Source organism: Micromonospora sp. MW-13 (assembly GCF_003434305.1).
Taxonomy (GTDB): domain Bacteria; phylum Actinomycetota; class Actinomycetes; order Mycobacteriales; family Micromonosporaceae; genus Micromonospora.
On record NZ_QKKX01000006.1, the window covers coordinates 1 to 43,044 of the forward strand.

The following is a 43,044-nucleotide window of genomic DNA, read 5'->3' on the forward strand; positions in this document are numbered from 1 at the left end:
TCGGTCGTACAACCTGGCGGCGCCGGCCTCGGGCCGGATCATGTCGGGTGGTATCGACTCCACCGCGCTCTACCCGCCGAAGCGGTTCCTGGGTGCGGCCCGCAACATCGAGAACGGCGGCTCGCTGACCATCCTCGCCACCGCGCTGGTGGAGACCGGTTCCATGGCGGACACGGTCATCTTCGAGGAGTTCAAGGGCACCGGCAACGCGGAGCTGAAGCTGGACCGGAAGATCGCCGACAAGCGGACCTTCCCGGCCATCGACATCCACCCGTCCGGCACCCGCAAGGAGGAGATCCTGCTCGCGCCGGAGGAGCTGGCCATCATCCACAAGCTCCGCAAGGTCCTGCACTCGCTGGACTCGCAGGCGGCGCTGGACCTGCTGCTGGACCGGCTCAAGCAGTCCCGGACCAACATCGAGTTCCTGATGCAGATCGCGAAGTCCACGCCGGGAGAGTGACCGGCGGGGGCTGACGGAAGGGCACGGCCGCTCCCGGCCGTGCCCTTCCGCGTCGTCGGGGCAGGTCGCCGGGCCTGCCGGGGCGTGAAGTTTTCCTTCAGTTAAGCCGTTGGGTATTGAAACTTCTGTTCACCGTCGGGTTGACTGGCGTCCATGCGCACCCGCAGTCGATCCGCTCACCTCGCCGGCGTCCTGCTGCTGACGCCGCTACTCACCCTGACCGGCCCCGCGCCGGCCACGGCCGGACCGCCCCCGGCCCCGGCCGCCGAGACCGCCGCCGAGGACGCCCCCCGCGCCTCGTCCGCCCCCGCCGACGCGGTCGCGCTCGCCAGTGACCCGGCTGCGGCCAGCGCCGCCACCCGCGCCGCCAGCGGCGTCGAGCCGGCCGGCGGCCTGGAGACCGTCAAGACCGTCCGGCCGGTCGCCCCCGGCCTCGACCTGACCTCCTTCGACCGGTACGACGCCGACGGCTGGTTGCGCGCCGACGCGCTGACCGCCGACCTCACCGGCGGGGTCACCGTGGACTACGTCAACTCCGGCGAGGTGGCGAAGGCCGAGCCGCTGCGCGGCGCGGTGGACCGGTCCCGGGCCGTCGCCGCCGTCAACGGCGACTTCTTCGACATCAACAACTCCGGGGCGGCCCAGGGGATCGGGGTACGCGGCGGGGAACTGGTCCAGTCGCCCGTCGCCGGGCACACCAACGCCGTCGCGATCAGCGCCGACGGCCTCGGCCGGGTGATCCAGGTGAACTTCGACGGCACCGCCACCCTGCCCACCGGCCCGGTGCCGCTGACCCAGTTCAACAACATGGTGCAGACGAACGGGATCGGCCTGTTCACCCCGCTCTGGGGAACGTACCCCCGGGAACGTGCGGTGGCGGGGGCGCAGCGCGTCGCCGAGGTGACCGTGGTCGACGGTCGGGTCGCGACGGTGACCACGGCGGCGGGCGCCGGCCCGATCCCCGCCGGCACCACCGTGCTGCTCGGCCGGGACACCGGCGCGGACGCCCTCGCCGGCCTGCGGCCGGGCGACGCGGTGAGCGTGGCGTACCGGCCGAAGGCCTCCGACGACGGCACCCTGCGCGCGGCGGTCGGCGGCGGCAACGTGCTGGTCCGCGACGGGGCGGTGCAGAGCATCGCCGACGCCTCCCTGGCGCCGCGCACCGCGGTCGGCTTCACCGCCGACGGCAAGCGCATGATCATGCTCACCGTGGACGGCCGGCAGGTGGACAGCCGGGGCGTCACCCAGACCGAGATGGGCCGGATGATGGCCGAGCTGGGCGCGTGGACCGCGCTCAACCTCGACGGCGGCGGCTCCTCGACCCTGCTGGCCCGCCGCCCCGGCGAGGCGACCGTCGAGGTGGCGAACAGCCCGTCCGACGGCGCCGAGCGCGCCGTGCCCAACGGCCTGGCCATCTACGCGCCGAAGGGCAGCGGCCGGCTCACCGGCTACTGGCTGCGCACCACCAGCGACCCCACCGCCGCGCCAGGAGTCGCCCCGGTCCGGGGCGGCCGGCCCGACCGGGTCTTCCCCGGCCTCACCCGCCGGCTCACCGCCACCGGCCACGACGAGACGTACGGCCCGGCGGCCGGTGCCCCGGCGTGGCGGGCGAACCCGGCCGCACACGGGAAGGTCACCGGCGACGGGATCTTCCGGGCCGGGGTGCCCGGCCGCAGCACCGTCACCGCCTGGCGGGGCGGGGCCAGCGGCCGGCTCGACCTCACGGTGCTCGGCCCGCTGGCCCGGATCGACGCCACGACCGACCGGGTCGGCCTGAACCGGGCCGGCGACGCCGCCCTGTTCGGCGTCGTCGGCTACGACGCCGAGGGCAACACCGCCCCGATCGAGCCCGCCGACCTGCGGCTCGACTACGACCGGAGCCTGCTCGACGTCACCCCCACCGAGGACGGCAACCTCTCGGTGAAGGCGGTCGCCGACAGCGGCTCCGCCCTGGTCACCGTGCGCGTCGGGGCCTGGACCACCGTGCTGCCGGTCACCGTCGGGCTCACCGACGTCCCGGTGGCCACCTTCGACGACGCGGCGTCCTGGAAGTTCAGCCAGGCCCGGGCCAGCGGCTCCGTCGCCCCGGCGCCGGGCCACACCGGCACCGGCCTGAGGATGTCGTACGACTTCAGCCAGTCCACCGGCACCCGGGCCGCGTACGCCGACCCGCCGGCCTGGATCGAGGTGCCCGGCCAGCCGCAGGCGTTCGGCATGTGGATCAACGGCAACGGCACGGGGGAGTGGCCCAGCCTGCACCTGCACGACGCCCAGGACACCCAGCACGTGCTGCGCGGACCGCTGATCACCTGGACCGGCTGGCGGTACGTCGAGTTCGCCGTTCCGGCCGGCGTGCAGTACCCCGTGCGGGTGCGCCGGTTCTACGTGGCGGAGACCAACGCCGCCGCCCAGTACACCAGTGAGATCGTCGTCGACGACCTGGTGGCCAAGGTGCCGCCGACCCTCGACGTGCCGGCCGAGACGCCGCGCACCGACCGGGTGGTGCTGCGCGACGGCACCGTCGACGGGGCGCCCTGGCGCTTCGCGGTGATGTCCGACGCCCAGTTCGTCGCCGCCGCCCCGGACAGCGAGCTGGTCGCCCAGGCCCGCCGCACGCTGCGCGAGGTCCGGGCCGCCAAGCCGGACTTCCTGGTGATCAACGGGGACTTCGTGGACACCGCGTACCCGGCGGACTTCGCCCTGGCGAGGCGGATCCTCGACGAGGAGTTGGGCGGCGAGCTGCCCTACTACTACGTCCCCGGCAACCACGAGATCATGGGCGCCCCGATCGGCAACTTCACCGCCGCGTTCGGGGCCACCTCCAGGGTCTTCGACCACGCCGGCACCCGGTTCGTCACGCTGAACACGTCCGCCGGGTCGCTGCGGGGCAGCGGTTTCGGCCAGGTCGAGCTGCTGCGCGCCACCCTCGACCGGGCCGCCGCCGACGCCAGCGTCGGCTCGGTGGCCGTGCTGTTCCACCACCCGCCGCGCGACCCCAGCCCGGCCAAGGCCAGCCAGCTCGGCGACCGCAAGGAGGCGGCGCTGGTCGAGCAGTGGCTCGCCGACTTCCAGCACCGCACCGGCAAGGGCGCGCTCGTGGTCAACGGCCACGTCGGCACGTTCCACGCCGACCGGGTCGACGGGGTGCCGTACGTGGTCAACGGCAACGCGGGCAAGGACCCGTCCACCCCGGCGCAGCTCGGCGGCTTCACCGGCTGGACGGAGTTCGGCGTCGACCCGGTCACCCCGGCCGAGGCCGAGCGGGCCCGCCGCGACCCGCTCGCCGAGGGCCCCCGCTGGGTGTCCGCCGAGTTCCACGCCCACGTCGACCGGCTCGCGCTGACCGCGCCGGAGACGGTGCCGGTGGGCGCCCCGGCCCGGGTCACCGCGACGCTCACCCAGCCGAGCGGGCGGGTCGTGCCGGTGGCCGCCCCGGTCAGCGCGGACTGGTCCGCCTCGCCGAGCGTCCACGTCGGACCGGCCGGCGGGCTGCGGCCCTGGCACGTGGCCCGGTTCGACCCGGCCACGGGCGAGCTGACGGCGCTGCGTCCGGGTGCGACGGTCCGGCTCGCGGTGACGGTCAACGGCGTCCGCGCCGAGGCCACCGTCACCCTCACCCGGGCCGCCGCCGCCCAGCGTCCCGCCGCCTGAGCCGTACGGGAGGCCCCTGCCGGCGGCGGCAGGGGCCTCCCCGCGCGACCTGGAGGACGGCTCAGAAGTCGCCCTCGGCGACCTGGAAGACGGTGAGCCCGAGGGAGCGCCACATCCGAACCACCTGCATCCGGTCGTCGAAGACGCCGACCACCCGGTAGCGGCCCTCGATCTCGCGTTCGTAGATCTCCTGCTTGACCACGGAGTCCCGGCGGGCGTCGCCGACGGCCCGCAGGTGCAGCGCCAGGTAGGGCACCCGCACGTGGCGGGCCAGCCAGGCGACCGTGTCGGCCCGGGCGGAGGCGTCCCGGCCGGAGCAGAAGACCACCCCGTACCCGGCGGCGTGCATCGCCCGGACCGCCGCGACCACCGCCTCGTTCGGCACGTCCTCGGCCACCCGGGTCATGTCGTACGGGCTGCGGGAGACGTGCAGCGCCACCGTCCCGTCGAGGTCGACCAGGACGATCTCCGGGGGCTCGGCCGGTGCGCCGCCCCGGCGCGCCGGGGCGCCGGGGGTGACCTCGGGGACCGGCAGCGGCAGCGGGCGGTTCGCCAGGAAGCGGTCGTGCAGCCGGCGGATCGCCGCCTCGCCCACCCGGTCGACCGCCGGCCGCGCGGCGTCCCGGCGCAGGCACTCGTCGAGGGGTACGTCGGTGAAGTCGTGCACCTCGAAGCCGGCCCCGCAGTCGGCGGCCAGCCGGGCCCAGTCCCGCAGGGTCCGGGCCCGCAGGTTGGTGTCGTCCACGCACACGCTCACCCGGCCCCGCAGCAGCGCCTCCACCTGGGCCCGCTGGGCCCGGGTGACCTGGGCCTCCGCCCACTGGGTGAAGAGTCGCTCGCCGTGCAGCATCCGGCGCAGGTCGTCCCGGTTCACCCGGACCACCGACGGTTGCAGGGTGCGGGCGAAGGTGGTCTTGCCCGAGGCGGGCAGCCCCCGGGTGGCGACCAGTCGGGGCGGAACCCCCGTCCCGGGCGGTTCCTGGGGCGAATCGGACACCAGCCCACCGTACGCCCGGCCGCACCCGCCCGCCGCCCGCTCCCCGGGCGACCGGCCGCGGGCGGGGTTCCCCTCCGCGGGGGTGTCGCGCCAAGGGCCCGCCGGCGCCGGACTGCGGGGCGGCGGGGCGGGAATGCGGCAGGATACCGGCACGTTGACGAAGCCGGACCTGCTGTGCGGCCCGCCTGAGGGACCGGCTCACGCCCATGGCACACTGGTCAGTCGGCCACCGGTTCCGGTTCACGCCCGAGCCCGGCGCGCACCACGCGTCGGGGCCGCACGGCGACCCGGCGACCACCCACGAAAGGACCGAGGCGACATGAAGTCCAACATCCACCCGGAGTACACGACCACCGAGGTCAGCTGCTCCTGCGGCAGCACCTTCACGACCCGCAGCACCGCCAAGGGCGGTTCCATCCACGTCGAGACCTGCAGCGCCTGCCACCCGTTCTACACCGGTAAGCAGCGCGTCCTCGACACGGCCGGCCGGGTCGCCAAGTTCCAGCAGAAGTACGCCAAGGTTCAGGCCAAGAAGGCCAAGTAGCTCCCGTTCGGCGCCCGCGTCCGGCTTCCTGCCGGGCGCGGGCGCTGTCCGTATCGCCCCCGTCTGTCCGGCCGACCGTCCCCGGCCGGTCCTCGTCGTCGAAGGAGCACCCCGAGCATGAGCAGCGAACGGCTGGCCGCCCTCCTCGACGAGTACGCCGAGCTGGAGAAGCGCCTCGCGGACCCGGCCATCCACGCCGACCAGGGCACCGCCCGCCGGGTCGGCCGCCGGTACGCCGAGCTGGTCCCGCTGCGCAAGGCGGCCGGGGAACTGGAGCAGGCCCGCGCCGACCTGGTCGCCGCGAAGGAGTTGGCCGCCGAGGACCCGTCCTTCGCCACCGAGGCGGAGTCGATCGCGGCCACCCTGCCGGCGCTGGAGCAACGCCTCGCCGAACTGCTGATCCCGCGCGACCCGCACGACGCCAAGGACGTGATCGTCGAGATCAAGGCCGGCGAGGGCGGCGAGGAGTCCGCCCTGTTCGCCGGTGACCTGCTGCGCATGTACACCCGCTACGCCGAGCGGCGCGGCTGGCTCACCGAGGTGCTCGACGCGCAGGACTCCGATCTGGGCGGGGTGAAGGACGTCTCGCTGGCGATCAAGACCAAGGGTGTCCCGGAGGGCGGCAACGGGGTCTGGTCCCGGCTCAAGTGGGAGGGCGGCGTGCACCGGGTGCAGCGCGTCCCGGTCACCGAGTCGCAGGGGCGGATCCACACCAGTGCCGCCGGCGTCCTGGTGCTGCCCGAGGCCGAGGACGTGGACGTCGTCATCGACTCGAACGACCTGCGGATCGACGTGTTCCGCTCGTCCGGGCCGGGTGGGCAGTCGGTTAACACCACCGACTCGGCGGTGCGGATCACCCACGTGCCGACCGGGATCGTGGTCTCCTGTCAGAACGAGAAGTCCCAGCTCCAGAACCGGGAGCAGGCGATGCGCATCCTGCGGGCCCGGCTACTGGCCGCCGCCCAGGAGCAGGCCGACGCCGCCGCCTCGGACGCCCGCAAGGCACAGGTGCGCACGATGGACCGTTCGGAGCGGATCCGCACGTACAACTTCCCGCAGAACCGGATCACCGACCACCGGATCGGCTACACGGCGTACAACCTCGACCTGACCCTCGCCGGTGAGCTGGACGGCGTGCTGGACGCCCTCGCCGAGGCCGACCGCGCCGCCCGGCTGGCCGGCGACACCGAGCTGACCCGCCGCTGACCGACCCCGGGAGAGGGTCAGGAGGCGCGGGGGCGGGTCTTTGCGGCGAGCATCTCCCGGTCGGCGGTCTCGAACGCCGTGCCGAGCGCGTCGCGCAGACCCGGGCCGGAGCCGGTGACCTCGGCGAAGCCGATGCTGACCCCGACCGGGGCGCCGGGCACCAGGGACTCCCAGTCCTCCGTGCGCACCGCCGCCTCGATCCGGCGGGCCACCTCGGCCGCCTCGGCCATGCCGGCGCCCGACAGCACCACCACGAACTCGTCGCCGCCGTAGCGGGCCACGAAGTCACCCCGGCGCATCACCCGGTTGATCACCCCTGCGACGCGCTGGAGGACCAGGTCGCCGGAGTGGTGGCCGTGCCGGGTGTTGACCGCCTTGAAGCCGTCCAGGTCGCAGACGCCGATCACCACCCGTTCGCCGCGGGCCACCACCGCCGCGATGTAGCGCTCCAGCCGGCGCCGGTTGGGCAGCCCGGTCAGCGGGTCGGTGAGCGCCTCGCCCTCGTACCGGGCGGCCTCGCGGCGCATCTCCTCGTGGTCGATCCGGGCGGCGATGCCATCGATGTAGACGTCCCGCAGCCGGTCGTTGCGCTGCGCGGCGAGCCGGAACGCGTGCCGGTCGGCCCGGTGCGCCGCCGGGTGGTCGCCGGCCCGCGCGTACGCGATGCTGCGCAGCCGCGCCGGCTCGGCCGCGCCGAGGGTCTCGTGGGAGACCCGGGCGTTGTCCAGCCGGGTGACCGCCTCGATCGGGTTGCCGGCCGCGACGGCCAGGCACACCTGGCCGAGCTGACGCAGGTCGCGGGCCCGGGCGCTGTCCCCGCCGTGGGCGAGCAGCCGGGTCGGGTCCGCGTCGGTGCCGGTCTCCACCCGGTCGCCCAGCGCGGCCCGCCGGGCGGCGGCGTAGCCGTACGCGGCGAGGCTGCTCGGCCGAAGCTGGCCGGCCCGCTCGCCGCGCAGGAACCGGCCCAGGTCGGAGGCGACGTCCCGGAGCACCCGCAGACAGCCGTCGCTGTCGCCGTTGTGGTCGAGGGCCACCGCGTTGCGCAGCCGGATCCCGGGGGCGGCGAAGGTCTCCTCGGGGATGCCGGCGGCGACCCCGAGCTGGCGGGCGCGTTCGATGGCACCGAGGGCGTACCCGTGGAAGCTCAGGTACGAGTAGGCCATCGCCAGGTCGTGCCAGCCCCACGCGGTGTCCCGGTCCGGGTCGTCCACCGCGCCGAGCGCCCGCGCCGCCTTGACCAGGTGGGTGACGCACCGGTCGAGCGCCCCCTGGTGGTGGGCGGCGAGCGCGGCCAGGGCGTTGACGTGCCCGTGCAGGTAGGGCTCGGGCAGGTCCCGGACGGCGTTGGACGCCTCCTCGATGGCCCGGGTGAACTCGGCGGTGCGACCGAGATTGATCAACGCGGAGAGGCGCTGCACCAGCGCGTCCGCCCGGACATATGGGTTGGCGGTGCTGTGGACCACCCCGTCGAGCAGTACGCACGCCTCGGCGGAGCGGTCCACCTCCTGCAGGTCGCGGGCCCGGGTGAGGACGTCAACCTGGTCGTTGACCCGGTCGAGCCAGCCCACCCGCGACCTCCCTGTCGGTGTGCGCCGACGCACCAGCTCGTGGTGCGTTCCGGCGACGCTTCATGATTATGTCGTGACCTTCCTCCCGCAACACCCGTCCGAAGGGTCAGAACGGCTTCGGCCCTCGGTGGCGGTGGCCCGCGCCGCGCGGACCCTCGCCGCGGCGGGCGTCGAGGCGGCCCGCGCCGAGGCCGAGCTGCTCGCCGCGCACGTGCTGGGCGTACCCCGGGGGCGGCTGGCGCTGGCCGCCGGCCTCACCGCCGGCCAGCTCGACCGGTACGCCGCCCTGGTCGCCCGGCGGGCGGCCCGGGAGCCGTTGCAGCACCTCACCGGCAGCGCCGGCTTCCGGCACCTGGAGCTGGCGGTCGGGCCGGGCGTCTTCGTGCCCAGACCGGAGACCGAGCTGTTGGCCGGCTGGGGCGTCGACCAGGCCCGGCTTCGGCCCGGGGGTGCCCCGTCGCCCGCCGAGCCGGGGTGCGCCGAGTCACCGGCGGCCGGTACCGCCGCGCGGGCCGAGCCGCCGGCCGCCGGGGCTGCCGAGGGGGACGCTGCGGCCGAGGCCGCCCTCGGCGGGCCGCTGGTGGTCGACCTGTGCAGCGGCTCGGGGGCGATCGCGCTGGCGGTCGCCCAGGAGGCTCCCGCTGCCCGGGTGGTGGCGGTGGAGCGGTCGCCGGCCGCGCTGGCCTGGCTGCGCCGCAACGCCGCCGACCGGGTCGCCGCCGGGGACCGGCCGGTCGAGGTGGTGGCCGCCGACGTCACCGACCCGGAGCTGCTGTCCGGGCTCACCGGGCGGGTGGACGTGCTGCTGTGCAACCCGCCGTACGTGCCGCGCGCGGTGCTCGTCCCGCCGGAGGTGGCGGCGCACGACCCCGACGAGGCGGTCTTCGGCGGGGCGGACGGGCTGGACGTGATCCGGCCGGTGCTCGCCCGGGCCGCCGAGCTGCTGCGCCCCGGCGGGGTGCTCGGGGTCGAGCACGACGACACGCACGGGGCGGTGGTGCCGGCGCTGCTCGCCGCCGACGGCCGGTACGAGGCGGTCGAGGAGCATCGGGACTTGGCCGGGCGGCCCCGGTTCGCCACCGCCCGCCGCCGCCGGGAGGCCGTGCCCGTGGGACCTGGTCACGCCGAGGAGGCCGGCGGGGCCCGGGCGTGGCAGACTGGCTCCTCGTGATGCTCTACGACTGCCGGTCGCCCGCCGACCGGGACCGCGGCATCGCCGCTGCCATCGAGGCTGTTAAGAACGGCGAGCTGGTCGTCCTGCCGACGGACACGGTCTACGGGATCGGCGCCGACGCCTTCACGCCGTACGCGGTGAAGGCCCTCTCGGACGCCAAGGGTGGCAGCCGGCAGGCCCCGCCGGTGCTGATCGGGTCCCGGCACACCCTCGACGGGCTGGTCTTCACGCTGCCCCGGTCGGCCCGCGACCTGGTCGAGGCGTTCTGGCCGGGCGCGCTGACCATCGTGGTGGAGCACTCGCCGAGCCTGTCGTGGGACCTGGGCGACGACAGCGGCACGGTCGCCGTGCGGATGCCGCTGCATCCGGTGGCCCTGGAGGTGCTGCGGGAGACCGGCCCGATGGCGGTGGTGTCGGCCAACAAGGTCGGTCAGCCGGCGGCGGTCACCGCCGAGGCGGCCCGGGAGCAGCTCGGCTACACCGTCCGGGCGTACCTGGAGGCGGGGCCCTGCCCGGATCCGGTGCCGAGCACCATCGTCGACCTCACCGGCGACGTGCCCCGGGTGCTGCGCGCCGGGGCGATCCCGTTCAAGAAGCTGCGGGACGTCGTGCCCGACATCGTCGAGAGCCGGGTGGGCTGAGTGCCGCCGTTCACCGTCCTGCACGTCTGCATGGGCAACATCTGTCGCTCGCCGATGGCGGAGCGGCTGCTGGCGCTGGCTGTCCGCGAGCGGCTGACCCGGCGCGGCGCCGACCTGGCCGGCGCGGACGGGCTGCTGCACAGCCACAGCGCCGGCACCGGCGGCTGGCACGCGGGGGAGGAGATGAACCCGCCGGCCGCCCGGCAGGTGGTCTCCCGGGGCGGTGCCGCGGCCGGCTTCGCCGCCCGCAAGCTGCGCTCCGACCAGATCGACGCCGCCGACCTGGTCCTCACCGCCACCGCCGACCAGCAGGAGTACGTGGTGGCGCTGCGCCCCGACGCCGCCGCCCGCACCTTCGTGCTCGGCGAGTTCGGCCGGCTGTTGGCGGCGGTGGACGCCGCCGCGCTGCCGGCCGCCGAGGCCAGCCCGGACGCGGTGTACACGCGCGGGGTGGCCCTGGTCGCCGCCGTGCACGCGGCCCGGCAGGGCGCGTCCCCGCTGCACACCGACGACCTCGACGACCCGTGGGGGCGGGGCGACCAGTGCTTCAGCCGGGTGGCCGACGAGATCGAGGAGACCGTCCACCCGCTGGCCGCCGTCCTGCTGCCCTGACGCCCGGCCACCCCGTACCGCCGCCCGGTCCCGGCCGGGCCGGCCGTCCCGCGCGGCCGGCCGGTCGTCCCGCGCGTCCCGCGGCGCGTCGCGTGTCTTTCTCGCGAAACTCGTCCCCCTTTGGGGAAAAGCGGGGGTGCCTGGTGGGTTCCAGGTCATTCTGAACGAGTCCGCACGCTGACCGGCTCCTGCGGGGAGAGCTGATGATCCGGGTTCGTCGTCTCGACAAGCTGATGACCATCGTGATTGCCGGGGTGCTCGCCGGACTGGCGCTGGCCGTGGCCGCCCTGCCGGCCGCCCTGGTCCTCGGGATCGGCGTGCGGGGGCTCACCGAGCCCTGGCCCGAGCTGCCCGCGTCGCTGAGCACGCCGCCCACGGCCCAGCGTTCCACCCTCTACGCCAACGACGGCACCACCCTGATCACCTCGTTCTACACCGAGGACCGGGTGGACGTGCCGCTGAGCCGGGTGGCGCCGGTGATGCGCCAGGCCATCGTCGCCGCCGAGGACGTCCGCTTCTACCAGCACCCGGGCGTCGACGCGCGCGGCGTGGTCCGGGCGTTCACCGCCAACCAGCGTGACGGCACCCGGCAGGGCGCGTCCACGCTGACCATGCAGTACGTCCGCAACGTGCTGGCCGGCGACCCGGCGCTCACCGAGGAGCAGCGGGCCAAGGCCACCGAGATCACCGTCTCCCGCAAGCTCAAGGAGATGCGGTACGCCCTGGCGCTGGAACGAAAGCTGAGCAAGGACCAGATCCTCGCCGGCTACCTCAACATCGCCTACTTCGGCGCCGGGGCGTACGGGGTGGCCGCCGCCAGCAAGCGGTACTTCTCCAAGCAGCCGGCGGCGCTCACGCTGGCCGAGGCCGCCCTGCTCGCCGGGCTGGTCCGCTCGCCGAACACCGACGACCCGATTAACGGCGACGCCGACGCGGCGTTGCTCCGCCGGGCGTACGTGCTGGACCGGCTGGTCGAGACCGGCCAGGTCGCGCCCGACGTGGCCGCGGCGGCGAAGGCCGAGCCGCTGCTGCTGAAGCCCAGCACGACGCCGAACGACTGCACGGCCGTCCCCGAGGAGCACGCCGACTGGGGCTTCTTCTGCGACTGGTTCACCAGTTGGTGGAACGAGCAGCCGGCCTTCGGCGCCACCGTCGACGAGCGGCAGCGCACCCTGCGCCGGGGCGGCTTCCGGATCGTCACCTCGTTCGACCCGGCCGTCCAGCAGACCGCCAGCGCGCAGGTGCGGAAGGTGTACGACGTCGACGACCGCCGCGTCGCGCCGACCGCCGTGGTGCAGCCGGGCACCGGCCGGGTCCTGGCCCTGGCGGTCAACCGGAACTACAGCATGGCCGACAACCCGGCGGGCTGGACGAACCGCCCGAACACGGTGAACCAGCTCGTCGCCGGTGGTGGGACGATCGTCGGCTACCAGGCCGGCTCGACGTTCAAGATGTTCACCATGCTCGCCGCGCTGGAGGCCGGCCTGCCGCTGGACACCGGATTCGACGCGCCGGCCCGCATCGTCACCCGCTTCGAGGTCGGCGGCGGCTCGGCCAACTGCGGCGGCCGGTGGTGCCCGGTGAACGCCGACCCGCTCGGGATGGACGGCTACCGGACCATGTGGGACGCCTTCGGCCGGTCGGTCAACACCTACTTCGCCTGGTTGACCGAACGGGTCGGCGCGGACCGGGTGGTGGAGATGGCCGAGCGGCTCGGCATCCGGTTCCGCGCCGAGGACGACGCCCGGCTGGCCCGGTACGGCGCGCGGGACTGGGGGCCGTTCACCCTGGGGGTTACCGCCACCACCCCGCTCGACCTGGCCGGGGCGTACGCGGCGGTGGCCGCGGAGGGCCGGTGGTGCGCGCCCACGCCGGTGTTGTCGATCACCGACAGCGGTGGCCGGCCGGCCACCGCCGGTGGCCCGGACTGCCGGCAGGTGCTCGACGTCGACGTGGCCCGGGGCGCGGCGGACGCCGCCCGCTGCCCGGTCGGCGACCAGTCGATGTACCAACGCTGCTCCGGCGGCACCGCCTCCGACCTGCGCGCCGACCTGGGCCGGCCGGTGGCCGGCAAGACCGGCAGCTCGGACGGGAACGGGACGGAGACCGTCGTGGCCTTCACCCCGCAGCTCGCCGTCGCCTCGATCGCGGCGAACCCCGACGATCCGCGCGACGCGGTGGGCGCGGCGGTCCAGGCCCGCCTGGTCGACGTGGTCGGCACGGTCCTCTACGACGCGCTGCGCGGCGAGCCGGTCCGCGACTTCGTCCCGCCCGGCGAGTCGGTCGCCCTCCGCGTCACGGGCGCCCGCACCGGCAACTGACCCCCGCGATCATGGAGCCGTGGCGCCCCGCACAAGCCGCATGACGGGTGAAACGGGCACCACGGCTCCATGATCGACGCGGTGCGGGTGGGTCAGGGGTGGGTGGGTGGGTGGTGGGTCAGGGGTGGGGGTGGGGGTGGGGGTGGGGGTGGGGGTGTTCGGCGTGGTGAGCGATGTTGCGGGCCATGCCGCCGAAGACGATCGCGTGGAACGGGAAGACCGCGCCCCAGTAGGCGTGGCCGGCCAGGCCCCTCGGGAGGAAGACCGCGCGCTGGACGTAGCTGCTCGCGCCGGCCTCGCCGGGCTCGACGCGCATCTCCAGCCAGGCCCGGCCGGGCAGCCGCATCTCGGCGCGCAGCCGCAGCAGCTTGCCCGGGAGGACCTCCTCGACCCGCCAGAAGTCCAGCGCCTCGCCGACCCGGAGGCGGTGCGGGTCGCGCCGGCCCCGGCGCAGCCCCACCCCGCCGATCAGCCGGTCCAGCCAGCCGCGCGCCGACCAGGCCAGCGGGAACGAGTACCAGCCGTGCTCGCCGCCGATGCCCTCGACCACCCGCCACAGCGCGTCCGGCGGGGCGGCCACGGCCCGCTGCCGTACGTCGGTGTAGACCGTGCCGCCGGACCACCGCGGGTCGCTGGGCAGCGGCTCGGCCGGGGCGTCCGGCCCGCTCGCGGTCGACCACCGGGTCTCCACCTCGGCGTCGCGGACCTTCGCCAGCGCCAGCCTGACGGCCTCGTCGAAGCCGGTCAGCCCGCCCGGCGGGTCGGCCACGTACCCCGCGATGTCGTGCTCGTGGGTCACGGCCTCCTGGACCAGGCTCTCCACCAGCGGCCGGGCGATGGCGTTCGGCACCGGCGTGATCAGCCCGACCCAGTACGAGGAGAGCGACGGGGTCAGCGGGCGCACCGGCAGGACGAGCCGCCGGGGCAGCCCGGCCACCCGGGCGTAGCGCTGCATCATGTCCTCGAAGGTGAGCACGTCCGGGCCGCCGACGTCGAAGGCCCGGTTCACCTCCGGCGGCAGCGTGGCGCAGCCGACCAGGTAGCGCAGCACGTCCCGGACGGCGATCGGCTGGATCCGGTTGCGCACCCAGCGCGGGGTCACCATCGCCGGCAGCCGCTCGGTGAGATGACGCAGCATCTCGAACGACGCCGAGCCGGACCCGATGATCACCGCCGCCCGGAGCACCGCCGTGGGCACCCCGCCGGCCAGCAGGATCCGCGCCACCTCCGCCCGGGACCGCAGGTGCGGCGACGGGACGCCGCCGTCGGCCCTCGGCTCCGGCCCGCCCAGGTAGACGATCCGGCGTACGCCCGCGACGCGGGCCGCGTCGGCGAAGTGGGCCGCCGCCTCCCGGTCGGCCGCCTCGAAGCCGGCCTGGCCGAGCGAGTGCACCAGGTAGTACGCGACGTCCACGCCGGCGAGCGCGGCCGGCAGGGTCTCCGGTTTCCGCAGGTCGCCCTCGGCGATCTCGGCCCGCGCCGCCCACGGCACGTCGCGCAGCCGGCCGGCCCGGCGGGCCAGGCAGCGCACGGTGTGCCCCTCCGCCAGCAGCCGGGGCGCGAGCCGTCCGCCGATGTACCCGGTCGCACCGGTGACGAGGCATCTCACGGCCTCCAGTGTGCGGCCCCATAGACTCCTGCGTTGTGGAGAACGCGAGGAGCACCTTCTGGGGGCCGGACTTCGAGCAGCTCAGCGCCACCGACCCGGAGATCGCCGGGGTGGTGCTCGGCGAGCTGGACCGGCTGCGCGGCGGCCTGCAACTGATCGCCAGCGAGAACCTGACCTCACCGGCGGTGCTGGCCGCGCTGGGCTCGACGCTCACCAACAAGTACGCCGAGGGGTACCCGGGCCGGCGCTACTACGGCGGCTGCGCCGAGGTGGACCGGGCCGAGGAGATCGGCGTCGCCCGGGCGAAGGAGCTGTTCGGGGCCGAGCACGCCAACCTCCAGCCGCACTCCGGCGCGAGCGCCAACCTGGCCGCGTACGCCGCCCTGGTGCAGCCGGGGGACACCGTGCTGGCGATGGACCTGCCGCACGGCGGGCACCTGACCCACGGCAGCCGGGTGAACTTCTCCGGCAAGTGGTTCGCCACGGTCGGCTACCGGGTCCGCCCGGACACCGAGCTGATCGACTACGACGAGGTGCGTGACCTGGCCCTCGCCCACCGGCCAAAGATGATCATCTGTGGGGCGACCGCGTACCCCCGGCTGATCGACTTCGCCCGGTTCCGGGAGATCGCCGACGAGGTGGGCGCGTATCTGATGGTGGACGCCGCGCACTTCATCGGCCTGGTCGCCGGCGGTGCCGTGCCGTCCCCGGTGCCGTACGCCGACGTCGTCTGCGCCACCACCCACAAGGTGCTGCGCGGGCCGCGCGGCGGCATGATCCTCAGCCGGGAGCCGCTGGCCCAGCGGGTCGACAAGGCGGTCTTCCCGTTCACCCAGGGCGGGCCGCTGATGCACGCCGTCGCGGCCAAGGCGGTCGCCCTGCGCGAGGCCGCCCAGCCCGAGTTCCGCGCGTACGCCGCCCAGGTGGTGGACAACGCCCGGGCGCTCGCCGCCGGGCTCGCCGCGGAGGGGATGCGGCCGGTCTCCGGCGGCACCGACACCCACCTCGCCCTGGTCGACCTGCGCGAGGTCGGGGTGACCGGCGCGGAGGCCGAGGCGCGCTGCGAGGCCGCCGGCATCACCCTGAACAAGAACGCGATCCCGTACGACCCGCAGAAGCCGATGGTCGCCTCCGGTGTCCGGGTGGGCACCCCGAGCGTCACCACCCAGGGCATGCGGGAGCCGGAGCTGCGCCAGGTCGCGGCGCTGGTCGCCCGCGCGGTGCGCACCGACCCCGGCGCCCCCGGCGGCGCCGACACCCTCGCCGGGATCGCCGGCGAGGTCGCCGAGCTGGTCGCCGCCTTCCCGGCGTACCCCCGTGGCTGAGCGCGGGGTGGACGCGGCGAACGCGGTGCAGGACCGCGGCTGGCGGCTGCGCCACCTGCCGGTGCTGCTGGCGGCCTCCGCCGTGGTGGCGGCGCTCGGCGCGGTGGCCGGTGGTGTCCTCGGCGGCGCCGACGCGGCGCTCGGCGTGGCCGCCGGGGTGGCCGTCACCGTGGTCAGCTACAGCCTCACCACCGTGGTGCTGGCCTGGGCGGACGCCCGGAACCCGCAGCTCGTGCTGCCGTTCGGGCTCGGCCTCTACGCCGCCAAGTTCACCCTCCTGGGGGGCGTGATGGTGGCGGTCGCGTCGACGGGCTGGGCCGGGCTGATCCCGCTCTGCCTCGGGATCGGCGCCGGCGTGGTGGTCTGGACCGGCGCGCACATCTGGTGGCTCAGCACCGTCCACTCGCGCCGGACCAGGGGCTGACCCCCCAACGTCCCACTTCTCGGTACGACGCGCGAATGTGTCCGACACCGGTCATTCTCTCGGTGGCGGAAGGGGAGTAGCGTGCCAACAGACGAACTGCCCGCCCGATGCCCACACAACTACGGTTGTGCGGGGGGTGAGGCACAGCCTCGTATTCCCGACTGATATCGTTCGCCCCGTCATGGCTGGTGACCAAACTCCTCGACCCAGCGGCGGCCCGGACGACACTCCGACCGGTGCCGGCCAGGGTTGGACCGCGCTCTCATACCTCATCGGGGGCATGCTCGTCTGGGGTTTCATCGGCTGGCTGGTCGACCAGTGGCTCGACACCGGCGGCATCGCCACCGGGATCGGCGTCGTGCTCGGCATGGCCGGGGGGATCATCCTGGTCGTCCGCCGACTCGGCACGCCTACTTAGGAAGGGACGCGGTGTTCGGACAGGCGAACGTCCTGGCACAGGGCGAGGCAGCATTCCCACCCAGCGTGGAGGACTTCTACCTGCCCAGCATCCTCCCCTGGGGTGCGCACGACTCGTACTGGTTCACCAAGATCACGGCCATGGTCTGGATCGCCGTCGGCATCCTGATCATCTTCTTCCTGGTCACGTACCGGAAGCCGCAGCTCGTGCCGACGAAGAAGCAGTGGCTCGCCGAGTCGATCTACGGCTTCGTGCGGAACAACATCGCCGTCGACATGATCGGGCACGCGGGGGTGCGGTTCGCGCCGTACTTCACCACGCTGTTCTGCTTCGTCCTGCTGACGAACTTCTTCGCGATCCTTCCGTTCTTCCAGATCTCGCCGAACTCGCACATCGCGTTCCCGGCCTTCCTGGCCCTGATCAGCTACCTGCTGTTCAACTACATCGGCATCCGGCACCACGGCTTCGTGAAGTACTTCAAGAACTCCCTGATCCCGCCGGCGCCGTGGTACATCCTGCCGCTGCTGATCCCGATCGAGCTCTTCTCGACCTTCCTGGTCCGGCCGTTCTCGCTGGCCGTCCGTCTCTTCGCGAACATGTTCGCCGGCCACATGCTCCTGCTGGTCTTCACGCTCGGCGGGTTCGCGATGCTCAGCGCCAACGCCTGGCTGGCCCCGGTCTCGGTGCTGTCCTGGGTGATGACCATCGCGCTCACCTTCCTCGAGTTCCTGGTGATCTGCCTCCAGGCCTACGTCTTCACGGTGCTCAGCGCCAGCTACGTGCAGGGCGCGCTCGCCGACGAGCACTGATCCATCTCGCACCACCCGTTGTCGTCCCGCGTGACCGTCACGCGTGATAACCAGGAGGAACCCACTAATGGACATCTACGCCGCGGTAGAGGGCAGCACCGCCGCCATCGGCTACGGTCTCGCGGCCATCGGCCCGGGCATCGGTGTCGGCCTGGTCTTCGCCGCCTACATCCAGTCGACGGCCCGCCAGCCGGAGTCGTCGAAGATGACCCTGCCGTACGTCTGGATCGGCTTCGCCGTCATCGAGGCGCTCGCGCTGCTGGGCATCGCGTTCGGCTTCATCTGGCAGGGCACGCTCTCCTAATCCCGCCCCCCTTCGACCGGGAGGTCTTCCATGTTCTTCCTCGCCGCTGAGGGTGGTGAGTCGACGCACAACCCGATCATCCCGATCTGGCAGGAGATCGTGGTTGGGTCCGTCGCCTTCGCCGTGCTCTGCTTCGTGCTGATGAAGTTCGTCTTCCCCCGCATGGAGCAGACGTTCCAGGCCCGGGTCGACGCGATCGAGGGTGGCATCAAGCGCGCCGAGGCCGCCCAGGCCGAGGCCAACCAGCTCCTCGACCAGTACCGCGCGCAGCTCGCCGAGGCGCGCACCGACGCCGCCCGGATCCGGGACGACGCCCGGGCCGACGCCGACGGCATCCGCCAGGACATCCTCGCCAAGGCGCGGGAGGAGTCCGACCGGATCATCGCGGCCGGCAAGGAGCAGCTCGCCGCCGAGCGGGCCACCATCGTGCGCGAGCTGCGCACGGAGGTCGGCACGATCGCGGTCGACCTGGCCAGCAAGATCGTCGGCGAGTCGCTGGCCGACGAGGCCCGCCGCAAGGGCACCGTCGACCGGTTCCTCAGCGGCCTCGAGAGCACGGGGGCCCGCTGATGCAGGCCGCCAGCCGGGAGTCGTACCGGGCCGCGACCGAGCGCCTGGCGGCGTACGCGCGGGGTGCGGAGCCGTCGGCGGTGGCCGCCACCGCCGACGACCTGCTCGCCGTCGCCGGCCTGCTGGGGCGCGAGCCGCGGCTGCGCCGGGCGCTGTCCGACCCGGCCCGGCCGGGCGCTGACCGCGCCGCGCTGCTCGGCGACATGCTCCGGGGGAAGGTCGGCGCGGACGCGCTCGACCTGCTCTCCGGGCTGGTGTCCGGCCGGTGGTCGGCGCCGTCGGAGCTGCTCGACGGCACCGAGCGGCTGGGCGTGGAGGCGCTGCTGGCCAGCGCCGACGCGGCCGGTGAGCTGGGCGAGATCGAGGACGAGCTGTTCCGCTTCGGCCAGGTGGTCGCCGGCCAGCCCGCGCTCTCCGCGGCGCTGTCCGACCCGGTCGCCCCGGTCGAGCAGCGGGCCGCGCTGGCCCGCGAGCTGTTGGCCGGCAAGTCCAGCCCGACCACCGTCCGCCTCGTCGAGGTGGCGCTGGGCGGGTTCGGCGGGCGGTCCTTCACCGGTTCGGTCACCCGGCTGGTCGAGCTCACCGCCGACCGGCGGGACCGGCAGGTCGCGTACGTGACCGTGGCGGCCCCGTTGAGTGACGAGGACGAGCACCGCCTCGGTGCCCGCCTCTCCGCGATGTACGGTCGAGAGGTTTCCGTCAAGCAGGCGGTCGACCCCTCGGTTCTCGGTGGCGCCAGCGTCCGGGTCGGTCCCGACCTGTACGACGGCACCGTCCTGCGCCGCCTCAACGAGACCCGCAACGCGCTCGCGAAGCGCTGACCGGCACCCGCTGGCACACCCCGCGAAGCGCCTGGATTGACAGACGCCATTCGGACCGGTCGGTACTAGGTATCCCGGGCCCCTGATACTTAAGGAAGCAGAGGATGGCCGAGCTGACCATCTCGACGGAGGAGATCCGCGGCGCCCTGGAGCGCTACGTCTCCTCCTATTCGCCCGACGTCTCCCGCGAGGAGGTCGGCACCGTCGCCGACACCGGTGACGGCATCGCCCACGTCGAGGGTCTCCCCTCGACCATGACCAACGAGCTCCTGGAGTTCGAGGACGGCACGCTCGGCGTGGCGCTGAACCTCGACGTCCGGGAGATCGGTGTCGTCGTTCTCGGTGACTCCGCGAAGCTCGAAGAGGGTCAGCGCGTCAAGCGCACCGGCCGGGTGCTCTCCGTGCCGGTCGGCGACGCCTTCCTCGGCCGCGTGGTCAACGCGCTCGGCCAGCCGATCGACGGCCTCGGCGACATCGCCAACGAGGGCTTCCGCGAGCTGGAGCTCCAGGCCCCGAACGTGATGGCCCGGCAGTCCGTGGACGAGCCGCTGCAGACCGGTATCAAGGCGATCGACGCCATGACCCCGATCGGCCGGGGCCAGCGGCAGCTGATCATCGGTGACCGGAAGACCGGCAAGACCACGGTCGCGCTGGACACCATCCTCAACCAGCGGGACAACTGGCGCTCCGGCGACCCGAAGAAGCAGGTCCGCTGCATCTACGTCGCCATCGGCCAGAAGGCCTCCACGATCGCCTCGATCAAGGGCATCCTGGAGGAGGCGGGCGCGCTGGAGTACACCACCATCGTCGCCTCCCCGGCGTCCGACCCGGCCGGCTTCAAGTACCTGGCCCCGTACACCGGCTCGTCCATCGGGCAGCACTGGATGTACGGCGGCAAGCACGTCCTGATCGTCTTCGACGACCTGAGCAAGCAGGCCGAGGCGTACCGGGCCGTGTCGCTGCTGCTGCGCCGCCCGCCGGGCCGCGAGGCGTACCCGGGTGACGTCTTCTACCTGCACTCCCGGCTGCTGGAGCGCTGCGCGAAGCTCTCCGACGAGCTGGGCGGCGGCTCGATGACCGGCCTGCCGATCATCGAGACGAAGGCCAACGACATCTCGGCCTTCATCCCGACCAACGTCATCTCCATCACCGACGGCCAGATCTTCCTGGAGACCGACCTGTTCAACCAGGGCGTCCGGCCGGCGATCAACGTCGGCACCTCGGTCTCCCGGGTCGGCGGCGCCGCCCAGGTGAAGCCGATGAAGAAGGTCGCCGGCTCGCTGCGGCTGAACCTGGCCCAGTTCCGTGAGCTGGAGGCGTTCGCCGCCTTCGCCTCCGACCTGGACAAGGCATCCCGGGCCCAGCTGGACCGCGGTTCCCGCCTGGTCGAGCTGCTCAAGCAGCCGAACTACTCGCCGTTCCCGGTGCAGGATCAGGTCGTCTCGGTCTGGGCCGGCACCGAGGGCAAGCTGGACGACATCCCCGTCGGCGAGGTGCGCCGCTTCGAGGGCGAGTTCCTCCAGTACCTGCGGCACAAGCACGAGGGCGTCCTCGCGGCGATCGCCGACAACAAGTGGGACGACGAGCTGATCGCCTCCCTCGACCAGGCGATCGTGAGCTTCAAGCAGATGTTCCTGGGCAAGGAGGACGAGCCCCGGATCAACGAGGCCCCGGCCAAGCCGCTGGAGGGCGAGGAGAACCGCGAGACGGTGACCCGCTACCGCGACAACGCCGAGAAGCAGTAGGGCTGACTCATGGCGGCCCAGGTACGCGTTCTTCGTCAACGGATTCGCTCGGCGAAGGGGATGAAGAAGATCACCAAGGCGATGGAGCTCGTGGCGACGAGCCGGATCGCCAAGGCCCAGGCCCGGGTGCAGGCGTCCCTGCCGTACGCCCAGGCCATCACCGGCGTACTCACCGCGCTGGCGTCCAACGCCCGGATCGACCACCCGCTGCTCACTCCGCGTGAGCGGGTGCGGCGGGCGGGCGTCCTGCTGGTAACCGCTGACCGGGGCCTGGCCGGCGGTTACAGCTCCAGCGCGATCAAGATGGCGCAGTCGCTGATCGCCCGGCTCAAGGACGAGGGCAAGGAGCCGGTGCTCTACGTCATCGGCCGCAAGGGCGTCGCGTTCTACCGGTTCCGCGACTGGCCGATCGAGGCGAACTGGACGGGGTTCTCGGAGCAGCCGTCGTTCGCCGACGCCCGCGAGGTGGGTGAGACGCTGATCAAGGCGTTCACCGCCGGCGCGGACGACGTGGACGGCGACGCCGGGGCGGACGGGGTGCTCGGGATCGACGAACTGCACATCGTCTACACCGAGTTCCACTCCCTGATGACCCAGACCCCCGTCGCGAAGGTCATCGGCCCGATGCAGGTCGAGGACCGGCCGCGGTCGGAGGGCCTGCTTCCGGCGTACGAGTTCGAGCCGGAGGCGGAGGTGCTGCTCGACGCGCTGCTGCCGAAGTACATCAACACGCGGATCTACGCGGCGTTGCTGGAGTCGGCGGCGAGCGAGTCGGCCGCCCGCCGGCGGGCGATGAAGAGCGCCACCGACAACGCCGAAGAGATGATCGAGAAGTACACGCGCGAGATGAACTCGGCCCGCCAGGCCGGGATCACCCAGGAGATCAGCGAGATCGTCGGCGGCGCGAACGCGCTTGCCGCGTCGGGAAGTGAAGTGTGATGACTGTATCCGCAGTTGCTGGTGGACCAGCTGAGACCAAGACGGCCACGGGTCGCGTGGTCCGGGTCATCGGCCCGGTCGTCGACGCCGAGTTCCCGCGCGACGCCATGCCGGCCCTGTTCAACGCCCTGCACGTCACCGTGAACCTCTCCGGCGGTGAGAAGACGCTGACCCTGGAGGTCGCCCAGCACCTGGGCGACAACCTGATCCGCGCGATCTCGATGCAGCCGACCGACGGCCTGGTCCGCAGCGCCGAGGTGCGCGACACCGGCTCGCCGATCACCGTGCCGGTGGGCGACGCGGTCAAGGGCCACGTGTTCAACGCGATCGGCGAGTGCCTCAACCTCACCGAGGGCGAGACGCTGAACGCCGACGACCGGTGGGGCATCCACCGCAAGGCCCCGGCCTTCGCGGACCTGGAGCCGAAGACCGAGATGCTGGAGACCGGCATCAAGGTCATCGACCTGCTCGCCCCGTACGTCAAGGGCGGCAAGATCGGCCTGTTCGGTGGCGCGGGCGTGGGCAAGACGGTGCTCATCCAGGAGATGATCACCCGGGTGGCGAACAACTTCGGTGGTACGTCGGTCTTCGCCGGCGTGGGTGAGCGCACCCGTGAGGGCAACGACCTCATCGCCGAGATGACCGAGTCCGGCGTCATCGACAAGACCGCCCTGGTCTACGGCCAGATGGACGAGCCGCCGGGCACCCGGCTGCGGGTCGCCCTCTCCGCGCTGACCATGGCGGAGTACTTCCGCGACGTGAAGAAGCAGGAGGTGCTGCTCTTCATCGACAACATCTTCCGCTTCACCCAGGCCGGTTCCGAGGTTTCCACCCTGCTCGGCCGGATGCCGAGCGCCGTGGGTTACCAGCCGACCCTGGCCGACGAGATGGGCGAGCTCCAGGAGCGGATCACCTCCGTCCGGGGCCAGGCCATCACCTCGATGCAGGCGATCTACGTGCCGGCGGACGACTACACCGACCCCGCCCCGGCCACCACGTTCGCCCACCTCGACGCGACCACCAACCTGGAGCGGTCGATCTCCGACAAGGGCATCTACCCGGCCGTGGACCCGCTGGCGTCCTCGTCCCGGATCCTCGCCCCGGAGTTCGTCGGCGCCGAGCACTTCGCGGTCGCCACCGAGGTCAAGCGGATCCTGCAGAAGTACAAGGACCTGCAGGACATCATCGCCATCCTCGGCATCGAGGAGCTCTCCGAGGAAGACAAGATCACCGTGCAGCGGGCCCGGCGGATCGAGCGCTTCCTGTCGCAGAACACCTACGCCGCCGAGCAGTTCACCGGCGTGCCGGGCTCGACGGTCCCGATCGCGGAGACCATCGAGGCGTTCAAGAAGATCAGCGAGGGCGAGTACGACCACTTCCCCGAGCAGGCCTTCTTCATGTGCGGCGGCCTCGAGGACCTGGAGCGCAAGGCCGCGGAGCTGATGAAGTAGAAGATCGCCACACCCGCGAGGACCGTCCCGGTGACGACCGGGGCGGTCCTCGTTCACCTACAGGCCCTATGATCTCCGCTGTCCGGTTGCCGGGCCGGTGGTTGCGTCGTGGGCGAGGTACCGTCGATCCACGCCGTCCCCCCGGACGAGTGACAATCGTTGCAACTTTTTCGGCTGCGTGCGCCCGTCTCCTCTTCGTGGGCGTGACGAACGGAGATGCTCGTGGGTAAGGCCGGCAAGGGCGGCAGGAAGAAGCCGTCGATATGGTCGGGCGTGCCGAGGTGGGCGCGGGTGTGCACGGTCTTCGGCGCCGTGCTCATGCTGCTCAGCGGCGCGGTGCTGGTGGGGTACGAGGCGCTGCTGTCCCGGTACGAGGGCGCGGTCGGCAAGGGCGACCTGTTCGGCGACCAGGCCGCGGGCGCCCAGGAGCGCAAGAGCGACATCAAGGGCCCGCTCAACATCCTGCTGGTGGGCATCGACCCGCGTGATCCGGAGACCCCGCCGCTGGCGGACTCGGTCATGGTGCTGCACGTGCCGGCCGAGCTGGACCGGGCGTACCTCTTCTCGCTGCCCCGCGACCTGCGGGTCGAGATCCCGAGGTTCAGCAAGGCGGAGTTCCACGGCGGCACCGACAAGCTCAACGCCGCGATGTCGTACGGCAGCCGGGTGCCGGGGCAGAACCCGGACGCCGCCCGAGGCTTCGAGCTGCTGGCCAAGACCGTGCAGCAGGTGACCGGGATCGAGCGGTTCGACGCCGGCGCGATCATCAACTTCACCGGCTTCCAGAAGATCGTGGACGCGATGGGCGGCGTCGACATGTACATCGAGCGCGAGGTGCGCTCCGAGCACCGCGAGCCGAGCGGGGTGCACCGCAAGGGCAACCCGCACGGCGAGGGGTACGTCGGCCCCCAGGCGGTCTACAAGAAGGGCAACCAGCACCTCAGCGGCTGGCAGGCGCTCGACTACGTCCGGCAGCGGTACCCGAAGAACGGCGTTCCGGACGCCGACTACGGCCGGCAGCGGCACCAGCAGCAGTTCATCAAGGCGATGGTCGACCAGGCGTTCAGCGCCGACGTGGTGACCAGCCCGATCAAGCTGGACAAGGTGATCCGGGCCGCCGGTCAGTCGCTGATCTTCAACGGCCGGGGCAACAGCGTGATCGACTTCGCGATCGCCCTCAAGGCCATCCGCTCCGACAACGTCGAGCTGATCAAGCTGCCGGGGGAGAACATCGGCACCGGGTCGGCGTACCGGGGGGAGCGGCTGCGGCCCGAGGCCGAGGACTTCTTCACCGCCCTGGAGAAGGAGCAACTGGACGCGTTCCTACTGGAGCATCCGGACTTCCGCAACAAGACCAAGTAGTGCCCCGGCGGCGCGGTCCGGGCGCGGGTGGCGTAGCTTACGCCACCCGCGTTCGGTGCCCACGGGTGGCGCGACTAGACTTTCGACAATCCGCCGCCGCAGCAAGGAGACAGCGTGGCACAGCAGCTTCACGTCGAGCTCGTAGCCGTCGAGGAGAAGGTCTGGTCCGGTGAGGCCGAGATGGTCGTCGCCCGGACGACCGAGGGTGAGCTGGGCGTGCTGCCGGGGCACGCGCCCCTGCTGGGCCAGCTCGCCGAGCCCGGCCAGGTCCGGATCAAGCTTCCCGGTGGCGAGCAGGTCTCGTACGAGGTGGCCGGCGGTTTCCTCTCGGTGAGCAGCGAGGGCGTCACCGTGCTGGCCGAGAGCGCCACCCCGGTCTCCGCCGCGCAGAGCCGCTGAGCCGACCCGTCGATGGAGATCGTGGAGGGGATCGGGATCGGCTTCGCCGCCGTGCTCGCCGCTCTGCTGATCCTGTTCGTCCGGCGGGCGCTGGTCACCCGCACCGGCGGGATCATCCGGCTCAGCGTCCGGGTCACCACGATGCTCGACGGCCGGGGCTGGTCGCCCGGTTTCGGGCGGTTCGCGGGCGACGAGCTCCGGTGGTACCGGATGTTCTCCTTCGCCCTGCGACCCAAGCGGGTGCTGTCCCGCAAGGCCCTGGCGGTGGAGCGCCGGCGACTGCCCGAGGGGCAGGAGCGCCTCTCCATGCCGGCCGACTGGGTGATCCTGCGGTGTACCAGTCAACACGCCCCGGTGGAGATCGCCATGGCCCGGTCCACCGTAACCGGCTTCCTCTCCTGGCTCGAGGCCGCCCCTCCCGGGGCGGCCTCGCCGCGTCTGGCGTCCCAGGACTGGCCCGCCGCCTGACCCGGGCAGCCCCCGTCGGGAGGGCCGGGCTGCCCGCCAAGGGCGTCAGCGCACCGGGCGGCGGCAGTGGTAGACCAGCGCCGGCGGCACGTTGAGCCAGACCGTCCGACCCACCACCACCTCCTCGAACCGGTTCTCCAGCAGCCGATGGAACCGCCGTGCCGGCGGGGTGGGCAGCGCGTGCCGGTAGGCGAACGTCGTGAACACCCCCGCCGGGCCCAGCCCGGCGAGCACCCCGTCCAGCACGGCCCGCTGCCGTTCGGCAGCGAACGCCGCCCACGGCAGGCCGCTGATCACCACGTCGGCGTACGGGTGGCCCCGGTCCGCCAGCAGACTGCCGAGCGCCGCGGCGTCGCCGCGTACCACCTCCACCCCCGGGTGCCGCCGGGCGAGCCGGTCGGCGAACTCCAGGTTCAGCTCGATCGCCAGATGGTGGCCCCGTCCGTCCAGCCGCTGCTGCACGGCCCGGGTGAACGCCCCGGTGCCGGGCCCCAGTTCGGCCACCACCGGGTGCCCCGTCCGGGGCACCGGCGCGGTGACGTCCCGGGCCAGGGCCGGCCCGCTGGGAAGTATCGCCCCCACGACGCGTGGGTGCCGGACGAACTGGCTCAGGAAGGCGGGCGCGTCGGTCATGTCGCCCGAGGCTAGGGCGGGTTCCTGCCGGCGACGTCCTGCCGGCGGTCGGTGCCACGTCCTGCCGGCGGTCGCCGCGGTGGCCGGCCGGAGGAGCGCGGCGGGCCGGTGCGCCGGCCACCCGGAGGAGGGCCGGCGGCCACCGGGAGGAGCGGTCGGGGCGGGCTGGCTCCGTATGGTGGCCGGGTGGAGGACCGACGCGGCTGGTGGCCGGAGCTGCTGCTCGGCGTGGTCGTGGCCGGGCTGGGGCTGGCGAGCACGTGGCTCAGCCCGCAGGGCGTGACGCGCGGGGGCTGGGCCGGCCTGATCGCCGTCCTGGCCGGGCTGGGCCTGATCGGCGTGCGCCGCCTGCCGTGGCTGGTCCTGGTCGGCGAGTGCGCGCTGATGATGGCGGCCGACACGGTCACCGTCAACGGCTCCGGTATCGCGCAGTTGGCGGCGGCGCTCGCGCTCGGCTTCGTCGCCTACCAGGCCGGCTGGCCGGCCACCGCCGCCGCGTTCCTGCTCCTCCTCGCGGCGACCGTGGCCGACGTCCGCAACCTCGGTGACTCCGGGACGCTCTCCGGCAGCCTGGGCATGCTGCGGCTGGCCATGCTGGTCGGCGCGGTTGCCGCGCCGGTGGCCTTCGGCCGGTACCTGCGCGGCGTGCGGGGCACGGCCCGGATCGCCGAGGAGCGGGCCCGGGACGCCGAGGCGCGCCAGGAGATCCAGACCCGGGCGGCCCGGCTGGCCGAGCGGGCCGCCATCGCCCGCGACCTGCACGACATCGTCGCCCACCACGTCGCCGCCATCGCGCTGCGCGCGGGTTCGGCCCGCTACGCCGTGCAGCAGACCGGCAGCACGGACGAGGCGGTGCTTGCCCTCGGCGAGCTGCGGGACACCGCCGGGCAGGTGCTGGACGAGCTGCGGGAGTTGCTGGAGGTGCTGCGCGACCCGGAGGCCGTCGAGCCGGGCGGCTCGCAGGTCGAGCCCGAGCAGATGATCCGTGACGCCGAGCGGCGGGTGCGGGAGGCCGGGATCGCGGTCCGGGTGACCGTCTCGGCCGCGCTCGCCGCCGCGCCACTGGTGGTCCGCACGACGGCGGCCCGGGTGGTGCGGGAGTCGCTGACCAACACGCTCAAGCACGCCGGGTCGGGCGCGCTCGCCTCGGTCGACGTCCGCGCCGGCGACGGAGCCCTGCTGATCGTGGTACGGGACAGCGGACCGGTCCGGCCCCGGCCCGCGTTGCCCCCGTCCGGCTACGGGCTGAGCGGCATGCGGGAGCGGGTCGGTCTGCTCGGGGGCACGCTCACCGCCGCGGCCACGTCGAGCGGAGGATGGCAGGTTCGGGTCACGTTACCGATCAGGGAGAGCGGATGATCAGGGTGCTCGTCGTGGACGACCAGGCGTTGGTCCGGGCCGGTGTCGGCCTGCTGCTGCGCACGGCGGGGGGCTTCGAGGTGGTCGGCGAGGCGGGCGACGGCCTGGAGGCGGTCCGACTCGCCGAGCGGCTGCGCCCGGACGTGGTGCTGATGGACCTGCGGATGCCGCGCCTCGACGGCATCGGGGCGACCCGCCGGATCGTGGACCGGCAGCCGGGCGTGCGGGTGCTGGCGCTCACCACCTTCGCCGACGACGCGAACGTCTATGGCGCGCTGGGTGCCGGCGCGATCGGCTACCTGGTCAAGGACGGCGAGCCGGAGGAGCTGATCGACGCGGTCCGACGGGCCATGCGGGGCGAGCCGCTGCTCGCCCCGCCGGTGCTGTCGCGGATCGTCCGGCGGGCGATTGCCGCTCACGACCAGGAGCACCGCCCCGCGGTCCGCTCGCCGGGGCCGGAGCTGCGGCTGCTCAGTCATCGGGAGCGCGAGGTTCTCGCGCTCGTCGGGGCCGGGCTGTCGAACGCCGAGATCGGTACCCGGCTGCATCTGGGCATCACCACGGTCAAGACCCACGTCTCGGCCGCGATGGAGAAGCTCGACCTGCGCAACCGGGTGCAGGCCGCCGTGGTCGCCCACCGCTTCGGCCTGGTCGACGACGACTTCAACCCGGTCGCCGACCCCGACGCACACTGAGCCGGTCTCCTTCCTCCGCTCCGGGCGTCGGGTTCCCCGGCGGCCCGCCACGGTGGGCGTCGCGGTTGGCCGGGGCGGTCCCTAGGGGGCGGACCGGCCAGCAGGAGGAGCCAGGACGGCCGCTGGTAGGACGACCGGGCGGCGCCGTCGGGCGACAGTGGCTCGGTGGACATTTCCGCCCTGCTGCGCGACTGTCTGGCCGAGCTGCCGCCGGGGCAGGTGCTGGCGGTCGCGGCCGTCGTGCTCGCCGCCGAGGTGGGGCTGCTTGTGGGGGTGGTCCTGCCTGCGGCCACCGTCATGCTCACCGTGGGGCTGCTGGCCCGGATGGGGCGGTTGGACCTGGGCGCCGCGCTCGCGGTGACCACGCTGGCTGCGTTCGTCGGCGACCAGCTCGGCTACCTGGAGGGGCGGCTGCTCGGCCGGCGGATCCGGGACGGCGTGATCGGGCGGCGCATCGGGGCGGACCGGTGGCGGCGGGCCGAGGCACTGGTCGCCGCCCGGGGTGGTCCGGCCGTCCTGGTCGGGCGCTGGACCGCCTTCGTCCGGACCCTGGTGCCCCGGGTCGCCGGGGCAGCCGGCCTGCCGTATCGGCGGTTCGTGCTCTTCGAGGGGCTGGCCGTGCTGGTCTGGGTGCCGGGGACGGTACTGGTCGGGTACGCCGCCGGGGCCGCCTCGGCCGGCATGCTGACAGCCGCCGCGGGCGGGCTGGTCGTGGTGGTCGCCGCCGTGGTGCTGCTGCGCCGGCTCCGGGTACGCCGTTCCGCTGCTGCCCGCCGCCCCTGCGCCGGCTCGACCCGCGCCCGCCGTGCCCCCGCCGCCCGCCGGAGGTTGACCGGCCAGTCCCCTGACCCGCGCCGCCCGGGCCCCGGCCTGACCGCCCCCGCCACCCGCAACACCCCCACCCCTCCCCCCGCTGACCCAACACAAACCCGCTCCCACCCCACCCCCGCGATCTTGCACTCGGTACCCAGGCATAACGGGACAAGAGGTGTTCTCCCGGGGCCGCAACTGCAAGATCGCGGGAGCGGGGAGGGCTAGTTGGTGGTGGCGATCAGTTCGACCTCGTACCCCTGGTCGTCGGTCAGGTAGGCCGCGTAGGTGTCCGGGCCCCCGGCGTGCGGGTGGCGGTCCGGGAAGAGCAGGTGCCAGCCGTGGGCCGGCGCGATCGCGACCAGCCGGTCCACGGCGGCCGGCGGGCCGGCGTGGAAGGCCAGGTGGTTCAGGCCCGGGGCGAGCCGGTCGTGGTTTCGCCCGGACAACGCGGGGGACTCCTCCAGCACCAGGTACGTCGGGCCGAGCCGCCAGGACCGGCCCGCCGGCCAGTCCTGGAACGGCGTCCAGCCCAGCTCGCCCAGCAACCAGCCCCAGCTACGGACCGCGCCGGCCAGGTCGGGCACCCAGAGTTCGACGTGGTGCAGGGCCCCGACCGGGGCGCGGCCGGCGTCGACGCTCAGCGCTTACCGCCCGGCACCCACAGCACGTCCCCTGCCGGATTTGCCGTTCTTGACAGGATAAAGAGCAGATCGGAGAGCCGGTTGAGATACTTTGCCGGGAGGGTGCTGGTCCGATCGGGATCGTGGGCGACCAGCGCCCACGCCGCGCGCTCGGCCCGCCGGGCGACCGTCCGTGCCACGTGCAGCAGCGCAGCTCCTGCCGTGCCGCCGGGGAGGATGAAGGAGTCGAGCTTGCTCAGGCGTGCGTTGTACTCGTCGCACCATCCTTCGAGACGGTCCACGTACTCCTCGGTGACCCGCAGCGGCGGGTACTCCGGGTCCGGCTCCACGGGGGTGGCCAGGTCGGCGCCGACGTCGAACATGTCGTTCTGGATCGACCCCAGCACCGCCCGTAGCTCGTCGTCGAGCTGCCCCAGCGCGAGCGCGACGCCGATCGCGGCGTTGCACTCGTCGACGTCCGCGTACGCGGCGATCCGCGGATCGGTCTTCGGCACCTGCTCGTTGTTGCTCAGCCTGGTCATGCCGGCGTCGCCGGCCCTGGTGTAGATGCGCGTGAGGTGGACGGCCATGACGCACAGCCTACGGATACCCGACCTGACGATCCCCGCTCGGCCGGCCCCGACCCGGGCGGCCGGGGTCGGCCCCGGCGACGCCGGGGACCCGGCGGTCAACGACGTCGACGTCATCCGGGTCGCCGGGGACGCCCGGCTGGCCGGGACGGTGCACGTCGTCGGGGCGAAGAACTCGGCCCTCAAACTGATGGCCGCCGCGCTGCTCGCCCCCGGGCGCAGCGTCATCACGAACGTCCCGCGGATCACCGACATCGCCATCATGGGCGAGGTGCTGCGCCGGCTGGGGTGCGGCGTCCGGTTCGACGCGGACGACCCCGTCGACCCGATGGTGGCCCGGGGCGGGGTGGCCCGGTCCAGGTCGGTCACCATCGACGTGCCCGACCGGCCCGGCGCGGAGGCCGACTACGACCTGGTCCGCCGGCTGCGCGCGTCGATCTGCGTGCTCGGCCCGCTGCTGGCCCGCCGGGGGTACGTCCGGGTGGCCCACCCCGGCGGGGACGCCATCGGCTCCCGGGGGCTGGACATGCACATCGCCGGGCTGACCCGGATGGGCGCGAACATCTCCGGTGAGCACGGCTTCGTCATCGCCGCCGCCCCGGACGGCCTGCACGGCGCGGACATCGTGCTCGACTTCCCCAGCGTCGGGGCCACCGAGAACCTGGTGATGGCCGCCGTGCTGGCCCGGGGCGCGACGATGATCGACAACGCGGCCCGGGAACCGGAGATCGTGGACATCTGCTCGATGCTGATCCGGATGGGTGCCCGGATCGAGGGGGAGGGCACCTCCACCCTGCACATCGAGGGGGTACCCGAGCTGCGGCCGGTACGGCACGCCACCGTCGGCGACCGGATCGTCGCCGGGACCTGGGCGTTCGCCGCCGCGATGACCCGGGGCGACGTCACCGTGACGGGGATCGACCCGGGCTTCCTGGAGGTCGCGCTGGACAAGCTGGTCTGCGCCGGCGGCCTGGTGGAGACCCGCGGCGACGCCTTCCGGGTACGGGTCGACGAGCGCCCCCTGGCGGTGGACGTGGTCACCCTGCCGTACCCGGGCTTCGCCACCGACCTGCTGCCGATGGCGATCGGGCTCGCCGCGGTCAGCGACGGGGCTTCCCTGATCACCGAGAACATCTTCGACGGCCGGTTCATGTTCGCCAACGAGATGATGCGGCTCGGCGCGGACATCAAGACCGACGGCCACCACGCCGTGGTCCGGGGCCGGGACCGGCTCTCCGGCGCCCCCGTCCGGGCCACCGACATCCGGGCCGGCGCCGGGCTGATCATCGCCGGGCTCTGCGCCGACGGGGTCACCGAGGTCTCCCACGTGCACCACGTCGACCGCGGCTACCCGGACTTCGTCGCCGACCTGCGGGCGCTGGGCGTGGAGGTCGAGCGGGGCAGCGTACCGGACGAGCCGGCGCTGGAGATCTGACCGCGGAGCGGCGGCCCGGCCCGCCGCTGGCCCGGCCCGCCGCCCGGTGGCCGGCTTAGCCATCGTTCAGTGTCGCCGACTAGGGTGCAGACAGACACTCAATCAGGCGAGGGAGAAGCAGATGGCGGGTCGACTCGCGGTCGTCGGGGCCGGGCTGATGGGCTCGGGCATCGCCCAGGTGGCGGCGCAGGCGGGCTGGCAGGTGACGCTGCGGGACCTGGACGACGCGGCCACCGGTCGCGGACTGGCCGGCATCCGCAAGTCGCTGGACAAGTTCGCCGAGAAGGGCAGGATCGAGGCCGCCGAGGTCGAGGCCACGCTGGGCCGGATCACCCCGACCACCGACCTGGAGGCGGCGGCCGACGCGGACATCGTAATCGAGGCGGTGTTCGAGCGGCTGGAGGTCAAGCACGAGGTCTTCCGGGCGCTCGACAAGATCTGCAAGGCCGACGCGGTGCTCGCGACCAACACCTCGGCCATCCCGGTCACCCAGATCGCCGCCGTCACCGAGCGCCCGGAGGCGGTCGTCGGCACGCACTTCTTCTCCCCGGTGCCGATGATGCAGCTCTGCGAGCTGGTCCGGGGCTACAAGACCAGCGACGAGACCCTGGGCACCGCGAAGGCGTTCGCCGAGGAGATCGGCAAGACCGTCGTGGTGGTGAACCGGGATATCGCCGGCTTCGTCACGACCCGGTTGATCTCCGCCCTGGTCGTCGAGGCGGTCAAGCTGGTCGAGTCCGGCGTGGTGTCGGCCGAGGACCTGGACACGGCCTGCAAGCTTGGCTTCGGCCACGCCATGGGCCCGCTGGCCACCACCGACCTGACCGGCGTGGACGTGCTGCTGCACGCTTCGAGGAACATCTACACCGACACCGCCGACGAGAAGTTCTTCCCGCCGGAGCTGCTCCAGCGCATGGTCACCGCCGGCGACCTGGGCCGCAAGACCGGCAAGGGCTTCTACACGTACTGACGCCGCACCGACCCCTGATCCGTTCCCCGCTCGGGGCCGGGTCAGGGGCGCGGCGGCGTGAGGGCGGCGGCCAGGAACGAGAAGGCCGCCGGGACGACCGTGCCCCAGTAGACGAAGTTGTGCCGGCCGTCGGCGTACTCGGCCCTGGCCGGCGGCTCGGGCAGGGCGCGGGCCAGGGCCCGCACGTCGCGCAGCAGGCCGTCCTGCCGGCCGCACCAGAGCCCGACCGGCGTGCCGTGCAGCCGTGCCACGTCGGTGAAGACCGCGTCTCCGGGGCGTACGGCGGGGGAGAACGCGGCCACCGCGCGCAGCCAGCCGGGGAAGGTCTCGGCGAGCAGCAGCGATCCGAAGCCGCCCATCGACCAGCCCCAGGCAGCGACGCGGCTGGTGTCGAAGCCGCGTTCGGCGCACCAGGCCGGCAGCTCCTCGCGCACCATCCGCTGCGGGTCGTCCGCACCCGAGCGCCGCCAGGAGAGCCGCCCGCCGGTCGCCCCGGCGAGTGCGAATGGCGGAGCGCCCCGCTGCACCGCGTCCGTGAGGAACCGGGCGAGCCCGAAGCGCGCGTAGTCGCGCGGGGTGGACGATGCGCCGTGCAGCACCAGGCAGACCGGCAGCCCTCGCCCGTCGCCGTGCCCGGCCGGCACGGCCGTCCAGAAGTCGACGGCACGGCCCCGGGCCGCCGACTGCCGTCGGATCAGCCGCGCGTCACCGGCCGGGGCGTCGGGCAGCGCCGGTGCCGGCCCCGGGCGCGGGCGGGTCAGCTCCTTCGCCGCCGCGCCGCCGACCACGGTCAGCGCCGCCGTGGCGGCCCCGGCCAGGAGTAGCCGTCGCCGCGTCGGTCCCGCCACCACCGGCACAGTCTGCCAGCCCCGTCCTCGGCCCGCCGCCCCGCCGCACGCGGGGATCGATACCCCCGCACACGCGGGGAACCCCAGGGCCCTCGTTGCGGCGAGGGCGACGACGTATTCACCCTCGCCGCCCTCGAACCGGCCTCAGCGGATGACCTCCGTGAACCTCTCGTACTGTTTCCTGGCGTAGTACGCGGTGAGGCCGTCCGGCAGGTCACCGCTGGTCATGACGGTGATCAGGTAGCTGCCGTCGCGGATGTAGACGTCGGAGTGCCCGGCGTACTGGTAGCCGACCGTCTCGTCCCCCATCGGTGTGACGGCCACGAGGCGGCCGTGCAGGCACTGTTCCTCGTTCGTGCGCCGCCAGGCCAGGGCCTGTTCGGCCCCGGCCGGGTCGCTGTGCATCTGGATGTCCACGCTCATCCCCGCGGACCCGGAACCAAAGTTGTTCGACACACCGAAGCTCCCCGGGAGGCTGCCCCGCAGCGCGTCGCACGGCCAGTCGGCGGGGAGCGCAGGGAAGCCCGTCCACCCGTTCTGCACCCAGCTCTCCGGGACGTCAGATCTGCCCAGAATGGCGTCGGCCAACTCCCCGGTCGTTTCCGGCGCGGTCTTCGCCGACTCTTTCGGGGGGCTGTCCGAGCCCGGGTCAGCCTGGCCTCTTGTGGTGTCCGTCGGGCTGTGCACGGGGTCGTCGCCGGCGATGAGATGCGCCCCGCCGTAGATCCCCAGGGCCACTAGCGCGACGAACACGAGGGCTGCAGCGAGTAGGGACAGCCGGACGTTGCGGGTGTTGCTGACCGTCACGGGCCCCAGGGAGAAGATGTTCCGGCCCCGTACCGTGGTGCCCTCGAACGTGATGCTGCCGGTCGTGGTGCGGGTGGGTTTGGTGGCCGCCAGGGCCGCGGCGATGCGCTCGGCGAAGCCCGGGTCGGCGTCCACTTCCGCCTGGAGCAGCGTGCGCAGTTCGTCGATCGCAGCCGGGTCGTCGGGCCGGTCCTCGACCGCGCGTAGGGCCGTGGATCCTCGGTCGGTCCCCACGAGCCGGTCGCGCACCATCGTATAGATCGACTGCCCCATTTCGGTGCCGGCCGCGGCGGCGGTGCCGCCCGCCATCTGCATGATGAGCTGAAGCACTGTCTCGACCACGTGCGTCGTCCCCTCTGGAGATCGGGTCGGCTGAACCTGGTCTTGGCGCGGGTGCTGGTGCGGGCGTATCCAATGCGGACGGTGTTGGTGTACTCCGCAGCGACCATGCCGCTATCGTTCCGGAATCCCACCGTACGACGGGAGGTCGAGGCTCTGTCGAGCGGCTGGGCGACCCGCTCGGCACTCTGCCGGCGGTGGGATCACCCCCGCGTGCGCGGGGAACAGACCGTCTACGACCCGGACGAGCCGGCCCGCCAGGGATCACCCCCGCGTGCGCGGGGAACAGTTCACGCCGGGGCACCGTCTCCGCCTGGGGCAGGGATCACCCCCCGCGTGCGCGGGGAACAGACTTCTTGACCTGCGGGTCTATAGATCAACTGTGCTGATTTTATTCACTTTGCCAGTCAAGATCGTCTCCCTGGCGGGTGCTTGATGGCTGTTGCCCGGCTCGATTTGCGCAGACGTACGGGCGTCATCGGCGGCTGGACGGCCCGGCTGGCGTGACGACACACGGCGTTGGATCCGCTGATGGAGTTCCTGCCGCTCTGTCTGGTGGCGGCTGCCTCAGTTGCCAGAAAGTTCGGCTTTGATTCCTTCGACGAAGGTGGCCCAGGACTTCGGTTCGAAGGTCAATACCGGGCCGGTCGGGTCCTTGCTGTCCCGTAGCCCGACCTTGCCCGACAGGTTGTCCGCGACCTCAACGCAGTTGCCGGAACCGTTGCTGCGGCTGCTCTTCCGCCAGGTCACACGGGCCGTGCCGACCTCTTCCACCCGCGCCGTCCTCTCACCGCTCGTCGATCGCCCCCCGGATCAGGTCGCGCGACTCCCGAGCGCTCACCGCCGTGGCGACGAGGTGCTCGAAGACTCGGCCGTACTCCCTGACCTGTTGGCCTTCGAGATAGAGGCTACCCGCGCGGGTCTCGACGTAGACGACCCCCGGATCGGCCGGCTCCGGGAAGGCCAGCACGCTGAAGGCGCTGCCCATCGAGCCGTACTCGCCAGCGCCGAAGGCGAGGATCTGGATGGTGTTGCCGGGTCGCTCCGCCTCCTCGACCAGCCGCCGCAACTGCGTCGTGAACGCCGCCACCCCGCCGACCGGCCGCCGCAGGGCCGCCTCGTCCAGCACCACCCAGAGCTTCGGTGGACTGTCGGTGGCCTGCCGGCGCATCCGTAGCTCGACCCGGCGGTCCACCTCCTCGGCGGAGGCGTCCGGATGCTCGGCGCGGATGACGGCGCGGGCGTAGTCGGCTGTCTGGAGCAGGCCCGGAATCAGTTGCGGCTCGAAGGCGCGGATCTCCGACGCTTCCGCCTCCAGTCCGACGTAGACCTCGAACCAGCCCGGCAGCACGTCGTCGTACGCCTGCCACCAGCCCCGCTTGCGGGCGTCCCGGGCCACCTGGACCAGTGCGTCGACCTCTTCGCCCTCGACCCCGTACAGCTCAAGGAGGCCGCGGGCGACCGGCGGCATCACGGAGACCTGGGCGTTCTCGATTCGACTCAGCGCGGACTTCGAGATGCCGATCTCCTTGGCCGCCTGGTCGGCGGTCATCCCGGTCTGCTCTCGGAGGCGGCGGAGGGCGGCGGCAAGTCGTCGTCGGCGCACGGTCGGGCTTCCAGTCATGCCGCTCAGTGTGGACGGAGAGGACGCGACACGCAACGACCTGGGGCCGAATCGGGAGTTGCATAACGGGATGGATCCATGCACGATGAGTGAGGTTTCCGGTCGCGGCTGATTGCTCTGCTGACAGTCGGGGTCGATGAGCCGCCCTGCCGGCGTACTGCTGATCCGAGGCTGCGGTGGCAGGTGCCGGGGTGGGTCCGCCGGTGCGCGGCGGGCCGGTGGGCCCGCCCCTTCCACAGGTCAATCGACGGTGAGAGGTGGGTCCTGTCATGCGCGTCTTGTTCCGGCGTGCCCAGCGTCGCCGGCGGCAAATCCACGGGCCGACCCGCCGTCGCCCGCTGCGACCGTGGCAGGTGCGGGAGATCGATCAGATCAGGTACGCCCTGCGCCGCTGGCAGTCCGAGCGGCCCCGGAAGCGCGACGAGCGGGGAGGAGGGCGATGAGCGAGCGGTGGGTCGTCCATCTGCCGGTGGTCGTCAACGATCTGCTCGCCGCCCAGCGGCTCGCCCGGGTGGTGGCGCACTGGACCCGCGTTCTGCCCCAGACCGAGCCCTGGGGCACCACCGTCTCGCCCGAGGACGACCAGAACGTACGTCACTGGGTCTTCTGCGACCGGATCATGCCCGGCGGCCGGCGGTGCCAGCTCCGGCCCGACCACGACGGCGAGTGTTCCCGGCGGCCGAGGGTGCGGTGAGGGGCGGCCCGGCGCCGGGCCGCCGAAGGTGGGTCGGCCGGTGCGGCGGGAACCCTCAGCCGTCGCGCTTGGTGGTCCAGCGGAAGGTGGTGAGGCAGAGCACCAGGCCGATCACGCACCAGAGGGCGAGGACGAGGGCGACCCGGCCCAGCTCGAAGGAGCCGCCCGGCTCCTGGGCGCCGAAGCTCTCCGGCAGGAAGACCGACCGCAGGCCCTGGCACATCCACTTCAGCGGGAAGACGGCCGCCACCTGCTGCATCCAGCTTGGCAGGTTGGTGAAGACGAAGAAGACCCCGGAGATGAACTGGAGCACCAGGGCGACCGGGGTGACCACGGCCGAGCCGCTGCGCGCCGTGCGGGCCAGCGAGGAGATCGCGATGCCGCACAGGGTGCACGCGGTGACCCCGAGGACGGAGACCCAGCCGAAGGTGAGCCACTTGCCGGCGGTGCCGGGCAGCTCCAGGTCGAACAGGGCGACCGCGACGGCGAGCAGCAGGGCGGTCTCGGCGACGCCGATCGCCACCACCATGATCACCTTGCCGGCGAACCACACCCACTTCGGCATCGGGGTGCCCCGGTAGCGCTTGAGCACCCCCCGGTCCCGCTCGATCGGGATCCAGATGCCGAGGTTCTGGAAGCTGACCGTCATCAGGCCGGTCGCGATCATGCCGGTGATGAAGTACTGCGTGTAGCTGACGCCCGGGGCGATCTCGTCGCTGAAGATGGCCGCGAAGATCAGGATCATGATGATCGGGAAGCCCATCGTGAACACGACGGACTCCCGGCTGCGCAGGAACTGGGTGATCTCCAGCCGGCCCTGGCGCAGGGCGAGCGCGCCCGCCCCGAGCCGCCGGGCCGGGGCGGCGGGGGAGACCGGGGCCGCCGGCTTGGTGGTGGTGGTCATCGGTGTCCGATCATCTTCAGGTAGACGTCTTCCAGGGTCGGCCGGGTCACCGTGAGGCCGGGGACCTCGCCGCCGAAGCGCGCGGCCAACTCCGCCACCAGGCCCGTCGGCGTCGCGCTCTGCGCGGTCTCGACGACCCCCTCCGGGGTACGCCAGGAGACCGTCGCTAGCGCCTCCTGCCGGTTGCCGAGCCGGTTCGGTGGGGCCACCTCGACCACCCGGCCGGCGGTGATCACCCCGACCCGGTCGGCCAGTGCCTCGGCCTCGTCCAGGTAGTGGGTGGTGAGCACGATGGTGGTGCCGGCGGCGGCCAGGTCCCGGATCAGCTCCCAGAACTCGCGCCGGGCCTCCGGGTCGAAGCCGGTGGTCGGCTCGTCCAGGAAGAGCAGCTCGGGGCGGCCGATGATGCCGAGCGCCACGTCGAGGCGGCGCTTCTGCCCGCCGGAGAGGGTGTGCGTACGGGCCTTCGCCTTGGCCCCCAGGCCGACCCGCTCCACGACCTTCGCCGGGTCGTCGGCGCCGGGGTAGAAGCCGGAGAAGTGCGAGACCACCTCGGCGACGGTCAGCTCGTCGAACTCGCCGGTGCCCTGAAGGACGATGCCGACCCGGGACCGCCAGTCGCGGGCGGGGTGTCGTGGGGTGCGCGAGGAGCGAGCTTGCGAGCCCCGCAGTCGCGACCCGAAGGCGAGCCCGGGGTCGCTGCCCAGCACGGAGACCTCGCCGGCGTCGCGCTGCCGGTAGCCCTCCAGGATCTCCACCGTGGTGGTCTTGCCCGCGCCGTTCGGCCCGAGCAGGGCGAACACCTCGCCGCGGTGGACCGCGAGGTCCACGCCCGCCACCGCGACGTTGTCGCCGTACGCCTTGCGCAGCCCCCGGACGGAGATCGCGAGCTCGTCATCCATGCCGTCAAGTGTGCGTCCTGCGGGACGTCCGGTGGTGCCGGGGGTGCCGGCCGTCACCCGCGCGTTCCGGTGCTGGTCAGCCCGCTGCGGCCCACATGGCGTTCCATGGACCTGTGTGGTTTTTCACCAGCCCGGGTGACTTAACGGTAACTTAGACTCCCGCCATGGACGAGAAGGCTCTCCCCGGCCGGCTTTCCGAGCGCGAGCGTCCGTGGGTGATGCGCACCTACGCCGGGCACTCCTCGGCCGCCGCGAGCAACGCGCTCTTCCGCCGCAACCTGGCGAAGGGGCAGACCGGCCTGTCGGTCGCCTTCGACCTGCCCACCCAGACCGGGTACGACCCGGACCACGAACTGGCCGCCGGCGAGGTCGGCCGGGTCGGTGTGCCGGTGGCCCACCTTGGCGACATGCGGGCCCTCTTCGACGGCATCCCGCTCGCCGAGATGAACACGTCCATGACCATCAACGCGCCGGCGATGTGGCTGCTCGCCCTCTACGGCGAGGTCTGCGTGGAGCAGGGCGTCGAGCTGGACCGCTGCGCCGGGACGACCCAGAACGACATCATCAAGGAGTACCTGTCCCGGGGGACGTACATCTTCCCGCCAGCCGCGTCGCTGCGGCTGACCGCCGACGTGATCGCGTACACGCTGGGGGAGATGCCCCGGTGGAACCCGGTGAACATCTGCTCGTACCACCTCCAGGAGGCCGGCGCGACGCCGGTGCAGGAGGTCGGCTTCGCCCTGGCCACCGCCGTGGCCGTGCTCGACGCGGTGCGCGACGCCGGCCAGGTGCCGGCCGAGCGGATGGGCGACGTGGTCGCCCGGATCTCGTTCTTCGTCAACGCCGGGGTGCGCTTCGTCGAGGAGATCGCCAAGATGCGCGCGTTCGGCGCGCTCTGGGACGAGATCACCCGCGAGCGGTACGGCGTCACCGACCCGAGGCAGCGCCGGTTCCGGTACGGCGTGCAGGTCAACTCGCTCGGCCTGACCGAGGCCCAGCCGGAGAACAACATCCAGCGGATCGTGCTGGAGATGCTCGGCGTCACCCTGTCCCGGGACGCCCGCGCCCGCGCGGTGCAGCTCCCGGCCTGGAACGAGGCGCTCGGCCTGCCCCGGCCGTGGGACCAGCAGTGGTCGCTGCGCATGCAGCAGGTCCTCGCGTACGAGTCGGACCTGCTCGAATACCCGGACCTGTTCGCCGGCTCGCACGTGATGACCGCGCTGGTCGACGGGATCGTCAGCGGGGCCCGGGCCGAGCTGGACAAGGTGCTGGAGATGGGTGGCGTGGTGGCGGCCGTCGAGACCGGGTACCTCAAGGGCTCGCTGGTCGGCTCGCTGGCCGAGCGCCGCCGCCGGCTGGAGGTCGGCACCGACGTGGTGGTCGGCGTCAACCGGTTCACCGAGACCGAGCCGTCGCCGCTGACCGCGGCCGGTGCCGAGGCGATCGAGCAGGTCGACCCGGCGGTCGAGGCGGCGGCCGTGGCCGCCGTACGCCGGTGGCGGTCCGGCCGGGTCGAGGCGGCGGTCGACGCGGCGCTCGGCCGGCTTCGCGCGGACGCCGCGACCACCGCGAACCTGATGCCGGCGACCCTGGCGTGCGTGCGGGCCGGGGTGACCACCGGCGAGTGGGCCGGCGCGCTGCGCCAGGTCTTCGGCGAGTACCGGGCGCCGACCGGGCTTGCCGGCGGGGTCGGGTCGAGCGGCGACAGTGACCTGGCCGCGGTGCGGAAGCGGGTCGCCGCCACCGCCCGCGAGCTGGGCAGCGGCCGGCTGCGGCTGCTGGTCGGCAAGCCCGGCCTGGACGGGCACTCCAACGGCGCGGAGCAGATCGCGGTACGCGCCCGCGACGCGGGCTTCGAGGTGGTCTACCAGGGCATCCGGCTGACCGCCGGGCAGATCGTCGCCGCCGCCGTGGAGGAGGACGTCGACCTGGTGGGCCTGTCCGTGCTCTCGGGCTCGCACCTGGCCGCCGTGCCGGCGGTGCTGGACGGCCTGCGCGCCGCCGGCCGGGGCGACCTGCCGGTCGTGGTCGGCGGCATCATCCCGCCCGGCGACGCCGAGGCGCTCCGCGCCGCCGGGGTGGCCCGGGTGTTCACGCCGAAGGACTTCGCGCTCACCGGCATCATCGACGACCTCGTCACCGTCGTCCGCGCCGCCAACGGCCTGTGAGAAGGCCCCCCGGTACGCGCCGCACGTGAGTCGTGGGCGGTGTCAGCGGCCGGCGTACGTCATGCAGTCGGCCATGTCGTTGTCGGGGCCGACCCGGATCGCCGGAGCGTGGCACTCCAACTGGGAGTTGTGCCGGCAGTCCGACCGCTGGCACGCGCCCACCTGGGCGATCAGCGTCTCGATTCCACCGCGGACGGGCATCTCGACAAAGGTGTGACAGTGGGCGTGGTCCGGGCTGCCGATCGTGATGGCGAACGCGTGGCAGTCGCCGGTGTGGTTGTAGGCGCAGGCCGCGACCACACATTCCTCGACGCGCGGCATCTCCATCGCCGTAGTCATGACGACCTCCTCCGAATTCTCGCCGATTCCCTTTGGATATTAGGCTTTTGCCGCATTTGATATCGGCGATCGGCCGCCCCGGTCAGCAGCCCACTCGCCCGGGCGTTCGGGCGCGCCCGCTCGCTGAGATCATCCTTCGGTGCCCGTGAAGAATTCCCGCGTCCCCCTGGTGGCGACGCTCGTCGCACTGACCGGCGTCGTCGCCCTGCTGGCCCTACCGGCCCCCGGGCGCGAAACCGGTCACGCCGCCATCGTCCGGGCACCGGCGTCCAGGGAGGCGGCAACCGCCTCCGGCAGCCCGCGTGCCGCCCCGGTCGAGGGGTCGGCGGAGCCGACCGGACCGCCGGCGCCATCACCCGTACCGACCGGCCGGCCAGACCCGGGGACGGCGACGGTGCCGGGCGCCAGTCGGGCCGGGCGGCAACCGCCGGTGGTGGACCACGGGCCGCGCACCGGGGACAAGGTGGCGCTCACCTTCGACGCGGACATGACCGACGCGATGCGGTACCAACTGCGCAGCGGCGCGGTCCGCTCGTACGCGAACCTGGCGATCGTCGACCTGCTGGAGCGGGAAAGGGTGCCGGCCACCTTCTTCCTTACCGGCAAGTGGGTCGAGGAGTACCCCGACGTCACCCGTCGTCTGGCCGCCAACCCGCGTTTCGAGCTGGCCAACCACACGTACGGCCATCTCGCCTTCACCGCGGACTGCTACCACCTGCCAACGATCCCCCGGCAGCGGATGGCGGCCGACGTGGCCCGGACCTTCGACGTGATCGCCCCGTACGGCGGGCGGCAGACCCGATACTTCCGCTTTCCCGGGCTTTGCCACGATCGCATCGCTTTGGCCGAGTTGGCGCCGTTGGGCGTCACGGTGGTGGACGGCGACGTCGTCAGCGGTGACCCGTTCGCGCGGTCCTGGCGGCCGATCGTCGATGCGGTGCTGTCCCGGGTGCGCCCCGGCTCCGTCGTCGTCCTGCACGTCACCGAGGCGAACGCCCCGATGACGGACGAGGCGCTGCCGCGCATCCTGGCCGGGCTGGCCGCCCAGGGGCTCACCCCGGCCCCGCTCTCCGAGGTGCTGGCGGCGACCCCACCCAGCCCCACCGCCTGACCCAACCATCGCCCGCATCCTCCGCTCCGCGACATGCGGCCCAATCCCGGCCATACCGCCTACCGACCCCACGCCCGGCGGCGGTGATCAAGAGGTTTGCGTCAGGTTTGTGCCCGGATGCCGACGCAAACTTCTTGATCACCGCGAGAGGCCGGGGGTGGGGGTGTGAGCGGGGGCATGGCGGGGGTGGAACATGGGGGTGGGTGGGGGCGTTACACATGGCGGACGATCGAGTAGCGGTGTGCTGCTGACCGGGATGGAATGCGGGCCGGCTGTCGGTCGTTACATCTGGACCCGGCGCCACGAGCCTTCGCAGGCCGGTGCCGGATGGATCTCCCCCTTTTTGATCTTCTTGGGCGCCTTGACGTGGTGCTC

Annotated in this window: 41 protein-coding genes and 1 pseudogene; 29 read left to right on the forward strand and 13 right to left on the reverse strand. The window is 73.0% G+C overall.

Annotated elements, in window-relative coordinates:
• Positions 1–460: pseudogene (locus tag C5N14_RS03825) on the forward strand (transcription termination factor Rho); the annotation flags it as partial.
• A gap of 807 nt (positions 461–1,267) precedes the next feature.
• Positions 1,268–4,111 carry a phosphodiester glycosidase family protein gene (locus C5N14_RS03830; protein WP_371685796.1) on the forward strand — a complete coding sequence of 948 codons (2,844 nt, stop codon included), beginning with the start codon at positions 1,268–1,270 and terminating at the stop codon, positions 4,109–4,111.
• A gap of 61 nt (positions 4,112–4,172) precedes the next feature.
• On the opposite strand, the gene C5N14_RS03835 is transcribed toward C5N14_RS03830, so the two are convergent.
• On the reverse strand, positions 4,173–5,108 hold the full coding sequence (locus C5N14_RS03835; protein WP_117665557.1) for an AAA family ATPase: 936 nt from the start codon (positions 5,106–5,108) through the stop codon (positions 4,173–4,175).
• A 319-nt stretch (positions 5,109–5,427) separates the two neighbouring features.
• Between C5N14_RS03835 and rpmE the strand changes: the two genes are divergently transcribed.
• On the forward strand, positions 5,428–5,652 hold the full coding sequence (rpmE, locus tag C5N14_RS03840) for a 50S ribosomal protein L31 (protein WP_117665559.1): 225 nt from the start codon (positions 5,428–5,430) through the stop codon (positions 5,650–5,652).
• Positions 5,653–5,769: 117 nt separating this feature from the next.
• Positions 5,770–6,858, forward strand: a complete 1,089-nt coding sequence (gene prfA, locus C5N14_RS03845; RefSeq protein ID WP_117665561.1) for a peptide chain release factor 1 — start codon at positions 5,770–5,772, stop codon at positions 6,856–6,858.
• 17 nt (positions 6,859–6,875) lie between these two features.
• Here prfA and C5N14_RS03850 read toward each other — a convergent pair whose 3' ends face one another.
• The gene (locus C5N14_RS03850; protein WP_117665563.1) at positions 6,876–8,426 is read right to left on the reverse strand and encodes a GGDEF domain-containing protein; all 1,551 of its coding nucleotides are present in this window, start codon (positions 8,424–8,426) and stop codon (positions 6,876–6,878) included.
• Positions 8,427–8,499: 73 nt separating this feature from the next.
• Between C5N14_RS03850 and C5N14_RS03855 the strand changes: the two genes are divergently transcribed.
• The 4 genes from C5N14_RS03855 (at position 8,500) to C5N14_RS03870 (ending at position 13,174) form a co-directional block, all read left to right on the forward strand.
• Positions 8,500–9,597: a HemK/PrmC family methyltransferase gene (locus tag C5N14_RS03855; protein WP_243639128.1), complete on the forward strand. Its 1,098-nt coding sequence runs from the start codon at positions 8,500–8,502 to the stop codon at positions 9,595–9,597.
• Positions 9,576–10,241, forward strand: a complete 666-nt coding sequence (locus C5N14_RS03860; protein ID WP_371685794.1) for an L-threonylcarbamoyladenylate synthase — start codon at positions 9,576–9,578, stop codon at positions 10,239–10,241. Before C5N14_RS03855 ends, C5N14_RS03860 begins: the two co-directional genes overlap by 22 nt.
• Entirely contained in the window at positions 10,242–10,853 is a 612-nt protein-coding gene (locus C5N14_RS03865; RefSeq protein ID WP_117665567.1) for a phosphotyrosine protein phosphatase, read from the forward strand. It begins immediately after the preceding gene.
• Positions 10,854–11,056: 203 nt separating this feature from the next.
• On the forward strand, positions 11,057–13,174 hold the full coding sequence (locus C5N14_RS03870) for a transglycosylase domain-containing protein (RefSeq protein ID WP_117665569.1): 2,118 nt from the start codon (positions 11,057–11,059) through the stop codon (positions 13,172–13,174).
• Positions 13,175–13,292: 118 nt separating this feature from the next.
• Here the strand turns inward: C5N14_RS03870 and C5N14_RS03875 are convergent, their stop codons facing one another.
• The gene (locus C5N14_RS03875; RefSeq protein WP_117665571.1) at positions 13,293–14,783 is read right to left on the reverse strand and encodes an SDR family oxidoreductase; all 1,491 of its coding nucleotides are present in this window, start codon (positions 14,781–14,783) and stop codon (positions 13,293–13,295) included.
• 35 nt (positions 14,784–14,818) lie between these two features.
• On the opposite strand from C5N14_RS03875, the gene glyA reads away from it, so the two are divergent.
• The 13 genes from glyA to C5N14_RS03940 all read left to right on the forward strand — a co-directional run bounded on the left by glyA (position 14,819) and on the right by C5N14_RS03940 (position 25,818).
• Positions 14,819–16,108, forward strand: a complete 1,290-nt coding sequence (glyA, locus tag C5N14_RS03880) for a serine hydroxymethyltransferase (protein ID WP_207892609.1) — start codon at positions 14,819–14,821, stop codon at positions 16,106–16,108.
• On the forward strand, positions 16,101–16,532 hold the full coding sequence (locus C5N14_RS03885) for a hypothetical protein (RefSeq protein WP_117665575.1): 432 nt from the start codon (positions 16,101–16,103) through the stop codon (positions 16,530–16,532). The genes glyA and C5N14_RS03885 overlap by 8 nt, the downstream gene beginning before the upstream one ends.
• A gap of 181 nt (positions 16,533–16,713) precedes the next feature.
• Positions 16,714–16,950, forward strand: a complete 237-nt coding sequence (locus C5N14_RS03890) for an AtpZ/AtpI family protein (RefSeq protein WP_117665629.1) — start codon at positions 16,714–16,716, stop codon at positions 16,948–16,950.
• A gap of 11 nt (positions 16,951–16,961) precedes the next feature.
• Positions 16,962–17,759 carry a F0F1 ATP synthase subunit A gene (gene atpB, locus C5N14_RS03895; protein ID WP_117665577.1) on the forward strand — a complete coding sequence of 266 codons (798 nt, stop codon included), beginning with the start codon at positions 16,962–16,964 and terminating at the stop codon, positions 17,757–17,759.
• A 67-nt stretch (positions 17,760–17,826) separates the two neighbouring features.
• Complete coding sequence (locus tag C5N14_RS03900) at positions 17,827–18,063, forward strand: ATP synthase F0 subunit C (RefSeq protein WP_117665579.1); 237 nt, start codon at positions 17,827–17,829, stop codon at positions 18,061–18,063.
• A gap of 30 nt (positions 18,064–18,093) precedes the next feature.
• Positions 18,094–18,633 (forward strand): F0F1 ATP synthase subunit B, encoded by a 540-nt coding sequence (locus tag C5N14_RS03905; protein ID WP_117665581.1) that lies wholly within the window; start codon positions 18,094–18,096, stop codon positions 18,631–18,633.
• Complete coding sequence (locus tag C5N14_RS03910; RefSeq protein WP_117665583.1) at positions 18,633–19,454, forward strand: F0F1 ATP synthase subunit delta; 822 nt, start codon at positions 18,633–18,635, stop codon at positions 19,452–19,454. Before C5N14_RS03905 ends, C5N14_RS03910 begins: the two co-directional genes overlap by 1 nt.
• Before the next feature lie 104 nt (positions 19,455–19,558).
• Entirely contained in the window at positions 19,559–21,199 is a 1,641-nt protein-coding gene (gene atpA, locus C5N14_RS03915; protein WP_117665585.1) for a F0F1 ATP synthase subunit alpha, read from the forward strand.
• A gap of 9 nt (positions 21,200–21,208) precedes the next feature.
• Entirely contained in the window at positions 21,209–22,138 is a 930-nt protein-coding gene (locus C5N14_RS03920; RefSeq protein ID WP_117665587.1) for a F0F1 ATP synthase subunit gamma, read from the forward strand.
• Complete coding sequence (gene atpD / locus C5N14_RS03925) at positions 22,138–23,589, forward strand: F0F1 ATP synthase subunit beta (RefSeq protein ID WP_117665589.1); 1,452 nt, start codon at positions 22,138–22,140, stop codon at positions 23,587–23,589. Before C5N14_RS03920 ends, atpD begins: the two co-directional genes overlap by 1 nt.
• Positions 23,590–23,805: 216 nt before the next feature.
• The gene (locus C5N14_RS03930) at positions 23,806–24,951 is read left to right on the forward strand and encodes an LCP family protein (RefSeq protein ID WP_117665591.1); all 1,146 of its coding nucleotides are present in this window, start codon (positions 23,806–23,808) and stop codon (positions 24,949–24,951) included.
• 114 nt (positions 24,952–25,065) lie between these two features.
• Entirely contained in the window at positions 25,066–25,350 is a 285-nt protein-coding gene (locus tag C5N14_RS03935) for a F0F1 ATP synthase subunit epsilon (RefSeq protein WP_117665593.1), read from the forward strand.
• 12 nt (positions 25,351–25,362) lie between these two features.
• Positions 25,363–25,818 (forward strand): DUF2550 domain-containing protein, encoded by a 456-nt coding sequence (locus C5N14_RS03940; RefSeq protein WP_117665595.1) that lies wholly within the window; start codon positions 25,363–25,365, stop codon positions 25,816–25,818.
• A gap of 45 nt (positions 25,819–25,863) precedes the next feature.
• Here C5N14_RS03940 and C5N14_RS03945 read toward each other — a convergent pair whose 3' ends face one another.
• Positions 25,864–26,451 (reverse strand): class I SAM-dependent methyltransferase, encoded by a 588-nt coding sequence (locus tag C5N14_RS03945; RefSeq protein ID WP_117665596.1) that lies wholly within the window; start codon positions 26,449–26,451, stop codon positions 25,864–25,866.
• Between the two features lie 186 nt (positions 26,452–26,637).
• Between C5N14_RS03945 and C5N14_RS03950 the strand changes: the two genes are divergently transcribed.
• The 3 genes from C5N14_RS03950 (at position 26,638) to C5N14_RS03960 (ending at position 29,543) form a co-directional block, all read left to right on the forward strand.
• A complete protein-coding gene (locus tag C5N14_RS03950; protein WP_117665598.1) occupies positions 26,638–27,810 on the forward strand; it encodes a sensor histidine kinase in 1,173 nt (390 codons plus the stop codon).
• Positions 27,807–28,505: a response regulator transcription factor gene (locus C5N14_RS03955; RefSeq protein ID WP_117665600.1), complete on the forward strand. Its 699-nt coding sequence runs from the start codon at positions 27,807–27,809 to the stop codon at positions 28,503–28,505. The genes C5N14_RS03950 and C5N14_RS03955 overlap by 4 nt, the downstream gene beginning before the upstream one ends.
• 165 nt (positions 28,506–28,670) lie before the next feature.
• Positions 28,671–29,543 (forward strand): DedA family protein, encoded by an 873-nt coding sequence (locus tag C5N14_RS03960; RefSeq protein WP_117665601.1) that lies wholly within the window; start codon positions 28,671–28,673, stop codon positions 29,541–29,543.
• On the opposite strand, the gene C5N14_RS03965 is transcribed toward C5N14_RS03960, so the two are convergent.
• Entirely contained in the window at positions 29,540–29,959 is a 420-nt protein-coding gene (locus C5N14_RS03965) for a VOC family protein (protein WP_117665603.1), read from the reverse strand. The genes C5N14_RS03960 and C5N14_RS03965 overlap by 4 nt on opposite strands.
• Positions 29,956–30,528 carry a cob(I)yrinic acid a,c-diamide adenosyltransferase gene (locus tag C5N14_RS03970; RefSeq protein ID WP_117665605.1) on the reverse strand — a complete coding sequence of 191 codons (573 nt, stop codon included), beginning with the start codon at positions 30,526–30,528 and terminating at the stop codon, positions 29,956–29,958. Before C5N14_RS03970 ends, C5N14_RS03965 begins: the two co-directional genes overlap by 4 nt.
• Here C5N14_RS03970 and murA point away from each other — a divergent pair.
• Together murA and C5N14_RS03980 are read left to right on the forward strand one after the other, a co-directional pair.
• Complete coding sequence (gene murA, locus C5N14_RS03975) at positions 30,527–31,963, forward strand: UDP-N-acetylglucosamine 1-carboxyvinyltransferase (protein WP_117665607.1); 1,437 nt, start codon at positions 30,527–30,529, stop codon at positions 31,961–31,963. The two genes, C5N14_RS03970 and murA, sit on opposite strands and share 2 nt — an antisense overlap.
• A 121-nt stretch (positions 31,964–32,084) precedes the next feature.
• Positions 32,085–32,933: a 3-hydroxyacyl-CoA dehydrogenase family protein gene (locus C5N14_RS03980; RefSeq protein WP_117665610.1), complete on the forward strand. Its 849-nt coding sequence runs from the start codon at positions 32,085–32,087 to the stop codon at positions 32,931–32,933.
• A 41-nt stretch (positions 32,934–32,974) separates the two neighbouring features.
• On the opposite strand, the gene C5N14_RS03985 is transcribed toward C5N14_RS03980, so the two are convergent.
• The 4 genes from C5N14_RS03985 to C5N14_RS04000 form a co-directional block, all read right to left on the reverse strand.
• Positions 32,975–33,781 carry an alpha/beta hydrolase gene (locus C5N14_RS03985; RefSeq protein ID WP_371685795.1) on the reverse strand — a complete coding sequence of 269 codons (807 nt, stop codon included), beginning with the start codon at positions 33,779–33,781 and terminating at the stop codon, positions 32,975–32,977.
• Positions 33,782–33,925: 144 nt separating this feature from the next.
• Positions 33,926–34,930, reverse strand: coding sequence for a hypothetical protein (locus C5N14_RS03990; RefSeq protein ID WP_117665612.1), 1,005 nt, complete (start codon positions 34,928–34,930; stop codon positions 33,926–33,928).
• A gap of 564 nt (positions 34,931–35,494) precedes the next feature.
• The gene (locus tag C5N14_RS03995) at positions 35,495–35,701 is read right to left on the reverse strand and encodes a DUF397 domain-containing protein (RefSeq protein ID WP_117665614.1); all 207 of its coding nucleotides are present in this window, start codon (positions 35,699–35,701) and stop codon (positions 35,495–35,497) included.
• Between the two features lie 13 nt (positions 35,702–35,714).
• A complete protein-coding gene (locus C5N14_RS04000) occupies positions 35,715–36,551 on the reverse strand; it encodes a helix-turn-helix transcriptional regulator (protein WP_117665616.1) in 837 nt (278 codons plus the stop codon).
• Positions 36,552–36,990: 439 nt separating this feature from the next.
• Here C5N14_RS04000 and C5N14_RS04005 point away from each other — a divergent pair, with 439 nt between their 5' ends.
• Positions 36,991–37,245, forward strand: a complete 255-nt coding sequence (locus tag C5N14_RS04005) for a hypothetical protein (protein WP_117665618.1) — start codon at positions 36,991–36,993, stop codon at positions 37,243–37,245.
• A 55-nt stretch (positions 37,246–37,300) separates the two neighbouring features.
• Here the strand turns inward: C5N14_RS04005 and C5N14_RS04010 are convergent, their stop codons facing one another.
• Both C5N14_RS04010 and C5N14_RS04015 read right to left on the reverse strand, forming a co-directional pair.
• A complete protein-coding gene (locus tag C5N14_RS04010) occupies positions 37,301–38,149 on the reverse strand; it encodes an ABC transporter permease (RefSeq protein ID WP_117665619.1) in 849 nt (282 codons plus the stop codon).
• Positions 38,146–39,051 (reverse strand): ABC transporter ATP-binding protein, encoded by a 906-nt coding sequence (locus C5N14_RS04015; protein ID WP_117665621.1) that lies wholly within the window; start codon positions 39,049–39,051, stop codon positions 38,146–38,148. The genes C5N14_RS04010 and C5N14_RS04015 overlap by 4 nt, the downstream gene beginning before the upstream one ends.
• A gap of 164 nt (positions 39,052–39,215) precedes the next feature.
• Between C5N14_RS04015 and C5N14_RS04020 the strand changes: the two genes are divergently transcribed.
• Complete coding sequence (locus C5N14_RS04020; protein ID WP_117665623.1) at positions 39,216–41,219, forward strand: protein meaA; 2,004 nt, start codon at positions 39,216–39,218, stop codon at positions 41,217–41,219.
• A 42-nt stretch (positions 41,220–41,261) separates the two neighbouring features.
• Here C5N14_RS04020 and C5N14_RS04025 read toward each other — a convergent pair whose 3' ends face one another.
• A complete protein-coding gene (locus tag C5N14_RS04025; RefSeq protein ID WP_117665625.1) occupies positions 41,262–41,558 on the reverse strand; it encodes a DUF1540 domain-containing protein in 297 nt (98 codons plus the stop codon).
• A 139-nt stretch (positions 41,559–41,697) separates the two neighbouring features.
• On the opposite strand from C5N14_RS04025, the gene C5N14_RS04030 reads away from it, so the two are divergent.
• Positions 41,698–42,669: a polysaccharide deacetylase family protein gene (locus tag C5N14_RS04030; protein WP_243639136.1), complete on the forward strand. Its 972-nt coding sequence runs from the start codon at positions 41,698–41,700 to the stop codon at positions 42,667–42,669.
• Positions 42,670–43,044: the final 375 nt, after the last annotated feature.

Bases quoted from the DNA above. Each gene is read 5' to 3' on its own strand.
- C5N14_RS03830 (WP_371685796.1), top strand. From the start codon at position 1,268: ATGGTGCAGACGAACGGGATCGGCCTGTTCACCCCGCTCTGGGGAACG.
- rpmE (WP_117665559.1), top strand. From the start codon at position 5,428: ATGAAGTCCAACATCCACCCGGAGTACACGACCACCGAGGTCAGCTGC.
- prfA (WP_117665561.1), top strand. From the start codon at position 5,770: ATGAGCAGCGAACGGCTGGCCGCCCTCCTCGACGAGTACGCCGAGCTG.
- C5N14_RS03870 (WP_117665569.1), top strand. From the start codon at position 11,057: ATGATCCGGGTTCGTCGTCTCGACAAGCTGATGACCATCGTGATTGCC.
- C5N14_RS03890 (WP_117665629.1), top strand. From the start codon at position 16,714: ATGGCTGGTGACCAAACTCCTCGACCCAGCGGCGGCCCGGACGACACT.
- C5N14_RS03900 (WP_117665579.1), top strand. From the start codon at position 17,827: ATGGACATCTACGCCGCGGTAGAGGGCAGCACCGCCGCCATCGGCTAC.
- C5N14_RS03905 (WP_117665581.1), top strand. From the start codon at position 18,094: ATGTTCTTCCTCGCCGCTGAGGGTGGTGAGTCGACGCACAACCCGATC.
- C5N14_RS03910 (WP_117665583.1), top strand. From the start codon at position 18,633: ATGCAGGCCGCCAGCCGGGAGTCGTACCGGGCCGCGACCGAGCGCCTG.
- atpA (WP_117665585.1), top strand. From the start codon at position 19,559: ATGGCCGAGCTGACCATCTCGACGGAGGAGATCCGCGGCGCCCTGGAG.
- C5N14_RS03920 (WP_117665587.1), top strand. From the start codon at position 21,209: ATGGCGGCCCAGGTACGCGTTCTTCGTCAACGGATTCGCTCGGCGAAG.
- atpD (WP_117665589.1), top strand. From the start codon at position 22,138: ATGACTGTATCCGCAGTTGCTGGTGGACCAGCTGAGACCAAGACGGCC.
- C5N14_RS03930 (WP_117665591.1), top strand. From the start codon at position 23,806: ATGCTCGTGGGTAAGGCCGGCAAGGGCGGCAGGAAGAAGCCGTCGATA.
- C5N14_RS03940 (WP_117665595.1), top strand. From the start codon at position 25,363: ATGGAGATCGTGGAGGGGATCGGGATCGGCTTCGCCGCCGTGCTCGCC.
- C5N14_RS03945 (WP_117665596.1), bottom strand. From the start codon at position 26,451: ATGACCGACGCGCCCGCCTTCCTGAGCCAGTTCGTCCGGCACCCACGC.
- C5N14_RS03955 (WP_117665600.1), top strand. From the start codon at position 27,807: ATGATCAGGGTGCTCGTCGTGGACGACCAGGCGTTGGTCCGGGCCGGT.
- murA (WP_117665607.1), top strand. From the start codon at position 30,527: ATGACGCACAGCCTACGGATACCCGACCTGACGATCCCCGCTCGGCCG.
- C5N14_RS03970 (WP_117665605.1), bottom strand. From the start codon at position 30,528: ATGGCCGTCCACCTCACGCGCATCTACACCAGGGCCGGCGACGCCGGC.
- C5N14_RS03980 (WP_117665610.1), top strand. From the start codon at position 32,085: ATGGCGGGTCGACTCGCGGTCGTCGGGGCCGGGCTGATGGGCTCGGGC.
- C5N14_RS04000 (WP_117665616.1), bottom strand. From the start codon at position 36,551: ATGACTGGAAGCCCGACCGTGCGCCGACGACGACTTGCCGCCGCCCTC.
- C5N14_RS04005 (WP_117665618.1), top strand. From the start codon at position 36,991: ATGAGCGAGCGGTGGGTCGTCCATCTGCCGGTGGTCGTCAACGATCTG.
- C5N14_RS04010 (WP_117665619.1), bottom strand. From the start codon at position 38,149: ATGACCACCACCACCAAGCCGGCGGCCCCGGTCTCCCCCGCCGCCCCG.
- C5N14_RS04015 (WP_117665621.1), bottom strand. From the start codon at position 39,051: ATGGATGACGAGCTCGCGATCTCCGTCCGGGGGCTGCGCAAGGCGTAC.
- C5N14_RS04020 (WP_117665623.1), top strand. From the start codon at position 39,216: ATGGACGAGAAGGCTCTCCCCGGCCGGCTTTCCGAGCGCGAGCGTCCG.
- C5N14_RS04025 (WP_117665625.1), bottom strand. From the start codon at position 41,558: ATGACTACGGCGATGGAGATGCCGCGCGTCGAGGAATGTGTGGTCGCG.